This is a genomic window from Nitrosomonas marina, assembly GCF_900111605.1.
GTDB classification, from domain to species: domain Bacteria; phylum Pseudomonadota; class Gammaproteobacteria; order Burkholderiales; family Nitrosomonadaceae; genus Nitrosomonas; species Nitrosomonas marina_A.
Genome location: NZ_FOIA01000025.1, coordinates 1 through 50,632, shown reverse-complemented (window position 1 = coordinate 50,632; position 50,632 = coordinate 1). Strand labels below are relative to the sequence as shown.

Here is a 50,632-nt window from a genome sequence, read left to right as displayed (position 1 = left end):
AACACGATACGCAAAGAATGCCGCATCGTTTCTGGCGGCTGTCCATATACGGTGCATCGCTATTTGGGCTAGTATCTTATGACGACACTATCTAGCGAAAAAGGCCGGTTTCCCATATGAGACTCTATATTTTGATAAAAAAGATGATTGGGTTAGTTTCTCTTAACTCAAGCTAAACATTCTCTTGATTTTCTTTACAAGGCTCAACTATGTTTGCTTTGTGAAATGTGATACTTAATCAAATCTCCACCTTCCGATAATTCGTCCAATCATCCCTATCGATCGCAGTCAAGGTTGCCAGTGTCATTGGTACAGCCTTTTCAATAAAGCGCCCCTCCACATCGATAGGCGATGATATGGGATCTGTAACAGACTCAATCACAAGCGGCGCATAGGTGCGCTTCTTGTAACGCAATGCAACCAACACCGGCGCAATTGAGGGCACGAGTGCATCAATAAAACCGGTCTCACCACGCGCAGAATTGACCGATCTGGCCAATATTGAGCCGTCAGGCGATAACTTGACCGGCAACGACCAGGACATGAGTTTTTCAAACGGCGCCTCAACTTCGGCATACGGATCTCGCCACGCACGAAACAACGCAGTTACCTGAAACTTCACCGGAGGCATGCCGTTGAATACCTGTGTTGAATTCAACTTGGTAATGCCGGTCCTGCCCTCGAATTGTCTGATAAAGCGATTGGATTCTTGTTGCGCATTTGTGGCAATGCCCCTTAACAATCCTTCGGAACTCCCATCCCCGGCAAAGCCAGCTACCGCGTCGATTATTGGTTGGAGAGCGCCAGACTGCAACATGGCAAGCAGCGTAGGCGCCCTGTTCTCAGGCCCGGAATGCTCGAACGCGCTTTGCCAGTTCAATGATATTTCCATACTGGCTTCAGAGAATGGTGTTTGCACGATATCAGGATCAGTGTTTTTCGTGCGTGCGTATGCGCCGCTTTCTGTACGCTCAATCTGATAAATGCTGGCTATCAGATGCGGCGACAGCCCGTCCCAGGCAGATGAAAGCGTTTTGTTTTCTAAACTCGGTGTATTAGCCATGGCTCAACAAATAAAAAAGGCGCCACCCTGAAGCTCCCACGACAAGGGTAACGCCAAAAACTGCTAATGCAGTAAGGAGATTCAAATTATTTCAAACCAGCCTTTTTGCGAACGCGCATTGATTTTGCTCTGCGCATTTTTGCGGAAGCTGAATGACTTTTTCTGCGTGCCTTGCGTATAGCCAGCTTTTGTTTTGCTGACAGCCTCACAGTTCCGGAAACACGCTTGCGAATGCGTACTTTTTTGCCGCCGCGAACAGCAATTTTTCTTTTGTATGCCGCGTCCAAGGCAACTGAGTCGAAAGCGAAAGAATCAATATCCTCGCTCTCCGCGTCCTCGCCCTCTGGCAGTACAGATGCAACCAGATCACGTACACGCTCTGCTGCGTCATCATCAAAATCATTCAGCAGCGCATCGATATCATCATCCTCTACACCTTTGCTTGACAAATAGTCCCATGCCGCCTCGAGAGCCATTCCAAGTACATCCTGCTCATCATCGGTAATATCGCCATCCTTGTTTTCATCGGCAATACCCACCATCAAAGCAAGCAAACGGTCTGAGGATGATTCTCCATCATCCAGGTCATCGGTTTCTATCCATTGCTGAATAGCCGAAGCAGCAGCCATTTTCATTTCGGTCATGGTGTAATTCTCTGCCGCGCCCATGCCATCACCACCCCCGGCCATATCCAGCGCAATGTCGTTACGGTCGGGCGTAACTCCCGCTCCGGTGACTTTAGGTTTTCTATCCGGTCTCAATACGGATTTAATCAAATCGCTTGTATTCATGTTTCTTTTGGTCCTTGTCAGTTAAAAAACCTGTGTTACCGATTAACGGGAAAGTGTTTGCGTCACAAAAATCTGCCTTACTGTGCCGTCGTAACGTAACCAGTAAGAGCAATCTATCCGGTCATAAGGCCGCTGCGCATTCGGACGAATGTCAAATCGCCAGGCACGTCCTTCCATTTCAGGATCATTACTTGGCACCAGCCAGCCGGATGCCTCAGCGCCCTCAAACAATTCAGTCAAGAAGTTTCTCAGCCTCTTGAGAGCGATCTCCATCGGCAACTGAAGTACATCCTTGCCATACCGAGTGACGTTATCGTCAATTTCAGCCGACATGTCAGCCACAGCAATCAGTTTCTTCAAGCTGGAGACAACCAGGGCACTGGTCAGTGAATCAGTGAACACGAACCGGCCACCGCCTGAAAACTGATCCCATAACACTGGATTAACTTTTGCTTTCGCAAGCGCGTTAAGCTGTTGACGGCTTGGGTTTGTTTCCTGAGACATGCGAGTCCGTCTAATTGGCCAGTTTCTACCTGCAATCGGGTAATTTTTCGGCGCAAAACCGCGCGCGTTTCTCTGTGCGTTACGCCCGCACCCGTAGGCAATATTCAAAGTAGCAACACCAAAATAACCTTTTGGATTGATGCCAGTAGGATCATCCGACTTGATAGGCGACCAGTATGCATGTAACAAGTGAGAACTCAGGCTTGCGCCGAAGTTTAGTTGCTCCACGAAAGCAACTGCCGCATCAACGGTCAGATTGCCAGGCACGTCAAAACGCAATTGACGGTTAGTGTCATGCGCAAGCTGTGCCAATTGACCAAGCAGCCCGGCAGACTGCGAGCCACCGGATGAAATGTACTCATACTCGAACGGCGTGTTTTCCAGCTTCACCCGCGCAAGCGAGTAATCTTCTGTTACATAACCGGTGCCGCCCTCGTCAAAACAAACCAGCGTATTTGACTTTGACCATTTTTCTTGGCCGCCAGTATCGTAGCCGTATGCATCAGAAGTCGTGGCCACGGTTGCATCAACACCGGTAACGCCAACGCTTACCTCAAGCTCATCGGTAAATGACGCGACCACATCGGGCAAATACAGCGAATTGCCGTAGTCGTCCTTGGCGTCGATATCCAGCGAACCGAAGAACTCATACAGCGGCACATCATCAGAATCCAGAATTTGCAGCGTGATTTCATCATTCACCTGCGCCACGCCACCAACTTTCTTTTCATCAGCCCGGTAACGCACCTTGATACCGTCGTTGAAGCATCCAAGATGCTTGATTGACAGAAAATAAGGCGCGACCGGCTCGGTATCGGATACAGAATAGGTGATTGCCTGGGTGCCCGAGTCGACCTCGACCAATGCCCACTTGATCTCTGCAGCATCAGTTACCAGACGCTGGACAACGGCCTCATAAGCGCCATTATTCAACGCCTCAACAACATGCACCCATGCCTCGTTAAGAGCAGACACACGCACCTGTTCGCCTTTGCCAAGCTTCACGCGTACATTGCCACGATCCACTTTGAATGGTTTGTCAATACGCCCCCGCGTGGCACGCATCATGATCCCAAAGTTCTGATCTGCATTGCTAAACGCAGGAATTTCCGATTGATCACGCAGCGGATTAAGTTGTACGCCCGGCTCTTCACCGAGTTGTCTTACAAATGCTTGTGCGCTCATGCTGTATTAACCTCCTTTCTTTGCTTTGCTGCCAACGACGCCTGATTTTGCCGCCGTCTTTGTTGCGCCAGCGCCGCTTTTATTTGCGCCAGGTTGTTGTTGGCTGTTTTGGTCATCACCGGCACCGCTTTTGTCCTGTTTACCGTTCTGATCAGGGTCTGGCTTCTCTCCATCAGGGTCAGAATCAGGGTCAGAATCAGGGTCAGAACCGGGATCAGGATCAGCAGCAGGATCTTCATCCTCTTCACCCTCATCAGAAACCGCCTCGATCGTCAGCGCGTGCTTAAGTCCATTCATGGTTGCAATCTGCTCCATGCTTGAAACGGCGCGCTTCAATTGATCGATGCTGCCCACCTGGACCTCTTTTGAGTTTGAGCCGTCAGCACTGCACACGGTATCAAGCGTAAGGCCGTTAATCTCAGGGATTGTAATGACGCATGGCATACGGCTTGTTACCTCGACCATCAGGGGGAATTCGGATTCACCGAAAACCTGCTGGACGGTCTGTCTTGCTTCACCCTGGAGGGCTGGCGCCCCCACTTCTATCTTTCTCATCAATGTTCTCCTGTATAGAAATTGCTACATCAGATCAAATCACCTGAATGATTACTGCATGTTGGTGACGTTGATGATTGCGCAACCAAGTGAAGCTGAAATATGCGGATTAACATCGGTCAGGCTACGACCATAAACACCCACGCCAGCTTTTAGATCGGTACTGACACCGAGCGGAATCATGGTTACAGGAACTGAATCGCCCAGAACAAACGGATTCAAGGCAACAGAACTTGCGCGACCTACGCAGAGAATTTGCGCGGCACCCGCTGTGTCCTGAATGGTTCTTGGGGTGTAGTACACATCATAGAGCCCGAACAATCGACCGACACGGAATATTCCGGGACGCAGCATAACGCCGGACGGCTGCCAGATATCGCTAGGCAATGACAGGAAGTCCGACATGATGTACTTACCGATATACAGGTGAGAAATACCATGATCGAACGTATCGATAGCCATTTGCTGTGAAGCAACGCCAAGCGCACTGGCCAGATCGCGCCACGCATCTGAACGGTGCATGTAGGTTTTGCGGTTGGTCCAGTCAAAATCGAATGTAACCTGATTGTTTGCGCCCAATCGCAATGCTTTTTCAAGCACTTCATAATGACGTTCGCCAGACAATTGCCGCTGAATGGCGACCATCGCTTCACCGTGCGCATCCAAACCCAATTCCTGTGATATCTGAGTGCGCGCATCAGGCGTGACTTGCGTAAACCCACGCCATGGCTTGGCGAACAATGGTCTCGTTCTTACGGCACTCAGCATGCTTGGAATATTTTCAGGCCCTCGCTCGTAGTCAACGAAGCTTTCAACCGCAACCGGGACCGTTTCTGGCAATGCCGGAGTGGTTGTTAAGGCAAACACACCGGTATCGGTGTTGATATTTCCACCGATCGTGTAAGTTGTGCCGGATATAGTAATTGATCCGCTCACAACAGAGTTGCCTGAGCCCTCAGAATCCACCTCTCTTGCAGCAACCATGCCTTTAACGTACAAAACAGCACGACCGCGCAGCAATTTGACTGCATCTGCGGCCTGATCGCAGGTTGAAGGTGTTGCCTGCAACTTGGTCAGCTTGCCGTCAATATCTCCGGTACTGACTGTCGGGAACAGAGCATGAATGCGCGAAGATGTCAGGTATGGCTTGCCAGAATTGACGCCATCCATTGAATCGCCTTGCGCATACTGACCGTATGTGTGCCCGGCCTCGTGCGACAGGATAGCCAGCTTTGCCTCGTTCGAACCAATATCTGCAGGCAAATAGTGAGCGAAGGGAATCGCGTCACCAAACGCTGACAGAATCGCCACGACAGCACGGTTAGGCTGTAGTGACAACTGGTCATGATGCGCGGAACTCGCGCTATCCAGCTTAACTCTGTCCAGTTTGTACTTGTTTGCCGCAAAATCTGTTGCTGCAAAACCCATGTGGATGGCGTAATTGCTGATATCTGGCGGAATGCTGACGCCGTGTTGACGCTGATACGTGCCAACACCATCAAATATGGCTTTGATGATTTTTGCCCGGTTGCGCTTTTTCTCGTCTTCACTCGCGCCGCAATACGCCTCATCCAGAACAATCTGCATGGACTCAGGAACCTCCACGCCAGTATCGCCCTGATTAACAACTGATCCGGCAAAATCATTAGCACTTGCAGAATCGAAAGTGCTGCCCTTGGCTGAGTTTTCGAGAAGGCTATTAACAAACTCCGTCGCCTTCTCTGCTGATTGGCTGTAGCAATCCTGCTCGACTTGCTGTACTACCGCTTCTTTGGTCATCTTCTGTCCTCGTTTTTATAAACAATTACTCACCCGGACAAATGACCGGGCACTGATACTCGAATGAGCGAGTTAATGTTTATTGTGAAAGGACAGAATTAGTCTAAATGCGGGTTTTTCCGGTTTTAATCAGGTAGCAGGTCCAGATCAGCCCTGCGGTTCATGACATAGCGTGTTGCGTAGGGTGAGACGTTCATAACCGTTTCGATATCGACCACCTCATACGCCACCCTCACGGCGTCAGAAATGACCAGATAGATAACGTAGTGCTTGCTGATAAAAAAGTGGCCTTTCATGCCTTCGGGAGATTCCGGCTCGATCAGGTAACGAACTTCGGCTGCGCCAATGTTCGCGTCCTGCCGGTCCATCATACTGGCTGGCGTGAAGTTTTCTGCCTGCAGTGCGTAACCGTTGCCAATATGTTCCCAGGATACGTTCTCTTCATCCTCTGAACTGAGCACCATCGCCCCGCCTAGCGTAGGCAAGCCACCAACAACAGGCTCTCCATTGCGGTGAACTGTTTTTTTGAAAACCTGGCATTCCCATGTATTAGGATGATTAATCACCACATTGCGACGCATCCGGTTCATGCCGCTTGGCACATTGTTTAGCATGATGTTCTATACTCCCAATTTGTCTGCAATCTGCTTATCTGTGACTCCGAACCGGCGCAATACCTCGAGATCCGACTCCGCCAGTTTCCCGGACTTCAATGCGGCCTCAATCTTGCGCGTACCAACAGGCTTGACTTTCACCCGCTTTACTTTCTTGGCCGCAGTTTTCAACGCATTGCGCTCCTGCACGCGGGCGCGTTCCTGCACACGTTGCTCACTGGTTTTAATGGTTCGCTTTCTTGCTGCCTGCTTCTCTGCCGCTTTATCAGCCTCAGCCTGGCGCATTTGATGTCTTGCTGTGTTATCAGCAGACGCATGCACCTTCTCCATGTGCTTGGTCAGGAAATTGAGCACCGTTGTCGATGTGTCAATCTCGCTCATAACGCGCAGCACATGCTTGCACGCAACGCCTTTCAGGTTCGGGTTCCGTATTTTCGGGAATCCAAGTTCATCACGACCGGCGTTGAAGTTTCCTATTGTTGCTATATACCGGAACCAATATCTATGACGTCCGCAATCACAGTCAAACGCGAGCTTCTGCTTCCTTAACCAGTTAGCCGTTTGTTTTGGAGTTTTGCTATCCTTGGACTTGGCCGACATCAACTTATTGACCGCCGCGCTGAACGCATTGAATTTGACCAGAACATGATGGCGATTAACGTCCGAATCCGGCCCGGCATTGGTGATAAAACGTACTTCATTATTTGCGGCTGACACAGGTATTGCCATATTGATTTGTTTGCGAGCCCTGTCTATATCGGTATCTGGACCAGCGCCGGGCATCGGCTTCGATGACGCAAGGTCTATTACCTGCCTGGCAGTAATACCGTCACCCTTGAAGTTACTCTGCGCCATGCGCATGTTGTGGCGGAACTGAGCGAGATCGTTTGCGGTGATAGGTCTTTGCGCCCCGCCTATGGTAGTCATCAGAACGCGGCTTGCGTCCCACTCACCTTGGACCTCGCGCTTGGTAAGAATTACTGACTTGTCGCCTTGTCCGGCTTGCTCACGCTCGCGCTTGTCGGCCTGTGCGCGGGATTTCGCCTCGCCTACATGCCCCCTGAGTTTCCCAAGAATACTGTCAACCACCGGCAACTATCTCCCGCGACGTTCCCAGGTCGGCTTATAGTCTTTGCGGTTATCCGCCACGGATTCAAAACCTGTTTTCCGCTTGATTGCATAAAGCTGACCTTCGGTAGGCAATGTAATGCGTATCTGCGGCAATGGTTGATCAACAGTATCAAGCCCGGCAGCTGCCATTACTGCCAAAAACTCATCACGACGCCCGTACACGCGCTGAGAAACAAGGGTTATATCGCGCTCTTCATCGGGCTTGGTCTCGTAGAACAATGCCGTTTCCCATGGCTTCGTTCTTTGCGCAAAACGCCGGACCTCTTTATAAAAGTCTTTGGCTGCGGTTGAGTTGACATCAATCATATTGAAATCACCTCGCCCCTTCTAAACCGCTCTACCTCGTCATCCATATCGGTCTTGTTGCTATCGCCGCCAGTTAATTTTGCAAGTTCACCAGCCATACCAAGCATCTGTTCGACCTTTCCGGCTTTTATTGCATGCAAGCACGTCGCAAGCGCAGCCATCTGCCCGCATGTGACGTTTTCAGATATTCGGTAACGCGGTCCGTTGACGTCAATACCGTCTTTTTCGATTGATGATGCTGGATTCGATCTTGCGGCGCGTTCAGAGAATACCAGTCTAGCCCCCTTGCCGTCAGAAGCCACGCCTTGCTGTAGTGCGTAGAATGCTGAAATAGCGGCCTTGATATCGTCATCCGTAAACAGTGTGTCGCGGTCAATATCATGATCGTTTGTAATCACAATACAATCTTTACGGCGCTCTTTCCGGAACTCTGCCTGCACACCGATAGCCAGCACGTTTGTATCGGTGTCGTACAACGAAAATAGCGTGCATGCGCCGCCGCCATACCCCGAGAATGTAGACTGAATCTTTATTGTCACTTGAACACCTCGAAGTACCAGAGAAACACCAGGTTCAGAAACAGCAATACAACAATCAGGAATTTATAAAGGAAATTCATTTCATGGTTGAATATGCCAACCTTAAGCAGGATATCCCGGACTGGCATTAACCAGATCTGCCATGAAAAAATCCAGCATAGCAAGTGGTACGGCCATAACAATATGGACCGCCACACGATATCGCCCAGTTCTATTTCCTGGGATTGCAGCATACCGGCATCGTTAGGATTCTTGAGACTGCCCCTGAGAGTGAGCAACAGAAAGCACAAGCCGATTAATAGATATCCAATAATTTCATCCTGATACTGCTCAATCACAGCACGTCCTCACGTTTGTTGACGACCTCGACTACAACCGGATGACCTGCAGGGTCATCTGTGCCCGGAATTCCCTTGCCATCGTTCGGCTCACCCTCTTTCGGTGCGCCAAACAGCGGTATCGATGCGTGCAAGGTGATATCGATAGCAAGAATGGTCATGTTTTTAACGCCCTCAACCTTGATGTCAGATGCGGGTATATCTGGCGTCTCTATCTGCACCGGCCAGCCGTCTACAGTCTGTCCAGCAAATTCATAACTTGCGTCAAAGTGCCTGCGTAGCGGCGAATCAATGTACAAGAGGAATTGCGCCGCAATAGACCTTGCAGCATCAGACGTATGCGAAAAAATGGCCAGCTGCGCTCTTATATCACCGGCCATCACTTTGACATCGAATGCACGCTCTTTGACGTCATCAGGCAATATCACCCACAGATCATCATCAGCGGTTATCTGCCGGGTATAATCTCGACCTGTCGGCGTGTAGTTTTTATCAACCGCCATAAGAATGACCGGCAATTTGGGCGGCTGCGTTGGCGCGTCATCAGTATCGTTTTTGAAATACGCCTCAATCATGGCCTCGGCATCATCCACCATCCTGTCTTTTGCCCATCCAACACTTGTCGCGTAACCTCTTGAAGCGTACTCATTCAGAGACTCAGCAGTCGGAATAATGCTTTTATAAAAGCCTTCCATGTACGCACCGAAGGCTCTTTTTACAGGCTCAATCATGTTCTTATCGGTTCATGCGCGTGTGAATTCGCTGGTACGCTTTGTCATCAATAACAACCTCTTCCCGTTGGCCAGCCTGGGGAAGCGTTTCATTACCGAAGCTGTTCACGTCATCAAGAAGCTGCTCTTTCGCGCTTCGATCGACCAGGATATGAGACGAGCCGCGAGAAGAATCCAGAACGGCAGCCGCATCAACGTTATGACTTGCCAGGAATGACATAAGCTGCTCATTGTCCTGCTGCAGGCGCTCAATCGTCTCACTTGATGCTTCACGCTCGCCCTTGATGCTGTCTAGCAAAGCCATCATGTTTCTGGCGTATTCTTCACACTCAGCCGCGTACACATCGTCATAGGTCAGTTCGCCAAGGCTTCCGCCCATGGCATCATCAAGCGTCACCCCCCGGAATGAATTGTTCAGGAAGTTAGGCTCTATCACATAATCAAACCCATAGAACTTGTTTATTGAGGCGTCGATTGCAGACGAAAAGCCGCCTGTTTTGCTGTCGAAAAACAGCTTTTCCGCCAGTTTTCCAGATGCTGTATCGAAAAACTCGGCCACATGCTCAACCATCCCATCATCAAACATTTTCAGGTGAGTCGTGACAAAAGCGGGCTCAACCGGCACCGGCTTGCCGTTATCCAAACCACCCTCTGTCGGGTCCATGCCGAACCGGACTCTTGGCCAATGGCCGTAGTAACCGATCATGCCGCGCGATTCAACCGTTTCCTGGCATGCGTCACTATTTACAAAGTCAAACAGCGCCCGAATATTGAAATTACGCACCTTGCCGGTGTACTGTCGCCCTCTGTCTTTCAATGAATAGCGAATCTTTGGCGTTTTTTGAGGCATAACTATTACTCCGTGATTAATCAACACGGGTAATAATGCCGACCTGAGACAAGGCATTTATTGCAATTTTCCGCAATTGATCGACCGGCTGCGGAAAATCAGCACTATTGGAAGCCAGTTACAACATACCATTTTGCAATTGACTAAAAACCTATAATTGCCCGGTATGCCAAACATCAAACAAAGCAGTTTCCTTGCCAAACTCGGAATGCCAGCCAAACGGTGGTCGGCTGAACATATCACCCCTGCAAACGAGATAAAACCAGAGGACGCCTATTTATATGGCGGCGGATCAACCACCATTGCATCACTGCTTGGTACCGGGAGACGCGGCGCAAGGGCACGTCAGGTTATCTACAACAAGTGGGATGACATGGAGTCAGATGCGATAGTGTCGTCATCTCTGAAATTACTTGTCACGTCAGCCTTGGGCGGTCACGAAACAACCGGCGATGTGGTTTTTATCGAACAAAAGCCGGACACGGAAAGCAACAAGAAACTGAAAAGCATGACTGAGGAAATCAAAGATACCCTCGGCCCTATCCTGAATAAAAAAGCCTATCAATGCGCATACACTGGCGCCGCGTTCGGTGACGCATACGCAAGGATTTACTCAAAAGACAATGTTGGCGTTGTCGATCTTTACACCGATGAACTCGTGCGGCCTCAGCTGATACAGCCATTCGAGCGCGGCAACCGAACGATAGGGTTTCAGTCATTTATCAACGAGCGGAATCCTGAACGATTGACCGTAGCACAAATGGCCAGACTTAAAATGCCGCGCACGCAATGGGTGCCGCAACACGGCGTAGTCGAAAAAGCAATCCGCATGATGATCACTGAGGATGATCTGGATAGCGTGCCGGTCATGCCGAGTATGGCGGGCGGATCTCTGCTTTATAACGTCGAACAGGCTTACGACAACCTGTACGCTTCGCTGATCGGTCTCGTAGGTCAGCGATGGATTGATTCTATCGATGAAAAAATGCTGCAGTTAAACATGGAATCAATGACGCTTGAGCAGCAAAAAAGCTTTCTGGCATCAGTTAAAACAATGTTTGAATCATCCAAGAAACGGGCAGAAACGGCGGTACAGGAAGGCAAGCCGTTACTTGAGCGTATCTGGCACATGATTCCTGTATGGGGTGAGAAGCAACTGACAACTATCAGCAATGCGGATGGCGGACAGACCGAACGTACCGGCACCATAACTGTGGAGGATGTTATTTTTCATGCTCGCCTACTGTCCGGGGGCATTGGCGTCGACATGTCAATGATCGGTTTTGCGGATCAAATGGCTGGCGGGCTCGGTGAAGGCGGGTTTTTCCGGACATCCGCCCAGGCTGCGGAGAATGCGAGACACATACGGACATCGCTGGCCGATTTCATCTATCACATCATCGACATTCATACGCTGAAGAAATATGGCGTCGTTTTCAGTGCAAGCGAGCGACCATGGACCGTCAATTTTTACGGATCTATTTCTGCACTCGAAGCCGAGAAGCAACGAACCAGACAGGATTCAATGAATGCCGGCATGATTTTGGTTCAAGCCATGCAGCAAATGAAAGATATCGGCGCTACTGAAGAAATAATGGAAGACTTTTTGACTAAAGAAATGTTGCTGGATGAGGACCAGGCGAAAACATACGCGGCAATCGTCAAGGCCAAGGATGAAGACGAAACCAATGACGATGGCTTCGGAAATCGAAGCGGCGGGGGCTTCGGAAATCGAAGCGGTGAAGATCCTAAGATGGATAGCGCAACGCAGGGTGATGTTGACCTGCGGGAGATACGCGAAGTGCTTATGTCAGTAGCAAAAAGCAAGCGATCATCAAAGCGACTGAGCGAAATATCAAGCAAGGGGCTCAAATACATCGACAGCATTATGGGCGATTAAAAATGTCACTATACAATGACGTGGCAAAAAGTTTGTCACAGAAAGGAGCCATCGGCTCGGTTATATCAGGAACTACTAACACAACCAACACCCTCGGTCAGCACGCAGCCAATATGATGGGCGGCGGCGAACTGGCGCAGGCTGTGTCAAAGATAGGTGCTGCCACAGCTACAAATGTTGTCAGGAACGCGATCAACGAACACATCCCGATACAGGCGCACCGGGCTCTGAATGTTGGTGGCGGCGTCGTTGGCGACATCCTGCAGGGCGATATCAATTCAGCAGGACTGCGTGTACTCGACTCAGGATTATTGAACGACATTCTGCCAGGCATGAGCGCGGTTGCGTCACAAACTCGATATTGGGGACGGCCTACGCCGGTTTTCGGTGGCATCACGCCTACCGAAGCCCTGCAAATATACGAAACGATGAAATCGTCTCGGCTATCCAAGAAAAATCTGTTTCTTATCGAAGTATCCAGCGAATTAATGGGCGACTGGGTATCACCATGGTTCAACATGTTCGCAACTGAACTGGACTACGCACCTTATACCGTATCAGGCGAGAAAAAACGTATTGGCGGTGCTGTTCTTGACAGCGTACAGGGCAATGAGCCAGTCGAATTACGTGTTACTACCATGGATGATCAATATGGCGTCCTTAAAAAATGGTACATTGATCATCACTACTTTACCGCATCGAATGATGGCACTGTCGGCGTACCAGCCAAGTACGCCATCAAATTCAGGATCGTTCACTCGTTTATCACCGACGCCAGCATCCCATATAGCGCTTATGAGGACATCGGCTGGTTCCGCCCGTCCAACATCGAATACAGCCTGTCGCGGCGTGAGGACGCCATGCAGGAGATACAGATGACGTTCTCTCAAATAGACACTTTCGTATCCAGGTAATTAATTATGCTCAAAAGTGATAATAAAGGCTTCCTTATTGGCGAACCGGTAGACATTAAAAAAACGATGGAAACCTGGCAGAACATCAGAAACGATATTCGAGATATCAAATCCAAGCTGTTTGGTGATGGCAAAGGGATCAATGTAACCGCAAAAGTAAAAATACCGACACAAACCGGCGCTATAAATCGAGCCACAGAGCGACAAAAGAAGACAGCCGCTGCTCTGCCATTACCTGCGCGATCAGAACAAACCGTGCGCGATTCTGGTGGCAGGCGATATGATTCTGCGCCATCAAGTTCATCGCTTTTCGATGAAATGGCTCAATCGAAACCAACTGCAACCCCGACAGCACGAAAACGATCGTTTGTACCGAAACGTGACGATGCCACAGCCACGCCAGAGCGCGATGAAAAAGGGCGCTTTGTAAGTAAAAAAAACAATGACACCAACTCCAAAGACGACGCTTATTTAAGTCATGACAAGACAGTAGACAGCAGCACAACCGCAGACATGGACGGACGCTTTATCAGCAGCGCAGCCGAGAAAATCGCCAGCGCAGTTGCCGACGCCAGTTCGGGGCTTGAAGATACCGATCCAACGGTAAAAGCATTCGGAGAAGTTGCCCAACCTATCGCGCGCGGGTACCAGATATTCTCGACCGGATCCGGTAAAGAGCAAAAGCGCACTGACCGATGGTTCAGGCGCATATTTGGCGAGATAAAGCTGTTCAGGAAGGAAGAGACGACATTTAGCAAGGTGGCCAATCAAAGGCTCAAAAGCATTGAAGAAAAGCCAGTAACTTCTGGCGGTGGAGGTTTTTTGACCTACATCCTCGGAGCCGGGATTATTACCGCAATAATCGGTGCAGTCGCGAAACGAATCCCAGGCATGGCAGCATTGTTTACTGGAGCAAAAAGTATTTTTGACCTGTATTCAGGATTCTCGGACGATGACCTTGAAACAGGCGACCGAAACAAAAAGATTGTACGCGGATTTACTGGAACAACCGGAATTCTTGCCGGTGCGTATGCCGGCGGCAAAGCAGGAGCAGCTGTTGGGTCACTAGCGGGTCCGGCTGGAACGGCAGCTGGTGGAGTATTGGGCGCATTAGGCGGAATATTTCTTGGTGACATGGCTGGCAGGAATGCTGGCGAATATCTAAGCGATATCATAGGCGAAAAATTTGATATCAAGGATGAATTGGCTGGGGCTTGGAACAGATCGCTATCAACCATGGAAGATCAATTCAATAGCCTCATGAATAAATTTGGGTCCATGTTTGACTCAATCAGCAACAAGATATCTTCTACCTGGAACTCCCTCACAGAATCCATCAAAGACAAATTCGGCATAGATGTAAAGGGGTCAATATCCAAAGGTGTTGATGCCGTAAAAAACTCAAGCATAGTCAAAAGCATAAGGGAAAAATTCAGCAGTATTACGCAAACCGACAAAGACTGGACGCTTGGCCAAACAAGCAGAATGCTTGAATCAGGAAGAGAAGGCGCCGGCGCAATATCGACAGGAGACGGCGACTTTGGCGGCCCATCATACGGAACATATCAGCTATCTTCCAACAGAGGGACATTGCAAGGCTTTCTTGGATCCACAGAATATGGCCAGCAATTTTCCGACCTAAAGCCTGGAACGGACGCGTTCAACAAGAAATGGCGCGAAATAGCAGAAAATGATCCAGATTTCGGAAAAGCGCAGCATAACTTTATCAGGGAAACTCACTTTGATCCGCAGATGGAAAAACTGGCCAGTTCCGGTATCGATCTGTCCGAACGCGGCAAAGCCGTTCAGGATGCCGTGTTTAGTACGGCTGTTCAGTTCGGTGGCAACACATCGGTTATCCAGAAATCACTTGAAGGCAGGAACGTTGACAAAATGTCGGATGCGGACATTATAACTGCGGTCCAGGACTTTAAAATAAAAAACAATGACCCGCTTTTCAAGAGTTCAAGCAGGAAAACGCGCAAATCAACCTTGAATCGAGCCAAACGCGAAAAGGGCATGCTGCTTGATCTGGTTTCAGAGGCGAGTAATGACGACAGCACCGGATTCTCTTTGTCAGGGATGATGGGTAGAATTTTTGGTGGCGGGAAATCAGAAAATGCTGAAAGAAATGAAGCGGCACTTGTTCGTCAAATGGATCGGGCAGGCATAACCGATCCGAAGGAACGCGCAATGTTCATGGCGCAGATGTCGCACGAATCCGCAGGATTCACGCAGATGGAAGAAAGCTTCAATTATCGAAGTCCTGACAGAATTATGGAAGTCAGCAAGACAGCGAAAAGCAAAGGTCGCGCGGCAATAGAGCAGGCCATGGCGCAAGGACCTGAAGCAGTAGCCGAGATCATGTATGGCGGTCGCATGGGTAATGTCAATCCGGGTGATGCGTATAAATTCCGCGGACGCGGCCATACACAGCTTACCGGTCGCAACAACTATGAAGCGGCGAGCAAAGATTTGGGTATTGATCTTGTAAAATACCCTGACCTTGCCTCAAAGCCAGAAATGGCAGCCAAAATCTCTGCATGGTACTGGCAAAAGAACAATCTTGGTGAAAAAGCCAGGACCGGCGATGTTTCGTCCGTCACACGCGGCATTAATGGCGGCTTAAATGGCTTGGATGACAGGCAAACAAAATACGCCAGCTACATGGCATCACTTCAGGCGCCTAATATTACCACGACACAGACTGTATCAGCGCCGACACCGGTCGCGCCAAAAATACCAGCCATGCAGCACAAAATACCCGACGCGCCGTCAATATCTGAACAGCTTACGTCGGGATCAGGAAAACGCAATCAGCAACCTATAGTCATCAACTCAAACGAAGTCGGCCAGGATGTTAAGGACCGCAGGATTGCGCACGTTGTTACGGGTGGGTTGAGCGACTAATCGGCGTTCTTGCACGTCTCGTTAAATCTTTTTTTTATCTTCTTAATTTCGAGCAACTTTTCTTTTGAGCGCTCAAGCTTACGCCTGGCCGATGACACTTCTCTCGCGGCTTTTTTTGTCATGGAATCCAAGTATCTCTTTGCAAGCTTAACAGCCTTCGCACGGCTCTTTGAATACATATCATCGCGCATTAAACAGCCGTCGTGCGTCACATTCGGCCAGCCGTATTCTTCACATTGCTTCTCAACAATTACTCCATCTTTGTATGTATAAACAGGCAAAGATTTTTCAAATTGGTCAGGAGTATTTATAAGACTTTTTAACTCGTCGTAGTCTATGCGATTCAACGTAAATCCCAAGACACTAACATCCCCATACACATGAGTGCTATTCGTTTCGAGTCTTATAACCGCTCTCTTGATTAATAACTCATCGCCTATACAGATATCACCATTCTCATCAATATAAACGATGCGCCCATCCAGATTGTAATGTTCTTTAACGTTTTTCCAGCCCATGATTTTGTCACTCTCAATCCTTATTCGATTCTTCAATTAATTTGTCGAAATTCTCATCCAACACTTTCTGAATCAGAACAACCCAAAGCCAGGGCCAACTACTCCGCCTTTTGTGCCCGTCGATCCAAGGCCGCCAGATCCCCGTATCGTTTCATCAAAATTCTCAACGATCTCGAACTCCAGCTTCGCCACAGGCACAATAATCATCTGCGCGATGCGTGTAAGATGCTCAACCTTGAACACCTTGCCGCTCCTGTTCCACGCTGAAACCATCAATTCACCCTGGTAATCCGAATCAATAAGCCCGACCAGATTGCCTAATACGATTCCGTGCTTATGCCCCATTCCGGACCGTGGCAACAACATAGCCGCGTACCCTGGGTTATCAAGATGAATCGCAATACCGGTCCTCACCAGTCGCGTTTCGTTCGGCGGAATAACAAAGTCGCCATCAGGCATTCCATCAATACCAACAGCCATTAGATCGATACCAGCGCTGCCGGGCGTTTTCGGGGTTAAATCAGCTTTAGTAATGCCATTGTTCAATATTTTCAGTTTAAATTTCAATTTATCCTCACTGCGTAGTTATTAATTGTTACCACCGCTCGTAGACGCCTTCAGAGTAGATTCTCCACTCCGCATGGCGCCGATTTATGAGCCCCTGCATCACTCTCCCTTGTGATTTTTTCCAAGCCTTCCATGCTGCTTCAAGGCTAACGTAACCGGTTCTGGAATATGGATTGTTGATCAGTTTGAGTGCGGATGAACTGCCAAAATTGCCGATTCCTATGTTGAATGCCAGGATCACCAGCGCATCGAATTGATTCTGAGCAACAACGACATGCACTCTTTCATTAACGCTGTCGACAAACGGTTGCAAATCACTTGCAAACATCCACTCACCTACGCATTGCGTTATTCCGGCGTGCTTATAACTTCTGCCGAACAATTCCCATTCAGGCCAACTTATTAGATGCCCATACCCGATTGTCGCGCCCTTAACCCAGTGCTCAACATCTTTCCCGGTCTGATCGTCATACGGCTTTGACCGAAACATCTCAATCGATTTAAGGAATTCAATACCTTTTCCGCTCAGTTCCATGTTAATTTTCTCTGCCTCAATTGTGGTCTAAATTATTAACATCAGGCGGCCTTTGCCTGACGCTTCAAATCAACCTCGTTTCTCACAACATCTAACAGGTCCCGCACCGTCACAACCTTTTCAGCATCCGAATCCTCAATACTGATATCGAGCTCGCTTTCCAGCGCGATGATGATCTCCAGAAACTTTAGTGAATCAGCGCACAGGTCATCACCGATACGAGAATCCATCCTGATCGATCGACGATCTACGCCCAGCTTCTCACTCAGAATGCCTTTTACAACCTTGTTTACACTCATTGCATCCAGTCACTAAGAAAGTATCCTAAGTGCCCAAAACTATAAATGCCTTCGCCATTCATTTTGTCCATACAGTCATGACACAACGCGGCATCTGTGCCGTCCTCTTCCTCCACTTCATTGTAATGTAGTTCCTGTAGATCAATTTCTGCCCCGCAATCAGCGCAGATCATTTCAATGTTTATTTTGGTTGCCATATTTACCTCAGCCAGGTTGCTTTTCGATTCCCAAGGCAGCACACGGATAGCGGCTCCGCATTCGGCCATCGTTTAATAACCCTATCCATCGCATCGTCATAATTGTTGGCAAACACATAAAACACCTTGCGCCGCAGCAATCCGACCGGATGGTATAACTCCACCTCGTAAACTCTCATTTTTCTGATAGACATATACCAGCACCTGACTCAACTAAAATCACTAACAAACAGGTCCCATGTGCCAGTTCCATGGCCTATGCAACGATCGCCATCAATTCTGTATCGCAAAAGGTTATTTATACCGACCTCGGCCACTTCAAGATTAGATTCGGTGTGCTTACCACCAAAGCATCTTACGGTGATGATATTCATCATATCGCCCGGCAAAGTCTTATTCCCGTACTCGTCACGGATGGTTACGATATCTTTGTTAAATAAACGCTCCCAGTCATCCAGGTCGTGAATTTCCCTGTGCGGATAAATGTGCAGAGAGAAATACCAGCCTACAGATGATTTCCCAATATGCACCGGATCAAAAGCTTGGCTTATATCTTCATCACCCTTTTTGTCTAAGTGCAGATAGTAATTTTTGCCCATATTCAGAATCCCCAATTAATGCCTGGTCTGACCGCCATCGGTCATCGCCTCGGCCTTGTCGATCAAGTCTATTAAATCCTGCGTGCAGTACATGGCCTTTTCGATACCACTGCTGACTACGTACCCAACAACGAGATTGCTTTCAGGATCAAGAAATGCCTGATCCAATGACATTTTGTGTATATCCGCTGCCGCCGCCTCAACAATCTTCAACTCGCACGGCAAAATAGTTGAGATATACACCCTCATTCCGACTTCGCCCGCACCTGCTACCTTTTCATTAAACATCAGAAAACTCCTCATCAGCCTTGGCCATGGCATCATCCACTGCCGAAGTGTTAGTACCGCGACCGGCGCCATCGGCCACAATGTATTCGTTTGCGTCCTCAAGAAACGGAAACGTCATTGGATCTATAATGTCCGGCGAAGGTATGCCCTCTTCACGCATCTTTTCCTTTTTCATCATGACGTATTTCAACCCGCCCGCTTCGGCGAAGTGATACGGCAATCTTGAACCCTGCGACATTATCTTTTCGCGCGTTTTCCTATCGATTCCGTCCGGAAACAGAAAAGACACCCTCCCAGCCTTGACAGCATCCCTCCACCGCACCATCGCGCACGCTCGGCGGTTATAAAACCTGTTCTGGTACTCTTTCTTGAAGCACGGTTTTCCCCAGTCCACCCGGACCACAGGAACGCCCTGCATTTCTATCAGCCTGTTCACCGTGTGCCCGGCGCCACCGTTATCAACCAACAGCGTTGCGTTTGATGTTTTCCCGAACAAATCAACCAGATCCCCTGCAAATGTGACCTCATCTTTTGAGTTTGTGTGTATCGGTATCAGAATGTACTCAACACGTCTCGCATCAGCACCGATGTCACCGTAACCAATTACCTTGGCAACAACGGCAACCGAATAATCCCGGTACTCACCCAAGGCGACGTCAGCTAACAGCATCAAGCCATACGCCTCATCATCACCTATGATGCTTCCCAAATTGAAAGCACTCTCCATATCCGACCGAGTAAGCAGATTGCTTCCTGAACTGTCTGCGAATCCACCCTTGACGCGGATGATGTACTCGACCGAAGTTTTGCCGCCCGTCTCTTCATCACGATCCCTTAGCCACTGTTTTGTAACAAACGGTGAATGCTCAGAGTTAAATACCAGGTTCGCCCATGATCCGCCGTTATCCCTGGACAGGCTATGGTGTGTTTCATAAAACCTGCCTGCATTTCTGACACCCTGCGACGCCAGCAACGTTCGATTGCCAGGCTGCGTCTGCGTGCCCTCGATCACATCAAAATGCTCATCCGGGACGCCTGCAGCCTCATCGATGATGATCAACTGCCAGTACCGGTGCTTACCTGCCACACCGATCGCCTGCCCCTTCTGCATTGCAACCTGAGCGGCGAACCATTGTTCCTCAAAACCTTTTACATACGCGCGCGTCTTGGTTATTTCGTAGTAATCATTGATCCATGAATACTCACCCGACGCTATACCAATCCGCGCATCCTGCATTTCCTTCCAGACACCATCACCGACCTGGTTGATACGCGGCGCACCGATATATGTATTTGATCCTATCTCGATCTTGCCTTCATAGGCCGCGATCGGGAAACACAACAAATGCCACAATACAATCCGGCCAAATGCAGCCGTCTTACCAGTCGACGTACCTGAAACTACTGAAACCTTGGCATTGGCCGGTGATATTTCATGAAGCAGGTCCTCTTGGTCGAATGACGGTGTAATACCGGTGACTTCAACCGCGAATCTCAGCGGGTCAGCATGAAACCTGTCAACAAAATCCGCATATCTCGGATCTGAGAATATCGAATTCTGAGCGCTCATCCATCTACCGGCCTTCCGGTTTCACTATCAATCAGTATCCCGCGTTCAATTAAAACGGCTTTCTGGCGCTCTCTGGCTTTCTCCATGATTTCAGTGAACTTGTCCGCAATACCTCTCAATGTCTCGCCGTCCAGCTTGATAGAGTTATCAACCCTGTCTCTCCACCTGCTTGCCTGCCTGTTCTTCAACCACAGGAATGCGGCATTTACATCTGGCGGCACTTCCTTTTCGGTAACGGTCCTCTCAATGCTGAATTCATCGCCATCTTCAGTGAACCCAACCTTGGTTTTAGTCTCCGTGTATCGGTACCCACACACCCTCACAAACAGGCGTTCAGCGGCAACCGCATCCGCTCTGACTTTGCCGTTCGATATGGACTCCGAAAACTCCCTATGGTCAACCTTCCATTCATTGATAGTTGACTCAGCAACACCAAAGAAATCAGCCAACTCCTTATCGGTATATCCAAGCAGACACAGCTTGTACGCCTGCTCTGCGTATTCATCGCGGTATTTTGTTGGACGCCCACCCTTATTGGCTTTCGCGCCAGTCTCGCCGCTTTTGATCAATGCTTTCGTAATTGGTCCGGTATCAGCAGTTACGGTTTTCGATGTCTTGGTTTTGGGCTTATTCTTTGCTGTTTTCCCAAGCTTGGTTTTTTCATTTCGCAAGCTTGGTTTTTTATTTTCCAAGCTTGGTTTTTTTGCTTTTTCCCAACCTTCAGATTTTGACCTCTGACGTACCGCCTCCACACTGACACCGAGCCCCAGTTCTTTGACCAGCCAAGGGAAACCCTTCCTGGAATCGCTCTCCCAGGTCTTTCTGACTTCAGCCCATTGTTCAGGGGTTAATTTTGGTTTTGCGGCCATTGTTATGATTCACTATCGAATTGAAGATCCAGCGTAGGCTGCGGATCTTTCTGTTTAAACCGCCTGTTGCACTCTTTACCAAACATATCAACACGCTTCTTGCCTCTTTTCGCCGTTTCACAAACTTTTTCTATAGCTGCCAACAACCTGCTACCACCCCTCATGTCAGTCTCAAAACCTGAATTCAACTCAATAAACCGACGCATAGCCTGCTCAAGTTCTTGAGACACATAACTCATATCCTCAACACTGTCATGAATAACCTTTGTTCGCATCATTAGAGATTTAAGTATCTCCATTTCACGCAAGTGAAATTGCTCATTCGCAGTAAACACCCACTTTGATACGTCGCGCTCTATCCAAGATTTGTAACCAATTTCCCAGTCGTCAGTTTCGCCAAAGATGAAGTCTATGGATGTTTCATACACCCTTGCTGCCCGCAAAATAAGCCATAACGGAACTGAATTAGTATCTGTCGCCCGCTCAACCTTGGCGAGTTTTGATGAATTCGTATAGCCAAGCTGTTCAGCAGCGTCAACCTGAGTAAAGCCAGCGCGTTCTCTGGCCATCTTAAGACGCTTTCCTATCGATCTGGCCAGCGCAACTCGTGCGGCTGGCGATGATGGGCTATCTTCTGACTTTTTACTCATCAAAATTGTTTTTATTTACTTTTGTTTCCAACCTTGGTGATGTTCCAGCCCCCGCCTTTTTTCTTTTTAACCAAGAAAAAAGCGAATGGAAATAATCTATTTGCAACCTTTAATTTAACAATTGAATCTTCGAACGCATACCCACCTTTCGTTTCGTGCGCTTCAAGCATTCCACTGGCACTCATGACAAAAAAATCAATCGTGTAATATGTGTTATCCGCAAGCCTCAGCTTTATTGCCTCAAATTCCCACCACAACACATCACCACAGGCTTTCAACGCATCAAGGTACTGTGAATACTCCCTCTCGGTTTTATTCATCTTACCGGCCTTCATGCGACCAAGCGCCTGCAGGTTTTCAACCGAACCGGTTTTTCCTGAAACCTGTTTTAAACCAGCACTTCCAGCACTTGCTACACTTGCTACACTTGCTACACTTGCTACACTTGCTACACTTGCTACACTTGCTACGTTATTGCCGCCTCCAAAAGTCGACGAAACCTTCAGACTGCCATTTTTTACGCGGCCTTCTATGCTTTGTATAAAACCTTTTGAATATGACGGCATCAGTACCCTTTATTTGTTCTGAAAAACCTCTTCAACACCATCCGGGTGGACAATAACCAGCCTTGGCTCTGGATTCGCCCTTGCCACGATACCTTTGCAGAAGTGCCGGGCGCTTTTACGCGTCATGAGATCGCTTTTGAGAACTGTTGATTCCAGGCCGTTATTGGTTTTTTTGATTACTGAGAACATTATTTTCTGCCCATAAACCAGAACTTTCTGCTGTTATACAATTTGATGTAATGTTCAGCCACAGCCGCATGAACTTTCATCCATTCCGCTCCTGCTGAGTGATTACGAGCCTGCTCTCGAGCCGCTAGTATTTTGTATGTCAGCGTTGATAGTTCACGGAAACGCTTAATTCTGGTGATGACATACAACGCATACAGATCGCCTGTTCTAGCGAATCTGTACGCCTGCCAACAGTATTTATGTACTGATTTACTTGCACTCTCAAGCCACTTGAAAAAATTAATCATTTATTCTCTCCATCAATTTCAGTCTCCAGCTTGTCCACATCCACACCTAAGCCCTTTAGATCATTTTTCCAATCTTCTGCCCTTTCAAAACAATCTGATGCCTTTACTTCGCAGCAATGAGCGTTTTTATGATGTATTTTGGCGTTACTTTGGTAAATTTTGTATTGACGCATGTTGCGCCGATAGCCCTCCACAGCAGCCGCTATTCCGAGCTCTCTGATTTCAAGATCACCAGCCTTAACCCACAAATAAATCCCAAAACCAAACAACCCAACAATTATTAAAATTCCCATCAATCAAGCCCCTCATAAATCTGGTTCAATTTATCCACCTGCCTGTCGGACAAATTACGCCCGTCGTCTAACTGGTTCTGTAGGCTGTCCACAAAATCAGCCTCCCAGTCGGTCAAGTCATCACTGTGCAACATGCAGTGGTCGATCATTTCCTCAACATCCATACCGCCTCCCATACAAACGCTCTATCGTTTCGCCAAGAAGATTAAGTTCAGTCTGCTTTTTCAGTTTCAACATTATCTGCCGGCCATGAATTCCGTTACGCTCACCCTGGTGACAATCCTTGCAAAGCGGTATCGTGCAAAAATGATTACCACGCCTGCCTTTAATTCTTCCCTCAAGTATGTGGTGCGCATCACTTGGCGCACTTGATCCACACAAACAGCACGGAAGCGACTTAACTCTTTCTATGTGGTCTGATTCTGATTTAGTCATCGCAACTGACACCAGTCTCAAAATCAACAAACTGCTCTACGCTGCCGATGTGGTACTCAACACCGTTGCAACTTGCCGCCATATTCGACTGACCGCACTCGTTGTCGAACAAAAACCACTCTATGGCTTCTTTGCTGATACCAGTAAGCTGAGTGACCAATTCCATGTTCTTGCAGAACAAATCATTAATCAGTCTTGGAACGCCGCCCTCACCTGCAAAATAACTACCGAACAGGATTTCAAATGCGTCCGACTGCTTTGATATTTGCGCATTCATGTCAACCAGTGACTGGATCAGCACTATCTTCATTTGACGATCAGATTTGCACGGTTCATCGTCTATGGCGCCGCAGTAAGAACACTCAGTCCATTCTGCTCCATCGCAACGCCCCTCATGTTTAACCAGATTGCAATTCTGCATAATCAATGATCCACAAAAGAATCAGCCATTTCCTCAATCTGCCACGACTCAAGACTGCGCCAGTACACTTCCGATATGTAATCGCACATCTTTCTGGCCGCGTCCTCGTACTCCGCCTGATCCATGCTCTCAAAACTCAAACTGCGCGGTATCCGCACGATCAGCAATCCCGTATCAGTCAATTTCAGTCCAAATAATTCCAATACAGGCTTAAGCGTCTTTATAACTTCACGCGGTATCAGGGTCCGTATTCCGGATGGTCTAACCGCTATTTCATCGCAGTAAATGTTCCCTTCCAATTGCAAACGCTTCAAAACCGAATGCGCATCCATGTGTTTAAAATCATCGATATGCTCAACACATAACTGTCCGATTCGGTGGACTTTTCTGTTAAATTTTCCGCTTCTCAGCTTCCGAACGAAAACCTTAACAACATCGCCAATCTTGAATTTTTTGTCCCGCAACTGCTGTTCTGCTGTCGCATCCGCGGGAACAAAGCCACCCTGAATAACACGCATAAAAACCGGAACTGGCTTGCGACTTGGCTTCTTGAATTCCTGTTCTTTTGGGAGTGCGCTCATTTCTTTTTCAACCCCGCACGCACCGCCTGCTCAAATCCAGGCTGAGTACCAAGCCCCACCCAAAACGCAATACAGTCATCAATGTATTGCTGCGTATGGCACTTCTTTAAATAATCGATAGCCTCTTTCACTGTAGGCAGCCGCTTTTCCATGTCAGGAAGCCTCCACCAGCATCACGCCAAGCCCACTATTCTTAAGGACATCGAAATTCTTTTCGCCGTATGCGACAAGGCAAATAGTCTGGCCAGAATTGCCTTTCTCTTCGCGCCCGGTCAAATCACAAAAATGAGGACGTTTGTGCATCATCAAAATACCGTTGCTCTTGCCGAAAACATACTCACGGAAGGCATACGTTTCGCACGCTGCCGGTATCAGCATGATTCCGTTTCCGTGCTCACACATTTTCTTGATCCACTTAGGTCTTTGAAAACGATCAAAAGGCGGGTTCAGCCATACTCGACCGAACCATCCTTTAGTCAAACCATCATCGTTGATTGTGTAATGACTATTAGCCGTTTCCCACGGCCTAACCGCTGGCGCACATGGATCAAGATCAAACTCACCAAGTTTTTCAAGTATCCATGGTGGTGTAAGCCACTCGCTACTTTTACCAATCGGATTTTGATGTTCTCTGTGAGCCATTCTCAAATTCTTTTGAACATCTTCATCAAAGACTCAAAAGCTGAGTCGATTAAATCCTGCATGTCTAATTCGCACCGCTTGTTGTCGAAGTGTGCGTACACAACGACTCCCACCAATGCTGCCAACACAAGTACCAAGAAAATGATTTCCATTGCCTATTTCCTAAGATAATCAACCAGCAAAATAACCGCAGAAGTAACACCAACGACCAACAGAAACCCGGTAACAACCGCTTCAACGTATTCGATTAATGACGGGTCCAGGTGGTCTGTGATCATTCCAGAACCGGATCAGCATTCTTCTTGCTAACGATCAACTTGAGTTCTTTAAACTTGTCAGAAACTTTCGTTAATCCTTTGCTTTTGTCTTCAATCAAAAACTGTTGCGCCGGTGTAGGTGGCAACAAACCGACAACATGATCATGCGATAACCTGCCCTTCTCAACCGCCTCCAGCAAAACACGTTCCCTGCCGTTTTTGTCAAAACCAAGCGACGGAGACCACTTGACCGGCAGCTTCTCGCTTCTCGCCTTCTCGCACCGATCCTTGTAAGTTTCGAGAAAAGCCATGCGAGCCTGCACCCTGTCACCATCGTTTATCAACGGTGCAGCGATTCCATACGCTTCGGCCATTTCCTCAGTCCACACAACCGAATCTCTCTCGTTATGCGGGATCATCGCCCATGCCTCTTCAGGACCAGGCCGACCGTCATCAAGCCGCGAGACAACATCACTGATTCGCAACCGGCCTTTAACCTCGCGCCGACACTTGACCAAAGCCTTGAGAACCTGATCTTCAGGGTATTCCGACAAATCGTCAGCCATCACCCTTGCCGCTGCTTCCGACAAATCCGTATCGGTCAATTCAGCCGTTACCGCGATTGCTTTCAAGAGTTCTTCACTTGCTCGCACTTGCCTTTACCTCGCTGATTAGATTGTTAAAAACACTACCTCTGGCTTGCGTTCTGTCCATTTGCCTTGCCTGCGTCTGCGTGACGGTTCGCTTGGTCGCCCACTCCGTCCTGAGCTTTTCTGCGTCCGCCAGCAAAAGCCCGACTGTGTGCATTTTCGTGACGTAAAACTGGTTGTTGTGATGAACGAAAAACTCAGCAACACGTGGCGATTCATCCTTCCCGATCCGCTTCACGAACTGCGCCAGTTGCGACGACACGGTTGCATTCCGGACCGGTTTTGTACCGTACCGGCTTTCGTAGGCAACGCTGTAGGCTTCCCATGTTTCACGGGTTATCGGTTCCTGATTTTTTTTGGTCGCTGGGGGTGGTGGTTTTTCACCCCCCTGCGGAAAAAAAGATACGGAGGATTCGTTAGAATCCGGAGTATCTGTACCGGAATCAGGTAATGGGGATTCAGGATTCAATGAAGAGGGATTCAGGAAGAGGGATTCAGCGCGATCACTAGTAGAGCACTCTCGTTTTACTCCAGATTTTTCTGGATTTATCGTGAGTGTATTAAAATCAATTAGATATAGATGATCTTCGGTGTACTCCGGTATTTCGCTTGGCTTGTCCCTTTCGTTCTTGTGTGGACTTTGGTGCTTATTGAAATTTGGTATATTTACGAAAACCTTTTCTGAGTCTGAGTAGAACCGTATTAATCCAGATTTATCGAGATTAATCATGAGTGCTCGAAAATCGCAGTTATCAAATGGCAATATTTGAACTTTAAGAGTCCGCTCTCTGTATTCAAGATTGCCGTTATAATCTGCGTACATCCATAGACCGATGAACAGTAAACGTCCTAAAGGATCATTGTCAGCAAGCTGCTCATTGGTCAGAAAACTTGGTTTAATGTTTCTTGCTCTAGCCATAATTAATTACCTAATAAAAACCCGCCATCCATCGCTGAACGGCGGGTGTCTCCTTTGAGCAAGAGATTAAAAAAACCGCGCGATTTGGCGACACGCGGTACAAATGCATGCGTATATCAATTACCGCATACCAATTGTTCAAGAAATTCAATAAGCCATGGACGCTAACCCGTGCATTATGTCTGTTGCTAGAATATAGCGATGTGCTTGTGAAAATGTTAACGCCCATGCTTATTAAATCTCTCTTATCCGTTTAGCTATCTATCTATAATTAATCACTTAAACCGCCGACCAACCTATGCGTAAAATTGGCCGGCAGCACACAACGAAACAAACAAAACTAGACAGATTCCCTCACAGCCTTAAAGACTGCTTTACGCTTTCGCGCATCCGTCAAGGGTGGTAGATCAACAAAGGATAGCTACTGTGAAAACAACTCAATTAAACCAATCAATACAAACATGTAACCAATCCAAAAAAATGCTGGAATACACTCAAATCTTTCATGCTGTTTTCTTTTGTCCATGATGTTTGCCTCCACCATTAACTTTTCTTGCTATACGAGATCTGACGTATCTCTGTATCCTTGGCAGAGATTCAATCAGATCAGCGATTTCCTTTTCAGCTTGAGTCAACTCATCAAACGTTTCGCCATCAACAAGCCGAGACATAGCCAGTTCAGCCTCCCCGCCCTCTTTCATGATCAATTGCAGATGACTCAAGACTGTTTCCTCTTCATCCGAGTGTTCGCTGCTCAACGCCTGCGCACAAAAACCGATCTGCATAAACAATTCGTTCACGCAATGAGTCCGGTATTCGTCAGGCATTGCGGATAAAACTGAAGGGATGAAATTTGCAGGTAAAAGGGTTGAGTCTTTTGTCCGGTCATCAAGCCAGCGGAAAATGCGATCCGCATTGACGCGCCTAGCTTCAAAGTTTGTGTCTATGTCACCCGTTTTATCGTTCGAGAAATCCTTTATGCCGGGCAATCTGGCTTTGTTGGCAAACTGATACTCAGAAATAATCATTTCCGCCACAGCTTCGCGGCTCATGCCTGCAGAACGTCTCCACTTGTCAACGTGGTCTGAAATTATTGCTACCCAGGTTTTTTGCGGCATGTGCTGCATGACTTGTTGTCCTTACCTAATTAAACTGAAAGCATGAAAAAAATGCCCGCATCCGAATGGATAAAGTACAGAGGAAAAGGAATCCCCATTCGGCGCGGACGGACAAGAGAATTTAAGCTGCATCTTCATGGGATAAATTTTTATGCTCAATCTTCAACTCTGGAAAAACTTCCCACCAATCAAATGGCCTGAGATCCTTTTTGGTCATGGGATCACTAGTTTTCTCCAGCATGATCTCAATAACCTTGCAATATTTGCCGGGTATCCCTGTTATCCGCCATGAATTAACGACAGACTTTGAAACATCCAGTCTTTGCCCAAACTCAACCTTGGTAACACCAAGGGCCTCGACTATCCTGTCAACAATTTGGGCATACACATCTTTTGTATTCTTATCAGTCATGGATAAAACGTATGGTTTTAATCAATTTAAAACCAAGTATAGATTTTCTATATTTGCAAGTCAACAAAATATAGATAACGGGGGTATAGATTTGCTTTACCTTTGGCAAATGGTTACTGATCTTGATATATCCGGGTTTGTGAAAAGCGTCAGAGAAAAGTTGGCGCTAACACAGGAACAATTGGCAGAGAAACTGGGCTGCACAAAAGGGAATGTGTCGGCCTGGGAAAGAGGTCATCATCAACCATCATATTCTCAGTTATGCGATTTATCATCCATGTCCGGCTTGCCATTGCCTCACGAGCAAAAATCAAATAACAAAATAAGAGATACGCTAGATTCGCTTGGAATTGACCCGGAAACATTAAGCATGGAACAAGCAGAGTTAGTAAAAGCGGTCATGCAAGTTCCTGATTCACGTAGAGGTGACGCAAAAAAAATCATTAACGTATTTAGCAATACAGACGACAAACCAGACGGAAAAAAGGAAGAAACGAAATAACGTGCTTTATATTGCTGGCTGGTGCGTAGATGACCTCTGTTATTGCAGAAAATATAAAAATCAGGATGTTAACAACTAACAATCTATCTACTAATAATGATCACGAAAATATCTAAATGCCCACATTGTAGAACAGCAACTCAAAAAACCAAGAATTAGCAATTTTTAAGGCAATGCAATACCTAATCCTTTACATTGAAACTCCTAACCCCGGCGATTTTTCTTACGATTCAAGCCAAACCTGGAATTCCATAGAAAATTGTCTAGCAAAACTCTGCAAGCGAAATAAAGACACCAAAAAGCTTGGCAAAAGCTGCTGGATGATTCCTTTACAAGGCGAGTTGCCATCGATAGCGGAGGCGGTTTATTTAGCGAAAAGGGCTGGTTTTCCATATGAAACTCTTTATTTTGATAAAAAAGATGATTGGGTTAGCTTTCCCTGATTTGCGCTTTATCCACTGAGAATAAAAGCATGAAATTTATTATCCACACAAAAGAAACGACATTTTTGTCTGAGCTTCTTGAAGATACGCCAGACGGGGTTACAATAATTGATGGCGGGAAAAACGAAGTATGTTTTGACGATGTCAATGCCTCAATAGATGTATCAATCAACATCAATGTTACTATTGATGTCACAAAAATTACACTTATCCTTGTAATTGCATGGTTAGTCGAAAAGGCGCACTCAAGGCACAGAACTTCTTATATCAACATTAAAGTTAATAATAAGGAATTTCCCATTAATAACCCCGACACCGTAAAACTGATAGACAAAGAAATCAACGACAAACAAAATAATAAATAAGTGGATCAGGTTGTCTCGATTAATTAAGGTTTGCAATTTTTCAATTATATCCATTGCTTTAAATGCCATTTAGTGTTTATCAACAAAAATATTCTTTATTGATAAATTCTAATCATTATTAATCATAAACTCTCAAATTAATAATTGATTTGTCGTTTACCAGCAAACGACACAATTCGATTATGCCTCGCAAGGTGTCCAGAAAAATCCACGTTTTCCATAAAAACATCCCTGATTCGACGAACGCTTTATTTCTTACTACCCAACAAATCAGCCAAAACCACACACAATATATAGTGTTCAGTAGCATCAAGAAACACTATGATTTCAGATAATACAAAATAAATTGTAGAATTAAAGACAAGAAACTTAGTGTTAACCTAAGTTTCTAAATCAGTGTACCGATAATAATAACCAATACATAGCTCAGGCGGCAGACATGGGGCAAAATAACTGCACATTTTCAAATATCGAAAAATTTGTTCATGAGATAGAGAACGAGAGCGTGCGTTCGCTTCATATTTTAAGGGATATTGAGGATACTATAACTATCATTAATAGATTAACAGCGCAACTCAACGCTGACGCCAGATATGCAGAAATATTTATAGATAGAATCAAAAAATTAACCACAAAATCAGAAATTGATCCTGAAAATATTATTATAGCCAATCTTGAAAAAGCTCAGTCATTTATCAATGACATTTATAACGTGTTAGTTTTAAAAAGGGATTCCAGCAGGAATGATGTTCGACTTTCAGAAGATGACGGTATTGAGCAAGTCTATACTGAAGCAATTGGCGCGGCGGCTGATTTGCATAGTAATCTAAATGATCTGCGCTGGCATGTAATGGAACATGACGCCGATTTATCGCAAACCAGCAAAGCATACACAGATGTTAAAGAGCTACTGAAAGATCTTGCATCATAAAAATGTCTGCAAAAGACGTAACAATAAAGTCTATTGAATACAAACTAAGTTTCAAAAGGGATTACAAAAGCCTGCCAATTGATTTGAAAAATATAGTAAACGAAGCAATAAAAGAACTTTTCAGCACTCCAATACCCGCGCATCTGCGACTAAAAAAATATAAAGGGTATAAAAATCCATCTCTCTATGCCATACATGTTACCAGAAATCATAGCCATAAAATTTCACTAGAGATCAACGGAATTTATATCTCTATGAAAAAGCATCAATTATTGGCAGCTATAGCCGTCATTTTTCTAAGTGGATGCGCAAGCACACACGATCATTTGGCGGCAATAGCAAACGAAATTGCAAATAACGGGGGATCTTCGGATAGAAATGATGCGCACTCAATATTCTTCTCCAACAATGAAAGCAAATCTTCAAAATTGTCGCGCGAAGAAATACAAAAATGTCCAAACGCACCATCAATACTGACAAAAGTCATCAATAAAAGAATTGATTTCGAGAAAACCCCGACAATTGAATTGTTATGCGAAGAAATGCGCACCGAAAACCAAGAGTACATTCAGTGTTACACAGACTGTGAAACCAGATTTGCAACAAACTTTTCTAGCGCAAAAAAGAATCACGAAATTAAATCTCAGCAAGAAGAACGCCGCAAAGAAATAGAAAATGAAAAGTTAAGGAGAGAAGCTGAGGAACTAAGAAGACAGGAAGAAATTATTGCCTCTGAAAAAGCTGAGAAACAACGCATAGCAGCGCTGCATGATGATCTGCGTACTGGCAAGCTATCACCGGAAAACATTGATCAAGCCAAAATCGCTTATGATGCCGGAGACGGTTACAGCATCGCAAACTCGCCAAAAATTAGACCTGATTACCAACTCTATGCGCTGACCGGAACAATTTATGATGCTCAGGATGGAACCCCGAGATTCATTGGGGAAGTGAAATCTTGGAGCAAATCATTAATTCCAGTAATGAAACTTGGATACGTTGAAGTGAAAGTACCTGGAAAGCTGAGGGATCATTACTTTAATAACGCCCGGATCAACGGAAGATTTGGGCTGGTCGGACGATATGTAGGCAACTCACAGTATTCATCAATCGTTGGCACGAATGAGACCGCAGCTGTTTTTGATGCAGTTTATCTTGATTTTATGAATTGATAATAAATCATCCAAATTCATTCAACCAAATCCATGATTTCGCTCAAATATCCGTATATTTCTTCTTTGTCAACTATCACCGATACACCCATTCTTTTCCTGTAATCGTCTTCCAACTTTTTGCAAATTAATGCGATTGACTCATCTGATAATACGGCAGACTTAACCCTAGTCGTGCTGGCGCAATTAGCCTCATGATATATCCGCTTAGTTTCACCTGTTTCTATAGCAGATTTCGTTAATAGATACAGAAAATATGAATCATCCTCAGAAACACCGTCTTCATCTAGTATAGAAATATCAAATATTTCAGTTATATCCGGTTCCACACCTTTTGTAGATGAAACGTGGTATAGACACCAATTATGGCCGTTAGTAACAGCGGCCCACTCTGCTCCAAGCCCAACCGCATAAGATGCCGCCTGGTTGATCGCGTTACCATTAATATTCACCGTAGCGGCTTTACACTCGATTACCATAAAAATCCTTCCGTCGTCTTTCAGGGCTATATCGACTCTTTTACCCAAAACACGCGCCTCGGTTTCAATGTCCTCTTCCTTGTAGCCCATAGCTGATGATTTGAGAAGATCAACGCACCATCGCCTTGCTTCCTCCTCATTACGCCTACCTTTTGATAGTTGCATGGCTATGCGCCCCACTTGTTGCTGAAATTCCTTACCAATCTTCTTGATTTTCGATTTTTTGCTGAATCTTGATAAAACCATTGATTCCCCCAAAAGTATTAAGGTTTTTGTTATTCGTCAGAAGGTTATACGACGATCCATAGACACAATACAAAAAATATTGATTAATGTGTCAATATTTTCTTGACTTATGATGTATAGTTTTTCTATACTGCTAATCAACGTGACGCGCCAAACGCTGAAAGCAGGTGTGAAGCGAAAAGATCATCACTCTCCCTTTGATGACGACGAGTCCGCGAAAGCGGTTTGGAGGCCGGGTGATCGAGTTTGGTTATCCGGCCTGTTTTTTTATGATCAACGGAGGCTGCGGCGTGGAAAGACACGCAGTGTTAAGCGGCACTGGTGGATGTAGAAGGAGCCTGTCTGTAAGACAAGTTGGAGGTGGCAACTAACATCAAGCATAACCCAGCAGGTTCAAATCCTGCCAGCCTCCACCAATAAACAGGGAACAAAATTATGAGCAGACTTTGGAGATACGGCGATAAAGCGCCAGAAGGCAAATACCTAGTAACAAGACGTGACGGAACAATACCGCAATGGCCGAGTTTCGTTTTAGGCGCAAAAGATATGGCAGCACCAGCGGCTTTAAATGCCTATGCTGATGCCGCCGAAAAGCTTGGCTATGACCAGGAATTCGTTGCTGACATAAGAACTCTTGCGAATGAATTCAAGGAATATTGCATTAAGCACGGTACTGGTGATCCAGACGCACCGCCGCACAGAAAAGACGACCCGGCGACAATAGAAAAAATGCGCATTGGGAACGGCTCATAAATCACCCAACAAGGATAAACAATGAACAACTTATTCGCAGGAATGATGCCATTCATTCCTACTTTTAACCCTAGAGTGGAAAGCAGATACTCCGCGCGGTTCCCTCACCCAACAAAAAAAGGTCCGGGAAGGGGTAGTAAAAGAATGAGGCGGGAATCATATCCGGCTGGCGAGAAATTTAAGAAAGCATTCGCAGCTGGTGTTGCGACACATCGCGGCAAGTTTCGCCACATGCCTAAGTAAACCCAACCAAGCGAGGTTAAACAATGATTTGCTTGATAAAAATGAAAATGCGCGACGGGAAAGTAGTTATTTGCTATGGGCTGTTTAAGTCCACAGCAGCGGCAGCTGCTGAAGCATCTAAATGGTTTGAATTCGCAAACATCTTCGTAAAGGCGGTTTGATATGAATACCAGTAAAGAGAACGCAATCTTACAAATATGGGCGAATCAATACCCAGCACTTGCCGAGATCGTCAGCAAGTATTCGGTTTTGTACAGCGAGAACATAATCATAGAACCAGAAAACTTGCCTGATTTTATTAATGATTTCGTCAAGTATGTTGAGGCAGAACATAGTCACAAAATCCAAACCGGTGAACTGTATTACATGCAGGACACCAGAGCCAACTGCGGCAACAACATGATGTTCTGGCGCAAAGGATGCCAGGGTTACACCCAGTGCATAGCAGATGCCGAGGTATTCACGGCTGACGAGGCAATCAGGCAAATGATTAGCAGAAGGTCAGATATCCCCTGGCGGAAAGACTACATCGACGGGATAGCTTCACTGTCTGTCGATACTCAGCGCGCTGATATAAGAGCAGCAAACATGCTGCCGCCAAGCCAGCGCAACGATTTGCCTGAATCGCTTAGAGACCAAGCGTAAATGTACGGAGGCGTCATGAAAGTTACCAATTTCGACCACCAAAAAGCTGCGCAGCGAAGATCTACAGCGATGCTGAATGACTTCCAACGCAAGGCTGAGATATTGCTGCAGGAGCGTATTTCAATCCATGAAATGATCGACTGCCTGTGCGAAGCGATCAGTAACACGCAAGTTAATCACATGAATGAGGAATCGCTCGAATACCAGAATCTTCAGTTCTGTCATGACGTGATTGAATCGACCACTTGCGCTCTGGAATTGGATAGGCGCTCAAGCCCTGAAATATCAAAAGCTAATGGATTGATTGAAATGCAAAAAAGGCTTGAAAAAATTAAAAAGGAATTGTCATGACTGAAATGGACAGAACCAAATACATTGGAGGTAGTGACGCCGCGGCAATACTCGAAGTGTCACCTTGGAAATCGCAATTTCAGCTGTATCAGGAAAAAATTGGCGAATTCCAGGAAGAAATAACACCACAAAAACAGAGATTGTTTGATCGCGGCAAGCGTTGGGAACCGGTTGTTATTGACATGCTTGTCGATGAACTTCAAAGCTTGGGACATGATGTGCATATCCTAGATCGTAACAAGAGATATAAAGACCCTGTGCACGACTTCATCGCCGCTGAGATTGACCTTGAATTGATTGTCGACGGTGAAGAACTTAACGGTGAAATGAAAACCGTGCACCCCTTCGCGGCAAAACACTGGGGCGAGGAAGGAACCGACGAAATACCAATCTACTACACCGCCCAGGTAGCGCATGGCCAGATGGTGACAGGCAGAGAAAGGTCAATTGTGGCCGCGCTGATCGGGGCAGATGATCTCAGAATTCATTTTGTTGACCGTGATACAGAGTTAATCGAAACCATACGTTCACGAGAGGTTGAATTCTGGACTCGCGTTCAAAACCGTGACGCACCGGAGCCAACCACGGCTGACGACATAAAGCATTTATTCACCAAGGATTCCGGTTCGGCTGTTGAAGCGAACAATGAAATCATCGGGGCTATAGAAGAAATCAGAACGATTAAATCTTCACAAAAGAACCTTGATGTTGAACTGGAACGCCTAATTATTCAGGTAAAAAAATACATGGGTGATTCTGCGCACCTGTTTGCCGGCAGAGACCAACTGTGTTCATGGAAAAACAACAAAAACGACAAAAAAACAGACTGGAAGTCGGCCTTTTATGATCTTGTTGGCAAATCAACAGGGTTTAGCAAGGCTGACCTTGACCAAATAATCAACGCAGCCACAAAAGTAACACCCGGCTCTCGTGTATTTAGATTGAAGTAAGGAGAAATTATGAGCACAGCAGAACTTAAAGCAGTAGCAACTGGAAAGGTAGTTGACAAGCCAAAAAATATTTCTGACTTGACACATTTCTTGTCAAACAGGATGGGGCAAATAAAGTCGGTAATATCGAGCAATCTTACTCCAGAGAAAATGTGCAGGATTGCTTTAAACGAACTGCGCAGCAATCCATATCTAGCAAAGATAGCGATTCAGAACCCAGGAAGCTTTGTTAATTCAGTGATTCAGGCTTCACACCTTGGTCTTGAAATTGGCGGGGCCCTAGGGCAGGCGTATCTCGTTCCGTTTAAGGGCGAAATAAAAATGATGCCCGGATATCGGGGGCTTATCTCTCTTGCAAGAAGATCAGGCGAAATAAGTAGCATAAACGCTGAAATAGTTTATGAGAACGACCTGTTTGACCTTGAACTTGGCATTGATACAAAAGTTAAACATAAACCATGCCTGTCCGGTGATCGCGGCGAACCAAATCTTGTTTATATGGTTGCTCATTTTAAAGATGGCGGAAGCCATTTTGAATGGATGACTGTCGCTGAGGTAATGAAGATCAAGGCCAGAAGTTCAGCTGTTAAATCAGGAAAAGAAACTCCGTGGGATACAGACCGTGACGAAATGATAAAAAAAACAATCATTCGTAGAGGATGGAAATACCTGCCAATGTCAATTGAAATGCAAAGTGCTGAAAAAATTGATACGGCCAATGAGTCAGGAAAATCTGTTTTCATCGAAGGTGACGGGGTAGTTATCGATGAATCCTCTGGAGAAATAATCTCTGAAAAATCAGATGATGAGACGGGAAACGATAGGCAAAAAGCAGAAGAAGCAAAACCAGATCCAGAGCCAGAGCCAGAGCCAGAACCAAAGCCAAAGCCAAAGGATGAACCGAAGGCTGAACAGAAACCTTCCACAACCGAGACTCAACGCAAACCGCGTGAGCAGAAACCGCTGGATATGGAATAGCGCCATGCACATCGATAACCATCACAAAGTGACAATAGAACTGCACGACGGCGACATAAAGATCATGCGCGAAATAATGAGACTTGCGCACATGCAGCTAAACAACTCCCCTATTACGTACCTGAGAGGGATTCTGGTCCCGTCCCAGTGCGGACTTATTGGGAGCGACCTGATTCATACAAAACAAATGATAGAAGAAATTGGCCGAGAAGCCGGCGTAGAACTTTCATTTGATGTTGATGTGGCTGATCAACAGCAGGTTTCTTCAACGGCTGTTACCAAAGTTTAATTATTCAATCTCTAATTAATTCAAGGAATAAATCATGAGCGAAACAGATTTCAGAAAAATTACGGCGGAAACTGCTGGCAGGGATTTACTCGAAGCACTTGTGCAAGAAATAAGATTAATGCCAGATGTATGGCAAAAAATGGCAAAAAAGAAGCAGGATGATGTTATTGAACGTTTACGCAGTCGCGTAGAAGAAAACATCAAGATGGTTGTTCATGTCCTGTCCGCCCAGGGCCGCATCGTAGTGGTGGGCGATCTCGAACAGATTACTATCAAAGATGGCGTGAAAGCCGTCATCCGGTTTGGCACAAACGCATCGAATTTGCATGAATTATATGATGCGAACGGCAAAAGCGTCATGGTAGTGGTTGCAGATGCGGCGGATCACACTGGCGGCATGGACGAAATACAAGGAGAAAATGACCAGCGCGCATTCGATTTAGGCCATGAATACCATGACAACGATGGCGGCGGAATGGGAGACGATGAAACGATTGACTCAAGCGCAACCAGGTTGCCATCACCTGATGACGTAAAACCGACAACCGAAGAGTTGAATAAGGCGTTCGAGGATGGATACCAGGCTGCTTCAGAGGGCAAGCCACAAAGCGATTGCCCGGTTGTTCGCAGTGAACTGGTCGTTGAATGGATTCGCGGCCATAAGGCGTGGCATGAAGAAAACGCTGACGAAGAGGTAACGGAGCAATGAAAATCAGCGCAATCAACATTGAAAACTACCTGTCCGCAAAATCAATAGCAATCGAATGTCACACACCGGTAACACTGATTGCCGGCCACAACGGATCTGGCAAGTCATCCATTCGTGACGCAATTCAACACGCATTAACGGGCGAAGCTTCGCGCGTCAGTTTGAAAAAGGAATACAGCCTCCTGGTATCTGATGAGCATGACTCCGGTTTCGCTGAAGTGGTTACCGGCGAGAATAAATTCAGCATCGTTGTTCCGTCCGGCAAAGGCAATCATTCAGAAATTCCTGTCTTACCCTATGTGCTGGAAGCGCAGCGATTCGCGCAGCTGGATGAAAATAAGCGTCGTTCATATCTGTTTGGACTATCTCAAGTCAGCATAAACACTGACAAGATATGTAAACAGCTGATTGATGACCTTAAATGCAATGCAGACAAGGTTGAACGTATCAAGCCTATGCTTCGCGCAGGCTTCCCGGCTGCACAAAAATCTGCTGCAGATAGTGCTAAAGAAGCCAAGGGCGAATGGAAAAGCACCACTGGCGGGCAGACATGGGGCAAGGATAAAGCCGAAACGTGGACGCCAGATGTTCCTGAAGTTGACGCAGACAAGGCTATCAAGCTGCTTGATAACGCGAGATCCAACATCGCTGAGATTCAGGAAAAAATAAACATTGCGACAGAAAAGCTTGGCGCCGCAAGGCAATCCAATAGCACTGCGGCAAACTCTGCTGGAGAGCGAGAAAAACTCGAAGCGAGGGCTGGTGGTTTAGAACGTTTGAAAGCAAAACTGGAACTTGATACCAAAGAATTAGCTGAACTTGAAGAAAAGGTATCGAAATTAAAAGCCGGTAGCGCAAACAAATCAGCCCTGCCACACCCGCTGATGGCTTCATTCTGCGAAGTAACTAAAGAAATGTTGTCTGTCGCAGATATCACAAAAGGCGTCATTGATGCAGATGGCGTAGTGAACGAATGGAGCGAATTTGAAGACCTGATCGGGCGCATGAAAAAATGTGTTGCTGATTACTCAGAACACTGCAAACCGGCAGGAAGCACTGAGCCAGGCGCAAAGCTGACTGACTACGAGAATAGCCTGCGCGTCATGAAAAACTCCGTGACGAACGGAGAGCGGGACATTGCACTTGCTGAAGATGCGAAAGCAAAACTTGAGCAATTGGATAAATCCGGCGATACGGGATCTTCAGTTATCGATATCGAGCCGCTGCAGGCTGAGATTAAGGAACTCAACAATCAGTTAAACCAGTGGCGCACTGATGAACAAAAATACAAAGGTATCGTAGACCAGCATTCAAACCGTGCGCTGGTAATCGACAAAGCAAAAAGTCTGCACAAGGACATCATGGAATGGTTGGCAATAGCAGATGCATTATCACCAAGCGGAATACCGGGTGAATTGCTTAAAACGGCATTGAAACCGATCAATGACCGCCTGAAATCAAATGCAATAGCATCCTGGATGCTACACCCTGTTATCGACAGCGAAATGAACATCACCGCAACCAAGGATGGTGGCAGTTTCGTAATTCCTTATGCCTTGCTGTCCGAATCTGAGCAATGGCGCGTCGATGCGATGATTGCCGAGGCGATATCGTACATTTCAGGCATTAAAACGCTGGTACTCGACCGCTTTGATGTTCTGGACCTTGGCAATCGCAGCAGCCTTATCTACTGGCTGGATGAGTTAGCGCAGGCAGGCGAACTCGACTCGTGCATCATTTTCGGAACGATGAAGAAAAAACCAGCATCCCTTCCCGAAACCATTACAGCGTACTGGGTTGAGAACGGCGAAATTGTTGCTGATGATGAACAAAATCAGGAGGCGGCATGAAGCTGACAGCAGAACAACAGCAACGACAGATCATGTGGCACAGGCTGATGATGCCTGCAAATGACGCCACTATAGCGCAGCCTAAAAAGAAAAATAGACCATCGATTGGACGCAATGAGAGAGGACCGTTCTGCTACCTGACGTGCGAACAATTAGCGAAATTGGTTGATTTTCTTGTGTCGCTGAGATCACTACCCACCAGGGGAAAACGTAAAGAATATTACGAAAGAGCAAAGGCTGCTGGATACCTTATCGACAAAAACGGCAACGAACAGACATTTGGCGGGTTTCGACAGTATTACGCTATAGCGATGACAAAGCGAACAACAAATGGCGATATCCAGGCTGTTGTGAGGCATGCGCGGACCTACGGGCTGTCTGCAGAACTATGCGCGGCCATAGCTGGCACTGATGTCAAGGAAGCCAGCAGGATTATTAAAGAACATATCGAGGGCTGAAATATGATCATCGGGGAAATGGATGTTTCTGAGGCAATTCATAGCGCGATTGTCAAACTGCACAAAAAAATTGATGGATTTGCTTTTGTCGAGACGCGCTGTGGAAATGCGGATGTAAGCGGATACATCTTCACAAGCAACCCATTGCTGTTATTGAGATCGGAAAAAATAACGATAATTTTCAATGACAGGAATGGAATTGCAAGGGTTAGCAAATGAAACCGCTTTTCGTGCCACTCAATGCGTGGGCGTATGACCAGTTCGAGGCTGGAACAAAAACTGACGAACTTCGCCGGTACGGTCCGCGCTGGAACGAGAAAACATGCATACCTGGGCGGCCAGCCATTCTGTCACGCGGATACGGCACGAAAAATCGTATGAGCGCCACTATCAGCGCATTTAAAAAGGTACATGGCAATCAATTGAATAGCACATACAAGGAAGCTGTTTTAAGAGTTTACGGCACACTTGATATTGATGTTTCTGTTATATCGATTACGGATCTGGAGGATATCAAATGAGCAGAGAAAACATAGTACACGATGTGAGATTCCCATGTTGGGGGCACGATATTGGACGGTGGAGTGATGATGATTGGACAAAGGTAGTGGGTTTTTTAACACCATTGCCAATACCTAGAGACTTTTTTATAGCCAAAGGAGGCGGGATTTTCGAATTTACGGAAGTTAAACCTGCTGGAAGACCGCGCGACCTTTTCTACGCAACAATAAAAAGCACAGACATCGTAGTAAATGAAGACGAAAACCCGACCTATGCTGATATCAAGGGTCACATTAAATCAATCACGCAAGACCAGCATCCTGAAGAAAATACAGAAGCCGCTGGCTAGTTCTGGAGAAACTCAATAATGAGTAAGATTTTAGGCAAATTTCTAGTCATCTATGCAACTGCGTGCGCACTGGCAAGTAGCGCAGTTTTGGGAGTGTTTATTGGTACTGCAGTCGATAACAAAGCACTCGGATATTTTGACGGCGAGTTTTTTCAGTACAACCCTGCAAAAGACAAGAAGGCGCTAATAATCACTGACACAGGACCAGTCGAGATTGATATGGATTGCAGTGAAAATAGTGAAGGCAAATACGACATTGCCTTGTATGCGCATACAGCAGGAAGAGTGACCATACTTAGCGTGGTCACAAACGACGAATATCGCAGCATCTACGGCATGGACCATCCGTGCCACAAGGAGTAATCATGGACAAGGTAGTCGAGTTAAACAGAGAGTATTGGGGTCGCGTACATGACATGTGCGAGGGGACTAAGGTTAAGCCGCGGGAGTGTGTTAGATGGAAACCTCTCCCAAACGACAAATCATTCGATTACCACCCGGATTTTTCTGAGTATGTAGAGGATGCTCTTGATGATATTGAATTCGCCGTAACCGTGTTAGAGGACAGACCAGTTTTTGTTGGTGATTCTCTGTACTGCACTGAAACTGGACAGGCAATAGACTGGGGAATTTTGGCTGAAATTGCTGATAATTTTCACTTAGTTGCTTCCAGATGGACATGGCATAAAAAACAAAAGAGAACGTTTCTGCTCAATGGTGAAGAGTTGCCATGTCCGGTCGAGAAAAAAACTGAATTCGCTTTCCTGTTCAACAACATCATTTTTTATTTTGATACATTCGAAGACAGGGAAAAAATAAATCACTCATTCTCACACCTACTCATAGAGGCGCGTGATAAGCCATGACAAAGTACGATTACCTTATTTGTTATGCATTTTCAATTATCACCATTCTTGCAGCCACACCTGAGCTGAACGACACGCTTTTCTTGGCAGGATGTGTATTTGTTTGCACCGGAATGATATTGCAGAAAATGGATGGGAACAAATGAAAGAGAGACCAATAATATTCTCTTCCCCAATGGTCAGGGCGATACTTGATGGACGTAAGACGCAGACACGTAGGATAGTAAAAGGTATAGGTTTAGCACCTGGCATCGGTGAAATTTATAAAGGCAGCGATGACGCTGAAGAATGGGTAAAAGAATGCCCGCATGGGACTGTGGGAGATAGGCTTTGGGTGCGTGAAATAACCAAAGAACATTTAATTGGATCTGTCTCATTAACAGAATACGTCGCAGACGGACATGTATCAAATGATAAATGGTATTACCCAAGACATACAAGGCCATCGATCCACATGCCACGATTGGCTTCGAGAATTACCCTTGAAATAACCAGTTTGCGTATCGAGCGCCTACTTGATATTACAGAAGAAGATGCAGAATCCGAAGGCGCTGATTTTCTAGGAACCGATGAATCCAACGGATCATACAAATATGGATTTTTACTATTATGGGACAGAATTAATGGTAAAAAATCTACGGACTCAAACCCCTGGGTGTGGGTTGTCGAGTTTAAGAGACTGGGAGGCAATCTGTAATGAGACTGGATCAATTAAACTTGGTGCAGCGACAACACCTAGCATGGCGACTCGACCACAAAACTGCGTGCGGCATGTTGACTGCGTGCCAAATCGCACGGCTCGGGACAGAATTCGACAGCAAGCAGGTTTTTGAAGTGTTTATATGGGCTGGCAAATCCGAACGTTCAGCAAAGATTCACGCTGGCAAAGTAGAGAGATTCACATTGCGATGATTAACGTGATCGCGTTACACACGGTGGCCGCGACGGTGAGAGTCCTTAGCGAACATCCATGGATAGACGGGAATCAATGCAGATAGTGCTCGATAGGCTCTGCATCGTATGTCGACTACGAGCGTAATGACGCAGCCAAATGAGCAGGAAGCCACATGTTTAGCGTGATCACATTAATTATTTATCAGGAGCCAATATGAGTGACCAAAATAGCGAAAATGAAGTCGATGATCTGGTGTATTCAGAGGACGGTGAGACATTCTACGAATACGAAGGCATTGTTCCATATTTAGAATTCCCTGACGGAGATACCCAGGAAATATATCAGGGGACAAAACACCCTTTCACTAACTCACGTTTCATGGATGCTGAATCGATAATTGAAGATGCACGGGACAAAGCCTGGGACTTGGCGGGCGAGTTTTCAGAAGGTTATCTGGAAAACATTCCAAAGGAAAAGGTGGATGAACTTGATAAATTACTGGCTGATTGGTTTGATACCAATGTTGGCCAGCCTGATTTCTATTCAGTGAAAAATATTAAAAAGATAACAATCCATAAAGAAGATGTCCAATCCTGACAACTACGATCAAATCAAAGCCGAAGTGCTGCTTATCGTGCGTTCCAATGCGGGCAATAAGTCACCGGAAGGCTTGTTTAAAACAATCAAAGATAGGTTGCCGGGTGTTCCTGTGAAGGTGATAAGCAAGTGTTTGGGAGAATTGTTGGAATCATCACAATGAACAGCAAAACAATAACAAAGCGTAAGGACAATTTCAGTCAGTGGCTAACCGCCAGAGGCGCAGAAGTGCTTGAACCGACCAGCGAATGGGAGTTGATGCGGTTCAGGGCTGGCGATGAAACATCGATCATATACCGGAACAAATCAGACCAGGTTAATTTCACTGGTGGATCGCTTGAGGCGTGGAACGCATACAGGAATAACCTGAAATGGCGTGCAGCACCGAAAACTACCCGGAAACGCATGGCAAGAAAGAAACGCACGCCGATCATAATTTCACTATTCAAGCGTGACGGCAATCTGTGTTTCTTTTGTCAAAAAGAACTTGGACATGATTTTACACGGGAACATTTGGTGTCAATAACGCACGGTGGCCCTGATAACACGCACAACATGGTTTTAGCGCATAGCCAGTGCAATAACGATGTCGGACACCTGTCTGCGGCGGAAAAAATCAGGATACACGTTGAGAGCGTGATTAGGAATGCAAACGAAATACATAGTAAGGCAATGGATTAAAACTGCGAACGGGAATTTTATGCATCCTGTCTATGAGGGCGCTTTCGAGCGCGTGGCATTAATCACATACGACGAATTTGTAGAAAAATATCCGGACCAATATTTTGAAGTTGTGAAGATTGAAACTAAAAAGACTTGCTTGGAATTTACTAAAAGATCAGTGGAAAATGTGGAGACAATAATAAATGAGTGATTCAGCTATCAGAAAAATAATAGCCCCCAATAATGACGAGGTTGATCCTACAGTTGCCGCTGAGATCATAGGTGTTAAAGTGAACACGCTCGCGGCATGGCGCTGCACAAAGAAAGAGAACATACCTTTCTATAAAATTGGCAACAAAATTAGGTACAAGGTCTCTGACTTGATCGCGTGGAAGGAAAGCAAAAGGGTGTGCCAGTAGGTTACGATTCAAGGGCAATGTAACCCCGGTGTAACCCCGAGTGAACATTGCCACTTTTTTATCACTCGTAACCTACTGTTTTATTTGGTAGGCCGTGTGAGACTCGAACTCACGACCAACGGATTAAAAGTCCGCTGCTCTACCAACTGAGCTAACGACCCATATAAAAAACGGGATTATACCTGATTTCGCTTTCAACCCAAAATGCTTTGTCACAAAACCACAACACACTTCCTTCCTCCAATACCCATCCAATATAAGAAATGCAACGGTGTTATGACATAGCGGTTATTTATGCCCCATCGTCAGTCTCTCGTATATAAAATATCCATACAAATTAAGATTTGCATGCAGCCGCAATATTACAGGTATCGTGTAAAGCACCTGAAACGAATCGATCCATCTTTAACAACCACTCTGCGGGCATTTTCTGTTCGGTAATGTCTACCAGGTTGACGCCGTTCAAATCCTTTCGCTGCAATACATCCTGCATCACAACAAAGGCCAATAAATTGCCGCGCGTCAAATCAACCATCATTTCCGTTTCGTTTGGATTATGACTTCCCCCATAACTCCTCTCCATCATCAGAACCTGCCCGGAATCAACCAGTTGGCTTGGACTTAACTGCTGTTTGACTTCATACCTGATTTTGACCTTCAAATCATTCTCCAGCGCTGTCACAATTTTATCGAGACTTCGCTGGGCTTGTCCAAGCACGGTTGCGTCGGCTTCCCGAATATCCAACGACAAACGCACGAGCGAAGCATTTTTAACATAGCTGACAGGTTCAATACGCCCAACCGTTACGCCTTCTCCGCCAGCTGACACACTTGCCGTCAGTTTCCCGGCAGCTGCAGCCAGCAGGATTCTTAATATTTCATCGCCCTGATCGGGATTAAAATTCTCGGCTCGTACCGCCAGTGTAATTGCTGCTTTACCGGGAATTACATTTCGATTTGTTCCAGGCTTGATTTCAACATCACCAATAATCGCCTGCAACCCGTTAAATTGGTTGGCATGTGCTGTTATCCAGTTATGGAATATACGCGTCAGTTTTCCGATACCAACTCCCGGATCACGACGGTCAGCCAGCGCCGTTGCCCCGGCATGATTCATCTCACCCTCCAGCTCGCACCGCACTGCAAAATCCGGGTTTGCGTGGCGTGTACGTTCACCAATGGGTTCTATGATACCAACAGTGAACCGCGAATTCATGAAAGGCGCTTGCTGGTTCAGTTCGCGCAAACGGCAATTCATTTCTAAAGCCGCCTGCTCAGCCAATTGTCCATCAAAGAAGAAATCTCTTTGATGGATACCCATAATCGTTCCTACGGTAATCATCGGTATACGGGCGCGATCCAGCACCGGACCCTGTTCAATATGTCTTTCAAACGTATGTTTTGTAAAAAAATCAGTTGGTGCGGCACAGGAATTGATCAACCCCTTTCCGTTACCTTTCAATTCATGAGCAAGCCGGATCTCGCCGGATTCGCAGGCTGATTTTAATCCTGTCAAAAAATCCACGAATTTATCGCCATAACGCTCGCCTTCCTGATTGATCATGTTATGCACTGTACTGGGGGCAGCAAATCCCGCAACAGCGGCGCTGCCAGACATAGAAACCCCCTCTCCGGTAAAGGTCATTTCTTCATTATTAAACGCCGTAACGACGAGCCTTACTGAGGATTCTTCATGTTGGACCTCTACGCCAAAATATTCTTCCAAATCAGCAATCAGTTCAGCGGTTTCAATACCGCCTGTCACGCCCAGACGGCCATCAAATTTCCCGCCATCCTTAACTGTATCGATATGAGAAAAATGATTCACGCCATGACGTATAAATTCTTTTATCTCGACTTGTTTCCGTTGTATTGTAGTACGTTCAGCATCGGTCAGGCGCACGCCATGTATGTTCCCAACCTGATCGATGAAAACGGACAACCGGGCTTTGTTCATCTGCCTGATGGTTTCGATGGCACAATTTTGAAATTGCGGATTAAAAGCTCTGGCATCAATTTGGCCATCCTCTCGTGTAGCAATGACGCCCAGTTTGTCTATACGCCGCCGCTGCCGTACGCCAATACCCCGCAAAGGACTGTTCATCACGATATTTCGCAAATAATCCTGCAATTTCTCACCTTTCTTGATTCTTTCAGCCATATACTGCAAAGAATTAAAATAAACGATCGTAATCGCACAGTCAGCCAGCGCTTCCAGCGCCTGTTCAGCCAGGAATGCGTCGTTTGCCAGAATTGACTCGAGTTGAAGCCGGGTCACAATGCTATCCAGTTCCGTACGAATCATGCCTGTCGTATAAAGATGGTTTTCACGCGCTTCAACAAGCGCCAGTAAATGGGGCCGAATTTCATCTCCAGGCCCTGTCATCTGTAGCTTTTCATTTTGGTACTGCTCGTCTGCATCATGAAAATTGTTAATATAACTCCAGAAATCAGGGTCGCCGACAGAACCGGGCTCTGCTCCTGTTAGTGTCCGGAACAACCTATTGTGCTCATCCCGGCCTATTTCTTGCAACTTTTCCAGCGATCCAAGATTGTCAATGATTTCTTTTTGCTGTTCATGGGTCAAATATGTTGAACGCAAACGGAAATTACCTAATAAACATGCTGTTAACAGGAAACATTCAGGAGCGTTCAATTTGTTTCGGAGTGCAGCAATAGGAAACGGCCCCGCAGGCTCCAGAGTGGGATCTATCACGCGCTCAACAACGCACTGGTGCTCCGAATCCCAGAACAATAGCACCGTAAAGACATGGCTGCGGGCCTTGACAAATTGAATAACATTTTCATGATGTAAGGCATATTGACCCACTTTGATCATCTTTTGCATCGGCTGCACATCTTCAACGACGCAGGACAGCATTTTGCGCAAATTCGGATCCAGTAGATCACCCAGTTGCGCCAACGGATTATTGACACTTATTGCATATGGGCGCTGGTGCATGTCGATTTGATTCAGCGCTGCAGGTGACATATCACGTTCGATAGCAATACCACGCTGAATGGCCCAAGCGGGAATTTTCATATCCGTAAGCTGCTCGATAATCAAGCTGGCTTTTTTTCCGCACCCATATTCAGCAACCGAATACGGAAGCGATAAATATGTCAGCAATATTTCAAAAATTGCGGTTTGCTCGGTCAGGAGCGGCAAGCCGGATGAGGCGTCTTTGGCAATCCTGGCCGGTAATCCGTCAATAGGTTCACTATAAAAAAGCATACTTCCTCAACATATCAAAAAAGATTTCCATTGTGGGCCGCCAAGAGTTGAAACTCGGTCCGGCATCAAACAGAATTAGGAATTAGAAGCGGAGCCACCGGGCAATCTGCTTCTATCAAATAGTAGTGTGTATATATCTCTGCAATTGAACAACACTTGTAGAGCATACAAACACATACAGCACATTTTATGATCAGTTCCTGAACAAGCACTTTTATGCTTGCGATGAATTACCAGAATGGTCGATGGGTATTGATTTAAAGCTCTGATTTCTCAAATGGAGAAAAATGAACGTTACCGTCGATAAACCTGGTTATATTATTTTCCTACGGTTCAGCGCTTTAATAACGCACTTCTTGGATTTTTTGAGCCATAACAGGATTATTTCTACGGGTTAAAAAGTATTAACTAAGAAGTTACCTCTGTTTTTAATTAAATGCAAGCAAACAGTTACAGGACAATACGAGCATAACACTAATGAGAACCCGTTTCCGTTTGTTTATTAGGTTTTATGAATTAGTCCGGATGACTACGGATATAAATTGGCAATGTAACACATTGTTTTATAGCTCGGCATTATCACCGCCGCCGTTATTTTCAATGAAATGTACCGTTTAAGCGAAACAGCGTGCCCGGCCAGCATATCGAACCCAAGGCCGACTGCAGCCGCTACGATAGCTTGCGGAGATTGCTCAATGATCACTGACCGTTACGCGCGGCGCAAGGCGCTTTATCTGCACGGCATGGCGCCCCCCTGGCAAGAATGGCAAGCCGAAGGCGGCGCGCGCCAGAAGCCGGTGATACCCGAAGTCTGGCTGGATCGGTTGATTGCCACAGAGCAGACTGACCGTAAGGCGCGCAGTTTGAACTATCAGTTGCATACCGCCAGGCTTCCCCATCATCGCGAATTGATCCACTTCGACTGGGCAGAAAACCCGTTGACCAAAGCACGTATCGAACAGCTGGCCGGCGGTGCTTTGCTGTTTCATCTCATTAACCAGTTGCATGAGACAACTTCTCTGATTATCATCTCAAATCTCAATTTCGCTGAGTGGGTACAGGTTTTTGGCGATGAAAAATAACCACCGCTTTACTCAATCGCATCGTACATCACTGTGACATCCTCGAAACCGGTAACGATTCCTATCGATTCAGACATCGTAATAATGCTTTCAACAACTAAATTTTTATACCTTCAACTGGCAACTTCTGGATGTTGCTCCCCGGTAAATTTTCAATGTTGATTGACACATATGCATCGTGCGCAGTCGTAGCTAACAAAGTCCCAAATCAGAATCAGCGTGAAACAAAAAAGCCTTCAATCTGAAGGCTTTTTAGATATTATAAATTCAGTATTACTTACCCATATCAGTCTACGGATGTTACTGCCTTGCTGTTAAGTAGCAAATTTGGCGGTGGACCGATCGGCTCAAAGTTTCTTAATAGCGGAACATCGTCCTTGTAAATCCAGCGAATATCCATATCGTAAGTACCGTGCGGTCCCCAACTGCCGGTAAATTTCTTGCCATCCGGAGTAAATGTCCAACACATATCCTCGCCACCTGTATTGATGGTATCGCCGAGGTTTATCGGCTCCTGCCATTCGCCATTTTCATCTTGATGCGAAATCCACATATCATGCCCACCTCGGGAATCCAGATCAGTCCGCATACTGGTAATGACCAAACTCTTGCCATCCTTCGATAATCCGGTCCAGTGCATATGATCCCGTTGAGGGGAATTGACTTTCGTGCCTAAACTTACAGGCTCTTGCCATACGCCGTCTTTTTTTTCAACTTTCCAGATATCGCTGTCCTCCGTTACACCCGGTTGATTATAATTAAAGTAAATCAAACTGTCGGAGACAATAATCGGACAATGCTCTTCCCCGGTCGATGTGTTGATGTTTGGTAGTTCCGGCACATCATTCCAGTTTTTAGCGGATTGCCAGACACCATCGACTTTCTGAACCACGTAGAGATCGCCTGACAGAATATTACCCGGCTCATATCGTGTGAAATAAATGACATTGCCGTCATCCGAAAAACTCGGTTCCAATTCCCAGGCTGAAGTATTGATGTTCGGTCCTACAGTCGGATCAATGCCCGACCCCAGATGAATTGGTGGTTGCCAGGCATCGTTTTCATAGTAAGACATCCAGATATCAAAGTTATAAGGATTGCCGGGCGACTCGATACTGCCTTCCCTCGTAGATACAAAAATGGCTGTCTTGCCGTCCGAACTGTAGGTAATTTCGAGTTCTGCGCCGGGCGAGTTGATCGGTTCTCCCATACTTTTTGTGACACGCGGCGCTTCTGTAACTGCGCCATCGCTTGATCCGTGCATACCCGGCATTGCGTAAGAGACGTTATTGATCAGGATAACTATTAGATAGCGTCGTCACAAGTTAGAAATTACTGTATAATTATGCTGCAAGTGATTATTATACATGGTAATAGTATGTCAGAAGCTTATCGTAGACATGATCTTTCAGATCATGTGTGGTCGTTACTGGAACCCCATTTGCCAGGGCGATCAGGCAAGTGGGGAGGTGTTGCAAAAGATAATCGCCAGTTTATCAACGCGGTGTTCTGGATTTTACGCACAGGCGCACCCTGGCGGGATTTGCCGCCGGATTACGGCGACTGGAAAAACACACATCGACGATTTTGCCGATGGCGGGATAAAGGGGTTTGGGAGAAATTACTGGAATTACTGGTCAATGATCCGGACTACGAATGGCTAATGATTGATGCCAGTCATATTAAAGT

The 50,632-nt window shown here is 46.3% G+C and carries 69 protein-coding genes, 1 tRNA gene and 2 pseudogenes; 30 read left to right on the top strand and 42 right to left on the bottom strand.

The annotated features are described in order from the left end of the window. Window positions 1–82, top strand: a pseudogene (locus BMY62_RS15975) (IS5/IS1182 family transposase); the annotation flags it as partial. Window positions 83–238: 156 nt separating this feature from the next. Here BMY62_RS15975 and BMY62_RS11595 read toward each other — a convergent pair. The 12 genes from BMY62_RS11595 to BMY62_RS11540 all read right to left on the bottom strand — a co-directional run bounded on the left by BMY62_RS11595 (window position 239) and on the right by BMY62_RS11540 (window position 10,386). Then, window positions 239–1,063 carry a hypothetical protein gene (locus BMY62_RS11595; protein ID WP_090660010.1) on the bottom strand — a complete coding sequence of 275 codons (825 nt, stop codon included), beginning with the start codon at window positions 1,061–1,063 and terminating at the stop codon, window positions 239–241. 86 nt (window positions 1,064–1,149) lie between these two features. Further along, entirely contained in the window at window positions 1,150–1,854 is a 705-nt protein-coding gene (locus tag BMY62_RS11590) for a hypothetical protein (RefSeq protein ID WP_177170376.1), read from the bottom strand. A gap of 42 nt (window positions 1,855–1,896) precedes the next feature. Beyond that, on the bottom strand, window positions 1,897–3,543 hold the full coding sequence (locus BMY62_RS11585; RefSeq protein WP_090660007.1) for a hypothetical protein: 1,647 nt from the start codon (window positions 3,541–3,543) through the stop codon (window positions 1,897–1,899). Window positions 3,544–3,549: 6 nt separating this feature from the next. After that, entirely contained in the window at window positions 3,550–4,098 is a 549-nt protein-coding gene (locus tag BMY62_RS11580; protein WP_090660004.1) for a hypothetical protein, read from the bottom strand. Window positions 4,099–4,149: 51 nt separating this feature from the next. Next, window positions 4,150–5,877 (bottom strand): hypothetical protein, encoded by a 1,728-nt coding sequence (locus tag BMY62_RS11575; protein ID WP_090660002.1) that lies wholly within the window; start codon window positions 5,875–5,877, stop codon window positions 4,150–4,152. Window positions 5,878–6,002: 125 nt separating this feature from the next. Next, on the bottom strand, window positions 6,003–6,491 hold the full coding sequence (locus tag BMY62_RS11570; protein WP_090659999.1) for a hypothetical protein: 489 nt from the start codon (window positions 6,489–6,491) through the stop codon (window positions 6,003–6,005). A 6-nt stretch (window positions 6,492–6,497) separates the two neighbouring features. Further along, a complete protein-coding gene (locus tag BMY62_RS11565) occupies window positions 6,498–7,580 on the bottom strand; it encodes an ATP synthase subunit B family protein (protein WP_143058806.1) in 1,083 nt (360 codons plus the stop codon). Between the two features lie 6 nt (window positions 7,581–7,586). Continuing rightward, entirely contained in the window at window positions 7,587–7,928 is a 342-nt protein-coding gene (locus tag BMY62_RS11560; RefSeq protein ID WP_090659994.1) for a hypothetical protein, read from the bottom strand. After that, window positions 7,925–8,467, bottom strand: a complete 543-nt coding sequence (locus tag BMY62_RS11555) for a hypothetical protein (protein WP_090659991.1) — start codon at window positions 8,465–8,467, stop codon at window positions 7,925–7,927. Before BMY62_RS11555 ends, BMY62_RS11560 begins: the two co-directional genes overlap by 4 nt. Next, the gene (locus BMY62_RS11550; protein ID WP_090659988.1) at window positions 8,464–8,805 is read right to left on the bottom strand and encodes a hypothetical protein; all 342 of its coding nucleotides are present in this window, start codon (window positions 8,803–8,805) and stop codon (window positions 8,464–8,466) included. The genes BMY62_RS11555 and BMY62_RS11550 overlap by 4 nt, the downstream gene beginning before the upstream one ends. Next, complete coding sequence (locus BMY62_RS11545; protein WP_090659985.1) at window positions 8,802–9,536, bottom strand: hypothetical protein; 735 nt, start codon at window positions 9,534–9,536, stop codon at window positions 8,802–8,804. Before BMY62_RS11545 ends, BMY62_RS11550 begins: the two co-directional genes overlap by 4 nt. 4 nt (window positions 9,537–9,540) lie before the next feature. Continuing rightward, window positions 9,541–10,386, bottom strand: coding sequence for a hypothetical protein (locus BMY62_RS11540; RefSeq protein WP_090659981.1), 846 nt, complete (start codon window positions 10,384–10,386; stop codon window positions 9,541–9,543). 166 nt (window positions 10,387–10,552) lie between these two features. On the opposite strand from BMY62_RS11540, the gene BMY62_RS11535 reads away from it, so the two are divergent. From BMY62_RS11535 to BMY62_RS11525, 3 genes are read left to right on the top strand one after another with little or no spacing between them, the layout of a single operon-like run. Then, window positions 10,553–12,286, top strand: coding sequence for a hypothetical protein (locus BMY62_RS11535; protein ID WP_177170375.1), 1,734 nt, complete (start codon window positions 10,553–10,555; stop codon window positions 12,284–12,286). Window positions 12,287–12,288: 2 nt separating this feature from the next. Next, on the top strand, window positions 12,289–13,200 hold the full coding sequence (locus BMY62_RS11530) for a hypothetical protein (protein WP_090659978.1): 912 nt from the start codon (window positions 12,289–12,291) through the stop codon (window positions 13,198–13,200). 6 nt (window positions 13,201–13,206) lie between these two features. Continuing rightward, window positions 13,207–16,110 (top strand): glycoside hydrolase family 19 protein, encoded by a 2,904-nt coding sequence (locus tag BMY62_RS11525; RefSeq protein ID WP_090659975.1) that lies wholly within the window; start codon window positions 13,207–13,209, stop codon window positions 16,108–16,110. Here BMY62_RS11525 and BMY62_RS11520 read toward each other — a convergent pair. From BMY62_RS11520 to BMY62_RS16190, 26 genes are all read right to left on the bottom strand, one after another. Further along, window positions 16,107–16,628, bottom strand: a complete 522-nt coding sequence (locus tag BMY62_RS11520) for a hypothetical protein (protein ID WP_090659973.1) — start codon at window positions 16,626–16,628, stop codon at window positions 16,107–16,109. The two genes, BMY62_RS11525 and BMY62_RS11520, sit on opposite strands and share 4 nt — an antisense overlap. Before the next feature lie 72 nt (window positions 16,629–16,700). Beyond that, complete coding sequence (gene dut / locus BMY62_RS11515) at window positions 16,701–17,195, bottom strand: dUTP diphosphatase (RefSeq protein ID WP_090659971.1); 495 nt, start codon at window positions 17,193–17,195, stop codon at window positions 16,701–16,703. Between the two features lie 28 nt (window positions 17,196–17,223). Next, on the bottom strand, window positions 17,224–17,730 hold the full coding sequence (locus BMY62_RS11510; RefSeq protein WP_090659968.1) for a lysozyme: 507 nt from the start codon (window positions 17,728–17,730) through the stop codon (window positions 17,224–17,226). Window positions 17,731–17,771: 41 nt separating this feature from the next. Continuing rightward, window positions 17,772–18,029 carry an acyl carrier protein gene (locus BMY62_RS11505; RefSeq protein ID WP_090659965.1) on the bottom strand — a complete coding sequence of 86 codons (258 nt, stop codon included), beginning with the start codon at window positions 18,027–18,029 and terminating at the stop codon, window positions 17,772–17,774. Beyond that, entirely contained in the window at window positions 18,026–18,226 is a 201-nt protein-coding gene (locus BMY62_RS11500; RefSeq protein WP_143058805.1) for a hypothetical protein, read from the bottom strand. Before BMY62_RS11500 ends, BMY62_RS11505 begins: the two co-directional genes overlap by 4 nt. Before the next feature lie 2 nt (window positions 18,227–18,228). Then, the gene (locus tag BMY62_RS15970) at window positions 18,229–18,420 is read right to left on the bottom strand and encodes a hypothetical protein (protein ID WP_143058804.1); all 192 of its coding nucleotides are present in this window, start codon (window positions 18,418–18,420) and stop codon (window positions 18,229–18,231) included. 15 nt (window positions 18,421–18,435) lie between these two features. Further along, on the bottom strand, window positions 18,436–18,825 hold the full coding sequence (locus tag BMY62_RS11495) for a hypothetical protein (RefSeq protein ID WP_090659959.1): 390 nt from the start codon (window positions 18,823–18,825) through the stop codon (window positions 18,436–18,438). A 15-nt stretch (window positions 18,826–18,840) separates the two neighbouring features. Next, window positions 18,841–19,113, bottom strand: a complete 273-nt coding sequence (locus tag BMY62_RS11490; RefSeq protein ID WP_090659956.1) for a hypothetical protein — start codon at window positions 19,111–19,113, stop codon at window positions 18,841–18,843. Further along, window positions 19,106–20,683 carry a hypothetical protein gene (locus tag BMY62_RS11485; protein WP_090659953.1) on the bottom strand — a complete coding sequence of 526 codons (1,578 nt, stop codon included), beginning with the start codon at window positions 20,681–20,683 and terminating at the stop codon, window positions 19,106–19,108. Before BMY62_RS11485 ends, BMY62_RS11490 begins: the two co-directional genes overlap by 8 nt. Next, on the bottom strand, window positions 20,680–21,552 hold the full coding sequence (locus tag BMY62_RS16205) for a hypothetical protein (RefSeq protein ID WP_177170374.1): 873 nt from the start codon (window positions 21,550–21,552) through the stop codon (window positions 20,680–20,682). The genes BMY62_RS11485 and BMY62_RS16205 overlap by 4 nt, the downstream gene beginning before the upstream one ends. A gap of 2 nt (window positions 21,553–21,554) precedes the next feature. Next, window positions 21,555–22,202 (bottom strand): helix-turn-helix domain-containing protein, encoded by a 648-nt coding sequence (locus BMY62_RS11475; protein ID WP_090659950.1) that lies wholly within the window; start codon window positions 22,200–22,202, stop codon window positions 21,555–21,557. 11 nt (window positions 22,203–22,213) lie between these two features. Beyond that, complete coding sequence (locus BMY62_RS16355; RefSeq protein ID WP_218142975.1) at window positions 22,214–22,768, bottom strand: hypothetical protein; 555 nt, start codon at window positions 22,766–22,768, stop codon at window positions 22,214–22,216. 9 nt (window positions 22,769–22,777) lie between these two features. After that, complete coding sequence (locus BMY62_RS11465; protein WP_090659947.1) at window positions 22,778–22,957, bottom strand: hypothetical protein; 180 nt, start codon at window positions 22,955–22,957, stop codon at window positions 22,778–22,780. Then, the gene (locus BMY62_RS11460) at window positions 22,957–23,244 is read right to left on the bottom strand and encodes a hypothetical protein (protein ID WP_090659943.1); all 288 of its coding nucleotides are present in this window, start codon (window positions 23,242–23,244) and stop codon (window positions 22,957–22,959) included. The genes BMY62_RS11465 and BMY62_RS11460 overlap by 1 nt, the downstream gene beginning before the upstream one ends. Next, entirely contained in the window at window positions 23,241–23,537 is a 297-nt protein-coding gene (locus BMY62_RS11455; protein ID WP_090659940.1) for a hypothetical protein, read from the bottom strand. Before BMY62_RS11455 ends, BMY62_RS11460 begins: the two co-directional genes overlap by 4 nt. Continuing rightward, window positions 23,537–23,701, bottom strand: coding sequence for a hypothetical protein (locus tag BMY62_RS16200; protein ID WP_177170373.1), 165 nt, complete (start codon window positions 23,699–23,701; stop codon window positions 23,537–23,539). The genes BMY62_RS11455 and BMY62_RS16200 overlap by 1 nt, the downstream gene beginning before the upstream one ends. Further along, window positions 23,691–23,972, bottom strand: coding sequence for a DUF968 domain-containing protein (locus BMY62_RS16760; RefSeq protein ID WP_090659937.1), 282 nt, complete (start codon window positions 23,970–23,972; stop codon window positions 23,691–23,693). The genes BMY62_RS16200 and BMY62_RS16760 overlap by 11 nt, the downstream gene beginning before the upstream one ends. Next, a complete protein-coding gene (locus BMY62_RS11445; protein ID WP_090659934.1) occupies window positions 23,965–24,393 on the bottom strand; it encodes a hypothetical protein in 429 nt (142 codons plus the stop codon). The genes BMY62_RS16760 and BMY62_RS11445 overlap by 8 nt, the downstream gene beginning before the upstream one ends. A gap of 2 nt (window positions 24,394–24,395) precedes the next feature. Beyond that, complete coding sequence (locus BMY62_RS11440) at window positions 24,396–24,974, bottom strand: vacuolar protein-sorting-associated protein 25 (protein ID WP_090659930.1); 579 nt, start codon at window positions 24,972–24,974, stop codon at window positions 24,396–24,398. After that, window positions 24,971–25,126: a hypothetical protein gene (locus tag BMY62_RS16195; RefSeq protein WP_177170372.1), complete on the bottom strand. Its 156-nt coding sequence runs from the start codon at window positions 25,124–25,126 to the stop codon at window positions 24,971–24,973. Before BMY62_RS16195 ends, BMY62_RS11440 begins: the two co-directional genes overlap by 4 nt. A 1-nt stretch (window position 25,127) precedes the next feature. Then, window positions 25,128–25,616 carry a DNA N-6-adenine-methyltransferase gene (locus BMY62_RS11435; protein ID WP_090659927.1) on the bottom strand — a complete coding sequence of 163 codons (489 nt, stop codon included), beginning with the start codon at window positions 25,614–25,616 and terminating at the stop codon, window positions 25,128–25,130. A 155-nt stretch (window positions 25,617–25,771) separates the two neighbouring features. Further along, entirely contained in the window at window positions 25,772–25,894 is a 123-nt protein-coding gene (locus tag BMY62_RS16535; RefSeq protein WP_256207576.1) for a hypothetical protein, read from the bottom strand. Then, complete coding sequence (locus BMY62_RS11430) at window positions 25,891–26,526, bottom strand: hypothetical protein (RefSeq protein ID WP_143058803.1); 636 nt, start codon at window positions 26,524–26,526, stop codon at window positions 25,891–25,893. The genes BMY62_RS16535 and BMY62_RS11430 overlap by 4 nt, the downstream gene beginning before the upstream one ends. Next, a complete protein-coding gene (locus BMY62_RS11425; RefSeq protein ID WP_090659921.1) occupies window positions 26,513–27,442 on the bottom strand; it encodes a hypothetical protein in 930 nt (309 codons plus the stop codon). The genes BMY62_RS11430 and BMY62_RS11425 overlap by 14 nt, the downstream gene beginning before the upstream one ends. Window positions 27,443–27,945: 503 nt before the next feature. After that, complete coding sequence (locus BMY62_RS11420; protein WP_090659917.1) at window positions 27,946–28,569, bottom strand: hypothetical protein; 624 nt, start codon at window positions 28,567–28,569, stop codon at window positions 27,946–27,948. Window positions 28,570–28,681: 112 nt separating this feature from the next. Continuing rightward, on the bottom strand, window positions 28,682–28,972 hold the full coding sequence (locus tag BMY62_RS16190) for a helix-turn-helix domain-containing protein (protein ID WP_177170371.1): 291 nt from the start codon (window positions 28,970–28,972) through the stop codon (window positions 28,682–28,684). On the opposite strand from BMY62_RS16190, the gene BMY62_RS11415 reads away from it, so the two are divergent. From BMY62_RS11415 to BMY62_RS11395, 5 genes are all read left to right on the top strand, one after another. Then, entirely contained in the window at window positions 28,971–29,474 is a 504-nt protein-coding gene (locus BMY62_RS11415) for a helix-turn-helix domain-containing protein (RefSeq protein WP_177170370.1), read from the top strand. The two genes, BMY62_RS16190 and BMY62_RS11415, sit on opposite strands and share 2 nt — an antisense overlap. 173 nt (window positions 29,475–29,647) lie before the next feature. Then, window positions 29,648–29,917 carry a hypothetical protein gene (locus BMY62_RS11410; protein WP_090659912.1) on the top strand — a complete coding sequence of 90 codons (270 nt, stop codon included), beginning with the start codon at window positions 29,648–29,650 and terminating at the stop codon, window positions 29,915–29,917. A 29-nt stretch (window positions 29,918–29,946) separates the two neighbouring features. Then, window positions 29,947–30,282, top strand: coding sequence for a hypothetical protein (locus BMY62_RS11405; RefSeq protein ID WP_090659909.1), 336 nt, complete (start codon window positions 29,947–29,949; stop codon window positions 30,280–30,282). A gap of 439 nt (window positions 30,283–30,721) precedes the next feature. After that, window positions 30,722–31,213 (top strand): hypothetical protein, encoded by a 492-nt coding sequence (locus tag BMY62_RS11400; protein ID WP_090659907.1) that lies wholly within the window; start codon window positions 30,722–30,724, stop codon window positions 31,211–31,213. Between the two features lie 2 nt (window positions 31,214–31,215). Next, window positions 31,216–32,385, top strand: coding sequence for a hypothetical protein (locus tag BMY62_RS11395; RefSeq protein WP_090659903.1), 1,170 nt, complete (start codon window positions 31,216–31,218; stop codon window positions 32,383–32,385). Window positions 32,386–32,402: 17 nt separating this feature from the next. On the opposite strand, the gene BMY62_RS11390 is transcribed toward BMY62_RS11395, so the two are convergent. Next, window positions 32,403–33,110 (bottom strand): type I restriction enzyme HsdR N-terminal domain-containing protein, encoded by a 708-nt coding sequence (locus BMY62_RS11390; RefSeq protein ID WP_090659901.1) that lies wholly within the window; start codon window positions 33,108–33,110, stop codon window positions 32,403–32,405. 435 nt (window positions 33,111–33,545) lie between these two features. Here BMY62_RS11390 and BMY62_RS11385 point away from each other — a divergent pair, with 435 nt between their 5' ends. The 19 genes from BMY62_RS11385 (at window position 33,546) to BMY62_RS16710 (ending at window position 44,626) form a co-directional block, all read left to right on the top strand. Then, complete coding sequence (locus BMY62_RS11385; protein WP_090659898.1) at window positions 33,546–33,863, top strand: hypothetical protein; 318 nt, start codon at window positions 33,546–33,548, stop codon at window positions 33,861–33,863. A gap of 405 nt (window positions 33,864–34,268) precedes the next feature. Beyond that, window positions 34,269–34,751, top strand: a complete 483-nt coding sequence (locus BMY62_RS11375; protein WP_090659892.1) for a hypothetical protein — start codon at window positions 34,269–34,271, stop codon at window positions 34,749–34,751. 15 nt (window positions 34,752–34,766) lie between these two features. Further along, window positions 34,767–35,102 (top strand): hypothetical protein, encoded by a 336-nt coding sequence (locus BMY62_RS11370; protein WP_090659889.1) that lies wholly within the window; start codon window positions 34,767–34,769, stop codon window positions 35,100–35,102. Continuing rightward, window positions 35,099–36,052 carry a YqaJ viral recombinase family nuclease gene (locus BMY62_RS11365; protein ID WP_090659887.1) on the top strand — a complete coding sequence of 318 codons (954 nt, stop codon included), beginning with the start codon at window positions 35,099–35,101 and terminating at the stop codon, window positions 36,050–36,052. Before BMY62_RS11370 ends, BMY62_RS11365 begins: the two co-directional genes overlap by 4 nt. Window positions 36,053–36,061: 9 nt before the next feature. Then, window positions 36,062–37,030 (top strand): recombinase RecT, encoded by a 969-nt coding sequence (locus tag BMY62_RS11360; RefSeq protein ID WP_090659884.1) that lies wholly within the window; start codon window positions 36,062–36,064, stop codon window positions 37,028–37,030. 4 nt (window positions 37,031–37,034) lie between these two features. Next, the gene (locus BMY62_RS11355; protein ID WP_090659881.1) at window positions 37,035–37,319 is read left to right on the top strand and encodes a hypothetical protein; all 285 of its coding nucleotides are present in this window, start codon (window positions 37,035–37,037) and stop codon (window positions 37,317–37,319) included. A 34-nt stretch (window positions 37,320–37,353) separates the two neighbouring features. After that, the gene (locus tag BMY62_RS11350) at window positions 37,354–38,028 is read left to right on the top strand and encodes a ribosome modulation factor (RefSeq protein ID WP_177170369.1); all 675 of its coding nucleotides are present in this window, start codon (window positions 37,354–37,356) and stop codon (window positions 38,026–38,028) included. Then, complete coding sequence (locus BMY62_RS11345) at window positions 38,025–39,878, top strand: AAA family ATPase (RefSeq protein WP_090659875.1); 1,854 nt, start codon at window positions 38,025–38,027, stop codon at window positions 39,876–39,878. The genes BMY62_RS11350 and BMY62_RS11345 overlap by 4 nt, the downstream gene beginning before the upstream one ends. Next, window positions 39,875–40,336, top strand: a complete 462-nt coding sequence (locus BMY62_RS11340) for a hypothetical protein (protein WP_090659872.1) — start codon at window positions 39,875–39,877, stop codon at window positions 40,334–40,336. Before BMY62_RS11345 ends, BMY62_RS11340 begins: the two co-directional genes overlap by 4 nt. Before the next feature lie 215 nt (window positions 40,337–40,551). After that, window positions 40,552–40,857, top strand: a complete 306-nt coding sequence (locus BMY62_RS11330) for a hypothetical protein (RefSeq protein ID WP_090659866.1) — start codon at window positions 40,552–40,554, stop codon at window positions 40,855–40,857. Further along, entirely contained in the window at window positions 40,854–41,186 is a 333-nt protein-coding gene (locus tag BMY62_RS11325; RefSeq protein WP_090659863.1) for a hypothetical protein, read from the top strand. Before BMY62_RS11330 ends, BMY62_RS11325 begins: the two co-directional genes overlap by 4 nt. 18 nt (window positions 41,187–41,204) lie before the next feature. Then, entirely contained in the window at window positions 41,205–41,549 is a 345-nt protein-coding gene (locus BMY62_RS11320; RefSeq protein ID WP_090659860.1) for a hypothetical protein, read from the top strand. Between the two features lie 2 nt (window positions 41,550–41,551). Further along, window positions 41,552–42,052 carry a hypothetical protein gene (locus tag BMY62_RS11315; RefSeq protein WP_090659857.1) on the top strand — a complete coding sequence of 167 codons (501 nt, stop codon included), beginning with the start codon at window positions 41,552–41,554 and terminating at the stop codon, window positions 42,050–42,052. A 142-nt stretch (window positions 42,053–42,194) separates the two neighbouring features. Continuing rightward, complete coding sequence (locus tag BMY62_RS11310) at window positions 42,195–42,749, top strand: hypothetical protein (RefSeq protein WP_090659854.1); 555 nt, start codon at window positions 42,195–42,197, stop codon at window positions 42,747–42,749. Continuing rightward, a complete protein-coding gene (locus BMY62_RS16185) occupies window positions 42,749–42,964 on the top strand; it encodes a hypothetical protein (RefSeq protein ID WP_090659851.1) in 216 nt (71 codons plus the stop codon). The genes BMY62_RS11310 and BMY62_RS16185 overlap by 1 nt, the downstream gene beginning before the upstream one ends. A gap of 196 nt (window positions 42,965–43,160) precedes the next feature. Then, window positions 43,161–43,544 carry a hypothetical protein gene (locus tag BMY62_RS11300; RefSeq protein ID WP_090659848.1) on the top strand — a complete coding sequence of 128 codons (384 nt, stop codon included), beginning with the start codon at window positions 43,161–43,163 and terminating at the stop codon, window positions 43,542–43,544. Further along, window positions 43,531–43,707, top strand: a complete 177-nt coding sequence (locus BMY62_RS16180) for a hypothetical protein (RefSeq protein WP_177170368.1) — start codon at window positions 43,531–43,533, stop codon at window positions 43,705–43,707. The genes BMY62_RS11300 and BMY62_RS16180 overlap by 14 nt, the downstream gene beginning before the upstream one ends. Then, complete coding sequence (locus BMY62_RS11295; RefSeq protein WP_090659845.1) at window positions 43,704–44,225, top strand: HNH endonuclease; 522 nt, start codon at window positions 43,704–43,706, stop codon at window positions 44,223–44,225. The genes BMY62_RS16180 and BMY62_RS11295 overlap by 4 nt, the downstream gene beginning before the upstream one ends. A 185-nt stretch (window positions 44,226–44,410) precedes the next feature. Continuing rightward, window positions 44,411–44,626, top strand: a complete 216-nt coding sequence (locus BMY62_RS16710) for a helix-turn-helix domain-containing protein (protein ID WP_090659839.1) — start codon at window positions 44,411–44,413, stop codon at window positions 44,624–44,626. Window positions 44,627–44,711: 85 nt separating this feature from the next. On the opposite strand, the gene BMY62_RS11280 is transcribed toward BMY62_RS16710, so the two are convergent. Both BMY62_RS11280 and BMY62_RS11275 read right to left on the bottom strand, forming a co-directional pair. Then, window positions 44,712–44,787 (bottom strand) — tRNA-Lys (locus tag BMY62_RS11280). Window positions 44,788–44,963: 176 nt separating this feature from the next. Next, window positions 44,964–47,861, bottom strand: coding sequence for a hypothetical protein (locus tag BMY62_RS11275; RefSeq protein ID WP_090659836.1), 2,898 nt, complete (start codon window positions 47,859–47,861; stop codon window positions 44,964–44,966). 695 nt (window positions 47,862–48,556) lie between these two features. Here BMY62_RS11275 and BMY62_RS16645 point away from each other — a divergent pair. Further along, window positions 48,557–49,044: pseudogene (locus BMY62_RS16645) on the top strand (ATP-binding protein). Window positions 49,045–49,229: 185 nt separating this feature from the next. Here BMY62_RS16645 and BMY62_RS11265 read toward each other — a convergent pair. Next, window positions 49,230–50,207 carry a hypothetical protein gene (locus BMY62_RS11265; protein WP_256207573.1) on the bottom strand — a complete coding sequence of 326 codons (978 nt, stop codon included), beginning with the start codon at window positions 50,205–50,207 and terminating at the stop codon, window positions 49,230–49,232. 114 nt (window positions 50,208–50,321) lie between these two features. On the opposite strand from BMY62_RS11265, the gene BMY62_RS11260 reads away from it, so the two are divergent. Further along, the coding region (locus BMY62_RS11260; protein WP_143058802.1) for an IS5 family transposase at window positions 50,322–50,632 on the top strand (311 nt) is incomplete at its 3' end.

Bases quoted from the DNA above. Each gene is read 5' to 3' on its own strand.
- BMY62_RS11440 (WP_090659930.1), bottom strand. From the start codon at position 24,974: ATGAGCGCACTCCCAAAAGAACAGGAATTCAAGAAGCCAAGTCGCAAG.
- BMY62_RS11570 (WP_090659999.1), bottom strand. From the start codon at position 6,491: ATGCTAAACAATGTGCCAAGCGGCATGAACCGGATGCGTCGCAATGTG.
- BMY62_RS16200 (WP_177170373.1), bottom strand. From the start codon at position 23,701: ATGGATGTTGAGGAAATGATCGACCACTGCATGTTGCACAGTGATGAC.
- BMY62_RS16535 (WP_256207576.1), bottom strand. From the start codon at position 25,894: ATGATCACAGACCACCTGGACCCGTCATTAATCGAATACGTTGAAGCG.
- BMY62_RS11545 (WP_090659985.1), bottom strand. From the start codon at position 9,536: ATGATTGAGCCTGTAAAAAGAGCCTTCGGTGCGTACATGGAAGGCTTT.
- BMY62_RS16355 (WP_218142975.1), bottom strand. From the start codon at position 22,768: ATGCCGTCATATTCAAAAGGTTTTATACAAAGCATAGAAGGCCGCGTA.
- BMY62_RS11410 (WP_090659912.1), top strand. From the start codon at position 29,648: ATGCAATACCTAATCCTTTACATTGAAACTCCTAACCCCGGCGATTTT.
- BMY62_RS11330 (WP_090659866.1), top strand. From the start codon at position 40,552: ATGAAACCGCTTTTCGTGCCACTCAATGCGTGGGCGTATGACCAGTTC.
- BMY62_RS11405 (WP_090659909.1), top strand. From the start codon at position 29,947: ATGAAATTTATTATCCACACAAAAGAAACGACATTTTTGTCTGAGCTT.
- BMY62_RS11525 (WP_090659975.1), top strand. From the start codon at position 13,207: ATGCTCAAAAGTGATAATAAAGGCTTCCTTATTGGCGAACCGGTAGAC.
- BMY62_RS11425 (WP_090659921.1), bottom strand. From the start codon at position 27,442: ATGGCTAGAGCAAGAAACATTAAACCAAGTTTTCTGACCAATGAGCAG.
- BMY62_RS11520 (WP_090659973.1), bottom strand. From the start codon at position 16,628: ATGGGCTGGAAAAACGTTAAAGAACATTACAATCTGGATGGGCGCATC.
- BMY62_RS11345 (WP_090659875.1), top strand. From the start codon at position 38,025: ATGAAAATCAGCGCAATCAACATTGAAAACTACCTGTCCGCAAAATCA.
- BMY62_RS11505 (WP_090659965.1), bottom strand. From the start codon at position 18,029: ATGAGTGTAAACAAGGTTGTAAAAGGCATTCTGAGTGAGAAGCTGGGC.
- BMY62_RS11445 (WP_090659934.1), bottom strand. From the start codon at position 24,393: ATGCAGAATTGCAATCTGGTTAAACATGAGGGGCGTTGCGATGGAGCA.
- BMY62_RS11365 (WP_090659887.1), top strand. From the start codon at position 35,099: ATGACTGAAATGGACAGAACCAAATACATTGGAGGTAGTGACGCCGCG.
- BMY62_RS11370 (WP_090659889.1), top strand. From the start codon at position 34,767: ATGAAAGTTACCAATTTCGACCACCAAAAAGCTGCGCAGCGAAGATCT.
- BMY62_RS11495 (WP_090659959.1), bottom strand. From the start codon at position 18,825: ATGGGCAAAAATTACTATCTGCACTTAGACAAAAAGGGTGATGAAGAT.
- BMY62_RS11590 (WP_177170376.1), bottom strand. From the start codon at position 1,854: ATGAATACAAGCGATTTGATTAAATCCGTATTGAGACCGGATAGAAAA.
- BMY62_RS11560 (WP_090659994.1), bottom strand. From the start codon at position 7,928: ATGATTGATGTCAACTCAACCGCAGCCAAAGACTTTTATAAAGAGGTC.
- BMY62_RS11395 (WP_090659903.1), top strand. From the start codon at position 31,216: ATGTCTGCAAAAGACGTAACAATAAAGTCTATTGAATACAAACTAAGT.
- BMY62_RS11295 (WP_090659845.1), top strand. From the start codon at position 43,704: ATGAACAGCAAAACAATAACAAAGCGTAAGGACAATTTCAGTCAGTGG.
- BMY62_RS11595 (WP_090660010.1), bottom strand. From the start codon at position 1,063: ATGGCTAATACACCGAGTTTAGAAAACAAAACGCTTTCATCTGCCTGG.
- BMY62_RS11390 (WP_090659901.1), bottom strand. From the start codon at position 33,110: ATGGTTTTATCAAGATTCAGCAAAAAATCGAAAATCAAGAAGATTGGT.
- BMY62_RS11340 (WP_090659872.1), top strand. From the start codon at position 39,875: ATGAAGCTGACAGCAGAACAACAGCAACGACAGATCATGTGGCACAGG.
- BMY62_RS16205 (WP_177170374.1), bottom strand. From the start codon at position 21,552: ATGGCCGCAAAACCAAAATTAACCCCTGAACAATGGGCTGAAGTCAGA.
- BMY62_RS16760 (WP_090659937.1), bottom strand. From the start codon at position 23,972: ATGACTAAATCAGAATCAGACCACATAGAAAGAGTTAAGTCGCTTCCG.
- BMY62_RS11325 (WP_090659863.1), top strand. From the start codon at position 40,854: ATGAGCAGAGAAAACATAGTACACGATGTGAGATTCCCATGTTGGGGG.
- BMY62_RS11460 (WP_090659943.1), bottom strand. From the start codon at position 23,244: ATGATTAATTTTTTCAAGTGGCTTGAGAGTGCAAGTAAATCAGTACAT.
- BMY62_RS16710 (WP_090659839.1), top strand. From the start codon at position 44,411: ATGAGTGATTCAGCTATCAGAAAAATAATAGCCCCCAATAATGACGAG.
- BMY62_RS11485 (WP_090659953.1), bottom strand. From the start codon at position 20,683: ATGAGCGCTCAGAATTCGATATTCTCAGATCCGAGATATGCGGATTTT.
- BMY62_RS11310 (WP_090659854.1), top strand. From the start codon at position 42,195: ATGAAAGAGAGACCAATAATATTCTCTTCCCCAATGGTCAGGGCGATA.
- BMY62_RS11580 (WP_090660004.1), bottom strand. From the start codon at position 4,098: ATGAGAAAGATAGAAGTGGGGGCGCCAGCCCTCCAGGGTGAAGCAAGA.
- BMY62_RS11540 (WP_090659981.1), bottom strand. From the start codon at position 10,386: ATGCCTCAAAAAACGCCAAAGATTCGCTATTCATTGAAAGACAGAGGG.
- BMY62_RS11400 (WP_090659907.1), top strand. From the start codon at position 30,722: ATGGGGCAAAATAACTGCACATTTTCAAATATCGAAAAATTTGTTCAT.
- BMY62_RS11360 (WP_090659884.1), top strand. From the start codon at position 36,062: ATGAGCACAGCAGAACTTAAAGCAGTAGCAACTGGAAAGGTAGTTGAC.
- BMY62_RS11435 (WP_090659927.1), bottom strand. From the start codon at position 25,616: ATGGCTCACAGAGAACATCAAAATCCGATTGGTAAAAGTAGCGAGTGG.
- BMY62_RS11420 (WP_090659917.1), bottom strand. From the start codon at position 28,569: ATGCAGCACATGCCGCAAAAAACCTGGGTAGCAATAATTTCAGACCAC.
- BMY62_RS11320 (WP_090659860.1), top strand. From the start codon at position 41,205: ATGAGTAAGATTTTAGGCAAATTTCTAGTCATCTATGCAACTGCGTGC.
- BMY62_RS11530 (WP_090659978.1), top strand. From the start codon at position 12,289: ATGTCACTATACAATGACGTGGCAAAAAGTTTGTCACAGAAAGGAGCC.
- BMY62_RS11265 (WP_256207573.1), bottom strand. From the start codon at position 50,207: ATGCACGGATCAAGCGATGGCGCAGTTACAGAAGCGCCGCGTGTCACA.
- BMY62_RS11490 (WP_090659956.1), bottom strand. From the start codon at position 19,113: ATGTTTAATGAAAAGGTAGCAGGTGCGGGCGAAGTCGGAATGAGGGTG.
- BMY62_RS11300 (WP_090659848.1), top strand. From the start codon at position 43,161: ATGAGTGACCAAAATAGCGAAAATGAAGTCGATGATCTGGTGTATTCA.
- BMY62_RS16180 (WP_177170368.1), top strand. From the start codon at position 43,531: ATGTCCAATCCTGACAACTACGATCAAATCAAAGCCGAAGTGCTGCTT.
- BMY62_RS11475 (WP_090659950.1), bottom strand. From the start codon at position 22,202: ATGAGTAAAAAGTCAGAAGATAGCCCATCATCGCCAGCCGCACGAGTT.
- BMY62_RS15970 (WP_143058804.1), bottom strand. From the start codon at position 18,420: ATGTCTATCAGAAAAATGAGAGTTTACGAGGTGGAGTTATACCATCCG.
- BMY62_RS11535 (WP_177170375.1), top strand. From the start codon at position 10,553: ATGCCAAACATCAAACAAAGCAGTTTCCTTGCCAAACTCGGAATGCCA.
- BMY62_RS11465 (WP_090659947.1), bottom strand. From the start codon at position 22,957: ATGTTCTCAGTAATCAAAAAAACCAATAACGGCCTGGAATCAACAGTT.
- BMY62_RS11510 (WP_090659968.1), bottom strand. From the start codon at position 17,730: ATGGAACTGAGCGGAAAAGGTATTGAATTCCTTAAATCGATTGAGATG.
- BMY62_RS11415 (WP_177170370.1), top strand. From the start codon at position 28,971: ATGGATAAAACGTATGGTTTTAATCAATTTAAAACCAAGTATAGATTT.
- BMY62_RS11585 (WP_090660007.1), bottom strand. From the start codon at position 3,543: ATGAGCGCACAAGCATTTGTAAGACAACTCGGTGAAGAGCCGGGCGTA.
- BMY62_RS11385 (WP_090659898.1), top strand. From the start codon at position 33,546: ATGAGCAGACTTTGGAGATACGGCGATAAAGCGCCAGAAGGCAAATAC.
- BMY62_RS11375 (WP_090659892.1), top strand. From the start codon at position 34,269: ATGAATACCAGTAAAGAGAACGCAATCTTACAAATATGGGCGAATCAA.
- BMY62_RS11275 (WP_090659836.1), bottom strand. From the start codon at position 47,861: ATGCTTTTTTATAGTGAACCTATTGACGGATTACCGGCCAGGATTGCC.
- BMY62_RS11455 (WP_090659940.1), bottom strand. From the start codon at position 23,537: ATGGGAATTTTAATAATTGTTGGGTTGTTTGGTTTTGGGATTTATTTG.
- BMY62_RS11500 (WP_143058805.1), bottom strand. From the start codon at position 18,226: ATGGCAACCAAAATAAACATTGAAATGATCTGCGCTGATTGCGGGGCA.
- BMY62_RS11575 (WP_090660002.1), bottom strand. From the start codon at position 5,877: ATGACCAAAGAAGCGGTAGTACAGCAAGTCGAGCAGGATTGCTACAGC.
- BMY62_RS16190 (WP_177170371.1), bottom strand. From the start codon at position 28,972: ATGACTGATAAGAATACAAAAGATGTGTATGCCCAAATTGTTGACAGG.
- BMY62_RS11350 (WP_177170369.1), top strand. From the start codon at position 37,354: ATGAGCGAAACAGATTTCAGAAAAATTACGGCGGAAACTGCTGGCAGG.
- BMY62_RS16185 (WP_090659851.1), top strand. From the start codon at position 42,749: ATGAGACTGGATCAATTAAACTTGGTGCAGCGACAACACCTAGCATGG.
- BMY62_RS16195 (WP_177170372.1), bottom strand. From the start codon at position 25,126: ATGGAAAAGCGGCTGCCTACAGTGAAAGAGGCTATCGATTATTTAAAG.
- BMY62_RS11315 (WP_090659857.1), top strand. From the start codon at position 41,552: ATGGACAAGGTAGTCGAGTTAAACAGAGAGTATTGGGGTCGCGTACAT.
- BMY62_RS11355 (WP_090659881.1), top strand. From the start codon at position 37,035: ATGCACATCGATAACCATCACAAAGTGACAATAGAACTGCACGACGGC.